The following is a 56,208-nucleotide window of genomic DNA, read 5'->3' on the forward strand; positions in this document are numbered from 1 at the left end:
GTCAAAACGGGGCAGGCCCACTCACGCTGCGTGAAGGAGCGGGCCGCGTCGAAGTGAGTTCGCCCGGGCTTGACGGCATGGTCGTCCTTCGTTGCTCGTGGCCGCAGTTGTGCAAGACAGCACGGACCGGCGGAGACGGCGTTGTCGTCGAGGCCAAAGAGGTGCGCCTGGCCGTTCCACAGCTCGCGGCCCTGACGAGTCAGTCTGAGCGGCGCGTGCTGAGCGCGCTGCTGCGCCGAGCCGCCGCGTTCCGGTCAGACGACGAGCGTGAATGGCTGGGAGCGTGGACCAACTGGGCGGTGTGCGGCCACGCCGCCGGTGACCAGGGACCCCGACCGCCCGAGCGGATTCTGACAATGCTGCGAACGGACGACTGCGGCCTGCCGGCCGACCTCGTTGCGACCGTTCTCGGTCCGGGGAGTACGACCATCGCCGCACCAGATTTCGCGAGTCGCCCGAGCCATGATTCCGCCCGTGAAGACGGTCATGCACCGGCGGACGCCGTACGAATGCTGCCTTTCGCGGATTGGCTGCCGGGACAGCGATGGTATGCGGGTCGGTCACGGACGCCGTTCTCGATTAAATGCGCGGCGTCGACCTCACTCGACGAAGTGCTCAACCTCGTGCTCGTAGACGCCGAGTACACCGACGGCAGCTCCGAGCTGTACCAGGTCATGGTGGCCTCAGGTGGCGAGCGGCATCTCGAGCACCGGCGTCTGGCGACGATCGGGGCCGCCGGCGGCCGTATCGGTTATGACGCACTGTACGACCCAGATGCCGCCCGTCGCCTCCTCGCGCTGGTAGAGGCGGGCGGCTCAGCCGGGGACGTGGTGTTTGAGCCGGAGCCCGGAGCGAAGTTTTCTTCGGCGCTGGAACCGCGATTATTCGACTCAGAGCAGAGCAACACCAGCGTCATCTTCGGTGAGGAGGCGATCCTAAAAGTCTTCCGCCGCGTGTTTACAGGCATCAACCCCGACATCGAGCTCAATCGGGTGCTGGCCCGCACCGGAAGCCCGCACGTGGCCAAGCTGCTCGGCTCGTTCGAGACGACGATCGCGGGTGAGCCGTGCCCGCTAGGCATGGTGACGGAGTACGCGGCGGACTCGTCCGAGGGCTGGTCGATGGCCACCGCCAGCGCCCGGGACTCCTTCGCGGATCCGAACAGCTCTCATGACTTCGCGCGCGAGTCGTACCGGCTCGGCGAGGCAGTCGCCCGGGTGCATGCTGACCTGGCGAGAGCGCTCGGTTCTGACCGGGCGCCGTTTCCTCTGGTCGCCGTGCTCTCCCGGCTGCACTCGACCGCGCGCGAGGTTCCCGAGATCAGGCCGTACGTCCCGGCGATCGAGGAGCGCTTCCGCGCATTGACCGGCGAGCCGATGACCATCCAGCGTGTGCACAGTGACCTGCATCTGGGCCAGGTTCTCTGTACACCGGCGGCCTGGCTGCTCATCGACTTCGAAGGAGAACCGGGAGTCCCGCTACGCGACCGCCGTCAACCCGACTCGCCGCTGCGCGATGTAGCCGGCATGCTGCGCAGCTACGAGTACGCAGCCCATCATCTCCTCGTCGACCAGGACGACGACTACCTGGCCGCCTCGGCTCAGGACTGGGCCGATCGTAACCGGGCCGCCTTCTGCGATGGCTACGCCCAGGCCAGCGGCTTCGACCCTCGAGCCGCAGACGCCCTCCTGGCCGCATACGAAATCGACAAGGCGGTCTACGAGGCCGCCTACGAGGCCCGCCACCGCCCGGGCTGGCTGAGAATCCCTCTGCAATCCATCGCCCGCCTGGTTTCTCGTTAGGCGTAAATCGCACTCGGGCAACGACCGAATCTGCGATGAATCGGGTCTTGGGGCAGAAAATGCTATACGGCGGCGGTGTTGGGGGTTTGAGTCCTACGCCGGCCGGTTCGGCTCTACCAGGCAGGCGTAACGACCGACGCACCTGGCGCGTACAGCATTCAAGCCGGGCGGCTGGTGGGGCCGTGGGTGTTCCGTGGGTGATCGGATGCCAGCGACCCTGGACGGATTCCTCGCCTAGAATCTGGATTCCGGCCCCGAGTAACGACGAGCTTGGCGAACACACTGGGTAATGAGCGCCCTGACCTGCCGATACTCAGCGGCATCATCCCGGATTCGCGGGCGGGAATCCGGACGAAGGCCTGCTACGGACCGTAGAAGGCGGAAAAGATTGTTCCGAGGATTAAAAGTCCTCAGCTCTGCCATTGAGCTAGCGGCCCGCGATCATAGGGTACCTGTGGCTGTCGGCTGGGCTCATCCGCCTTCCCCAACATGCGGGACGGTGGGACCAACCCGTGTCGACCTGTTAAGCCGGCGGCCACCCGTACGCCAGGGTCTTCGGGGATTGTCGCGGTTATGCGCCGTACCGTTGGCATTGTCGCCCTTGTTGCTCTGTCCACCGTCGTGGCCGCGCCGGCGCAGGCCGGTGGCCCGGCCGACCAAGAGATCACCGCGACCGTCGAGACCCCTGCGCTCTTCGATGACGAGGCGGGCGGGGATGCCGACGCGGATGATCCGGCGATCTGGATCAACCGGGCCGACCGGGCGAGGAGCCGGGTGATCGGCACGGCGAAGAACGGTGGGCTGCGGGTCTATGACCTGGCCGGTCGTGAGGCGCAGTCGATCGCTCCGCCGGCGGACGGGCGGTTCAACAACGTCGACCTGGTCACCGGGTTCCGGTTGGGTGGGCGTGTGACCGATCTGGCGGTGGTCACCGATCGTGGGCTGGACCAGCTGCGGATCTATCGGATCGAGCCGACCGGGCAGCTGACCGATGTCACGGCGGCCGGTGCTCCGCTGCTGTTCAGCCGGGATCAGGACGAGGTGGCCACCCAGGCGACCGGTTACGGGCTGGCCGCGTATGGGCGGTACGCGGTGGTCAGCCGCCGGCATTCGACCCGGCTCGGCATCTTCCGGCTGGAGGAGCGGGGCGGCCGGGTGACCTACCGCAACACCGACCTGCTCGATCTGCCCAAGGAGTTTCGCCTGCCGAACGGTGACATCTGGTCGCCGTGTGCGGAGCCGGGTGAGGACCCGCAGGTGGAGGGCATGGTGGTGGACGCCGAGGCGGGCGTGCTCTACGCCGCCCAGGAGGATGTGGCGCTGTGGCGGATCCGGCTGGACGGTGACCGGTTCGCCGGGGTGCCGCGGGTTGTCGAGCGGGTCGCCGAGTTCGGGGTGCCGGCCACCTATGACCCGGCGACCGAGGAGTGTGTGGCGGGTGCCGGCGACCCGGGCTTCGGCGGGCGGATCCGCGCCGATGTCGAGGGCGCCACGATCTACCGGACCGGTGCGAAGGACGGCTACCTGATCGTCTCCAGTCAGGGTGACAGCCGGTTCTTCGTGTACGACCGGCGCACCAACCGGCCGTTGAGCAGCTTCCGGGTGGTCGACGGGGAACGGGCGGACGGCGTGCAGCACTCGGACGGTGCGGCCGCCACCTCGGTGGCGCTGCCGGGTTACCCGCGGGGGCTGCTGGTTCTGCACGACGGCGAGAACACCCCGGACGACGGCCGGGTAGGCACCGACTTCAAATATGTCGACTGGCGTGCTCTGAGTCTTTCCCCGCGTGGTGCATGACCGATCGACGAATACCGCCGCCCACACTTAAGCTTTGCCACCCGGCAAACGCGGGGCGACGGAAGGCTGACAGATGCCGAACTTCTCGGTCGACGTCCGCAAGGACGCCGACGGGAGCCTTGTGGTCGTTCCGCAGGGCGTGTTGGACGCCGAGTGCGCCGTGCAGTTCCGCCAGGTCCTCGTGCATGCGGTTCGCAAGCTGCGGCCGTTGCGCCTGATCGTCGAGCTGGCCGAGGTGCCGGAGATCGATCCGATCAACCTGGGCACCCTGGCGGCGCTCTGCGACCTGGCCGACGACCACCACGTGGTCGTCTTCCTGCAGAACGCGTCAGCCGAGATCGCCGATGACCTGCGGGCGGCCGGTGTCCCGGCGCAGCGTCTTCGCCGGCGGGACACGATCATCGCCTGACGCCAGGTGCGCGGCCAGGAAACCGGCCACCGACGCCGACCAGGGGAACTTCTCGGCCTGGGCCCGGGCGGCCTGCCGCCGGGCCTCTTCCGGCCGGGACAGCAGGTCGAGGATCGCCGTGACGTAACCGGGGCCGTCGCCGGCCGCCGCGAGACCGGCCGGGCCGATCACCTCGGGCAGCGCGCTCTGCGAGCTCACCACCACCGGGGTGCCGCTGGCCAGGGTTTCCAGCGCGGAGAGCCCGAACGTCTCGATCGGGCCGGGCGCGATCGCCACGTCGGCCGACGCCTGCAGGGCCGCCACCTCGAGCGGGTCGGTCAGGTGGCCGAGGAACCGCACCGGTAGTCGCCGCGAGGCGGCCTCCTCCTGCAGGGCATGACGCAACGGCCCGGCCCCGGCGACCACGAGCACCGCCCGTACACCCTGATGGCGCAGGCCTTGCAGGGCCGCAAGCGAACGGCGGGGTTTCTTCTCCGGCGAAAGCCGGCCGCAGTGCAGCAGAAGTACGTCGTCGGGGGCGGCCCAGCGGGCCCGCATCGCGGCGGAGTGCCGTTCCGGCGAGAAGCGGGCGAGATCGACCCCGAGCGGCACGAGGTCGACCGGGGCGCCGATCCGTGCGAACTCCCGGGCGGCCCACCGGGTGGTGCAGACGATCCGGTCGTGTTCGGCCGCGGTGCGGCCGTTCAGCACGTCGGCGACCCGCCGGCCGGACGCCGGGCCGAACAGCCGGAGCAGACCGTCGAGGCTCTCGTGCGACACCATCATCGAGGGAATGTCGTTGCGCCGGGCCCATCGGCCCAGCCAGCGCAGGGTGGTGCGGTCGGAGATCTCCAGCCGGTCGGGGCGCAGCGAACGCAGGGTCGCGGCGAGCCGCCGCCGGTCCAGCAGCACCCGGTAGCCACCCAGGCCGGGCAGGTAGGGGCCGGGCAGGGTGATCACCCGGCCCTGCTCGGTCTGCTCGTCGGCCGCCTTCTCACCCGGGATGACCAGCACGGACTCATGCCCGGCAGCCTGGTAGCCGGCGCCGAGGTTGCGCAGCGCCGTCTTCAGCCCGCCGGACCGGGGCGCCACGTAGTTGGCCACCCGCACGATCCTCACGCGGCGACCGCCCGGCGCTCGAACATCCCGACCGCGCACGCGCTCCGGTAGTGCTCGATCAACTCGTCACCGACCGCCGACCAGCTCCGGCCCTCGATGGCCTGCCGCCCGGCCGCACCGAACGCGGCCCGCAGCGACGCATCCTGCACGAGCGAAAGAACCGCCGACGTGAAGCCCTCCGACTCGAACGGGCGGACCAGGTATCCGGTGCGACCGTGCTGCACGAGATCGACCGGGCCACCCGCGTTGGGCGCCACCACCGGCAGGCCGCTGGCCATCGCCTCCTGCACCGCCTGACCGAACGTCTCGTACGGTCCGGTGTGCGCGAAGATGTCGAAGCTGGCGTAGATGCGGGCCAGCTGCAGTCCCCGCCGTACGCCCAGGAACTTGGCTTCGGGCAGTGCTTTTCGCAGGGCCGGCCCGGCCGGCCCGTCGCCCACGATCACCAGTCGCACGCCCGGCGTCCGGCTCACGTCGGCGAGCAGGTCGATCTGTTTCTCGACGGCCAGCCGGCCGACGAAACCGACCACCACCTCGCCGTCCGGGGCGAGGACCCGGCGCATCGCGACGCTGCGCCGGTCGGGATGGAACTGCACGTCGTCGACGCCGCGCCGCCACAGGTGGATGCGTTCCACGCCGTGCGCGCCCAGCGCCGCCCGCGACTCGGTCGATGGCACGAGGGTGCGGGAGGCCGCGTTGTGCAGGGTCCGGATCCAGCGCCAGGCCGCGCCCTCGGTCATCCCGACCCGGTAGGCGCGGGCGTAGGCCGCGACATCGGTCTGGTAGACCGCGACGGTCGGCAGCCTCAGCGACCGCGCGGCCGCCATCCCCCACGCGCCCAGCACGAACGGGCTGGCCAGGTGCACCACGTCGGTGCCGTGCGCGCGCATGGCACCGGTCATCGCCGGGGTGGGCAGACCCAGCCGGATCTGCGGATAACCCGGCATCGGCAGGGAAGCGATCCGCACGACCGGGTAGGGCACGTCGACCCGCACGTCTCGCAGGGCGGGCGGCGGCTGCGGGGCGATCACCAACGGCTGGTGCCCCCGGCGCAGCAGATGTTCGGCCGCCCGCACCACCGAGTGCGCGACTCCATTGACATCCGGCAGGAAAGACTCCGTAACCAGAGTGACTCGCATGCCCACACGATGATCTGCGCCGATGTCCGCCGGCCCAACAAAACCCAAACCCTCTCGGGCGTACGCGCGTCGGGTCCCCGACCGCACCGGCACCGCACCGCCGAGCAGCGCGGCCGCCGCGGCCCGAACGGCCGCGGCGCGACTATCGCGTGATCTTCGCCAACCGCTCGGGAGTCGGCCAGTGCACGTCGTGGGCCCAGCCGAACCGCTCAAAGAACCAGATCACCCGGGCCGACACGTCGATCTGCCCACGCTGCACCCCGTGCCGCGCCTGCGTCGGGTCCGCGTGGTGCAGGTTGTGCCAGGCCTCGCCCATGCTGAGCAGCGCGAGCGGCCAGAAGTTGGTCGCCTTGTCCCGGGCGTTGAACGGGCGCTCGCCGATCATGTGGCAGACCGAGTTCACCGACCAGGTCACGTGGTGCAGGAACGTGATCCGCACCAGGCTCGCCCAGAAGAACGCGGTCACCGCGCCCACCCACGACCAGGTGACCAGGCCACCGACCAGGGCCGGCGCGACCAGCGTCACGATCGTCAGCGGCCCGAACAGCCGGTGCACGACCCGCATGTCCCGGTCGGCGAGCAGGTCCGGCACGAACCGTTCCTGGTTGGTCTGGTCCCGGTCGAGGATCCAGCCCAGGTGCGCGTGCCAGAAGCCGCGGACCAGGGCGACCGGCGAGGTGCCGAACAGCCACGGCGAATGCGGGTCGCCCTCCTTGTCGGCGAACGCGTGGTGCCGCCGGTGGTCGGCCACCCAGTGCAGGATCGGCCCCTGCACGGCCATGCTGCCGGCCACGGCCAGCGCGAGCCGAAGCGGGCGCTTCGCCTTGAACGAGCTGTGCGTGAAGTAGCGGTGGTAGCCGACCGTGGTGCCGAGGATGGTGAACACGTAGAAGAACACGGCCAGGGCCAGGTCGAGCCAGGTCAGACCCCAGCCCCAGGCGAACGGCACGGCAGCGATCAGAGCCAAAAACGGGACGATCACGAAGACGTAGACGGTGATGTGGGCGGGCAGCGGCCGTGGGCCTGCGAGGAGGGCCTTGGGCCCCCGGCGCTCGGACATGACCGTCACGCTACGGGAGCGGGAGGAATCCCGGTCAATCCTTGGGTAGCGCCGACGCGTATTCCCGGAAGCGCTCGACCGCGCGGCCGGACATCGCCCGGCCGTGGCCGAAGACCGCGTGCTCGAAGTTGTGCGTGGCCAGCTTGGCCACGCTGCGGTCCTGCTCGGCGGGGTCGGCCGAGACCTGCTTGGGCCCGCTGACCAGCGTGCCGTCCTTGCCGCCACCGGCCGTGTCCCCGGCGAAGAGCACGCCGCCGGCCCGGTCGAGCAGGTAGGAGACGTGGCCGCGGGTGTGCCCCGGCGTGTGCACGGCGGTGAAGCCCGGGATCGGCTCGGACTCGTCGGCTGTGATCAGCTGGTCGATCTTGGTGGGCTCGGCCGTCATCACCTTGCCGATCAGCCGCGGCAGCAGCCCCTTGACCTCAGGCCGGATGGCACCGGTGATCACCGGGGCGTCGGCGGCGTGCGCGAACACCCGGGCGCCGGAACGCTGCCGCAGGTCGGCCACGTTACCGATGTGGTCGAAGTGGTTGTGGGTGAGCAGCACGGTGCGCACATCACCGATCTGCTTGCGGATCTCGCGCAGTCCGCGCTCGATCTGCTTGGAGCGACGCGGCAGCCCGGTATCGATCAGCACGACCCCGTCGTCGGTCACCACCAGATGCACGTTGACAAACCCGAGGCCGAGCTCGAACACACCGTCCACGATCTCCCGCACGGCACCATTCTGCCGTACCCGGTCGTTGATTCATTGACGTCTATTTTTAAGGGGCATAGCCTGGCCGCGGAACGGTGTCACGTCGTACCGAGGGCGCAGACGCAGGCGGAGTCCATCCCGTCTGCCGATCCCCCATGGGCGGCGTCTCCCCGGCCTTGCGGCCCGCCGCTCTCATCCCCTCCTGAATCGAGGAACTCGATGAGACGTCGCGTCGTCTGGGCACTGGCGTGCCTGGTGGCCGCGTTCGCGGTCGTCGGTGCACTCAAGCCGGCCTATGCGGCCGCCGGGTGCCGTGCCGACTACACCGTCCCCAGCTCGTGGCCCGGCGGATTCCAGGGGTCGGTCACCGTGACCAACCTCGGTGATCCGCTCAGCACGTGGACCCTCGGCTTCACCTTCCCCACCGCCACCCAGAAGGTCACCCAGGGCTGGAACGCCACCTGGACCCAGTCGGGCAGCGCGGTCACCGCCACCAACGCCGGCTGGAACGGCTCGGTGGGCACCGGCGGATCGGTCAACGTCGGCTTCACCGGCACGTTCACCGGGACCAACCCGGCGCCGACGACCTTCACCCTCAACGGCGTGGCCTGCACCGGGGCGGCGCCGACCAGTACGCCGGCGACCACCACCCCCACCACCACGCCGGCGACCACCACGCCGGCGACCACCGCCCCGACGACCGCGCCCACCGGGGACCCCTGGACCCCGCCGTCCTCGCTGGTGCAGCCGCTCGCGGCGGTCTGGTCGCACGAGGAGTCGACCTACAACAACCTGTACGGGTTCAAGAACTACGGATGGGACCAGCTGTTCGCCGGTGGCGGCGCCATCAACTACTGCGTGCGGTGGGACTCGACCGCGCACGTCACCGCGGCCCAGCGGGACGCCGTGGCGGCCGCCCTGCAGCGGCAGTACCAGAAGTGGATGGACCAGATGCTCGACAACGGGTCGGGCTGGAACAACTGGCCGTACAAGCAGGTGCCGGTCAAGGTCGTCGGCTGGGCGGTGCGCGACCGCGCGCAGCTCGAATGGACCGACACGTCGGTCGACATCTACGTCAACGACATCAATGAGAACGCGCCGCAGTGCGGCACGCCGTGCGGGCGCTTCTTCCACCAGGACGGCAATTACTCGGGCTGCCCGGGTGGGGCGTCGCACCACTACGACCATTCGCTCTGGCTCACCGCCGGGTTCAGCGGTGGCGCCGGTGGCGACTGGGGTCAGCGGATCGGCTCCGAGTACTACATGAGCAACCTGACCGCGGACAACATCCACATCCTGTTGCACGAGATGGGACACACGTACGGCCTGGACGACTTCTACGACTGGGATCCGACTCCCGGCCAGGGATTCATCATGAAGGCGGGCAGCGCCACCAGCATCACCGAGTTCGACAAGTGGATGCTGCGCGACTGGTGGCGGCATCTGAAGAGCCGCTACGGCCGCTGAGACGGCGTCGGGCGGGACGTCACGCGGCCGCGGCGGCCGCCGCGGCGTCCCGCTCGATCATGTCGGTGTCGGCCCGGAGCCGCTTCGACTCGAGCTTCTCCGCTCGTCGCATGGCGTCGGCGACCTTCGCACCCATGTCGGCCACCGCGACCACGACCAGTCCGGCCTGGCCCGCGTCGAGCCACTCGCCGATCTCCTTGAGGTCGTTCCGGCTCATGCCGGCGGCGGCGTGCCCGGCCACGGCGCCCAGCACGGCACCACCGCCGGCCGACGCGACGAGCAGCCCGCCACCCAGCGCCGCCAGCGGGAACAGCGCCACCACCAGACCGGTCGCCAGGCCGGCCCCGGCCCCGAGCACCCCACCGGCCCGGGTCGGGGTCTCGTGCTTGCGCACGATCCGCGCCTTGCCGCTCGGCCGGCGCTCCACGACGGCCGCGTCGTAGGAGTCGATCAGACCGACCCAGCGGTGCAGGTCCTTCACCACGGCGTAGTCGGCCTCCGCGTCGGCGACATTCCCGTACACCCCGGCATAAACCATGAACGTGTCGATCGCCATTGCGCCTCCCCCTCCTGATCCGGCCTTCTTTTGATCCGGCCCGCTCAGCCTCGCGCCGGTTCCGGGCGGTCGCCTCATCCGCGATTGATGAGAGCCAAGCCGACCGGGGCCCGCGGGAGGGCGGCCAGCACCAGGAGACCGGCCGAGAGGTACGCGGCGCCCTGCACCGCGATCACCGGGACGATCCCGGCCCGGCCCGCCAGGGTGCCGGCCAGCGCGATGCCGACCAGCATGGCGGCCGCCCGGACGGCCATGATCGCGCCGTAGACGCGACCGCGGTGACTGTCCTCGGTGGCCGTCTGGAAGACCGTGACCAGGCCGGCCACGGTCAGCGCCCCGGGCAGCCCGACCACCACCATGATCACGAAGGCCGGCCAGACCGTCGTGGTGATCAGTGGATAGAGGAACAGCACCAGGTCGAGCGAGCCGAACACGACGGCGCCACCGCCGAGCAGCAGGCGGGCCGGGACCCGGTGGCCGACCAGGGTGGCGAGCGCGCCGCCGGCCAGGCCACCGACCGCCTGCACGGCCATGATCGTGCCGTAGGTCTCGGCCCCGCCGTGCAGGACGTCGCGGACGAACGGCGCCATCAGCGTCATCATGATCGCCTCGCCGACACCGGTGATCAACGCGAAGATCAAGAGCGTCCGCAGCGTACGGGTGGACACGGCCATGCGCGTACCCGCAAGCCACTCGCTCAGGGTGCGCGGAGCCGCCGCTTTCGCACCCGGCTGATGTGCGCGATAGCGGATCAGCGCAAGCAGCGCCGCGGCCGCGGCGAACGTCGCCGCGTCGGCGATGGTGATCAGGCGGATGCCGCCGGCGGCCGCCAGAAAACCGCCCGCCGCCGCACCGACCAGCCGGGCCACGTCGCGCGCCTGTCCGTTCAGGGCGTTCGCGGTGACCAGCCGTTTCTCCTCGACCAGCGACGGGACCAGCGCGGCTTCGGCCGACGCGAAGCAGAGGGCCAGGGCACTCTGGGCGGCGGCGACCGCGTAGACCAGCCAGATCCGGCCGGGCTCGGTGATCAGCAGCAACGGCAGCAACGTCACCGCCAGCAGGAGATTGCAGGCGATCATCGTGCGGCGCCGGTCCCAGCGATCGGCCGCCACGCCGGCGAAGGAACCCAGGGTGACCTGCGGGATCAGGGTGGCCAGGACCATGCCGGCGCTCGCCAGCGCGGAACCGGTGAGGGCGTAGACCTGATAGGTCAGGCCGGCGGTGAGGACCCAGTCACCGGTGAACGAGACGAAGTTCGCGGCGAGGAGCAGCCGGTAATCGCGGCCCATGTCACGCTCCGCTCTCCGTAGGACGCAGCGGAACGGCGACGAGGGTGACGTCGACCGGGATCGCACCCGGCGGCCGCTTGCTCTTCTCGCCGAGCGGACGCCGCTCGATCAGCGGGTTGATCAGGGCATACCACGCCTCCTCGAGCTCGGTCATCTCGTCCAGGGTCAGGTAGACCAGGTTTTGCGAGATGCCGGTGTGCTCGGCCCAGCCCGACTCGGCGTCGGTGCGTCGTTGCTGCCAGTCGGCCAGCTGGGCGGCGGTGCGCTCGAGCAGGTAGTGCTGCAGCGCATCGATCTCGTCCCAGGCGCCGCCGGCCGGATCGAAGCGGTGCGACGTGTGGGTCACCCGCCACGGGCGCTCGCGGTTGTCGCCGGCCTCGGCCGGTTCGACATAGCCGTACTTGGCCAGCTGGCGCAGGTGGTGCGAGGCCAGGGCCTGGCTGACGCCGAGCTGGCGGGCGGCCTCGGCGGCGGTGATCGAGCCCTCGCGACCCACCAGAGCGTGCAGCTTCAGACGCAGGGGGTGGGCCAGGGCACGCAGAGCGAGGGGGTCGCCGATCACTCTGCGTTCGCTGCTCGATTCCAAAGACATGCTTGGAGTCTTACATGGATGTCAAGCGATCGCTTGGAGTATTGGACACGTGCGGGTTAGGCGGATCGGGCAGAACGCACCCCCTTGTGAGGGTATTCGCTGGTCAGGTGGCCTTTGGCAGACCAGGATCGAACCTGGCCGCAACGGGGGCGGTCTGGATCGATCGGAGACGAGGGTGGCCGAGTACGACGCCGAACAGTTGAGCGCGGGATTCCGCGCCCGCAACATGCTGGCGGGGTATGTGCGGCGCGGCGGACGACCCAAGGCTGTCGCACCGACGATCCCGCTGCGGGCGGGCGAGAAGCAGTACGGGTGGTTCCCGGTCACCGTCGATCGTCGCGAGCGGCAGATCGCCGTTATTACGAACCTGCGGTTGATCGCGGGGGAGGAGTTCGCGCTCTGGCAGTTCACCGGCGTGCGGGCCATTCCGGGGGAGTGGTCGGTGGCGCTGGAGGTGCGCGGACGGGACGTGCCGCTGGTGCTGAGCGGGCCGTGGGTGCCGTGGATGAGCGTGGTGATCTGCGCGGAGCTGTACGGCACGGCGTGGCCGCCGGGACCGGCGCCGGCCCCACGACGGCGGCAGGTCGCGGCTTGCGCGGGTCGCCGAAACGGCTGATGTTCCTCCGAATGGGACTGTGGCTAACGTCGGTCCGTGGCGACGGATCAGGAGAAGGTGCTGCGGTCACTCGAAGGCCGACTCATCGCTCTGGGGGTTACGGACGCCCACCGGATCATCTCGAGGGCGCGTGATGGCACACTGATCCTTGCGCACCGGGGGGTATCGGAGATTCCGGATGAGGTCTTCGAACTGACGGACCTTCAGGCGCTCGGCCTCGGTTCAGAAATAGATGAGATTCCGGATCGGATTGCGCGTCTGCAGAATCTCCGGCAGTTGGTCTCGATTTCGGGGCTGAGTGTCAGCCCGCAGATCGGGAAACTGGCGAAGCTTGAAAGGCTGTCGTTGGCCGGCGGTAAAATCGAGCTACCCGAAGAAATCGGAGAACTGCGATCTCTGCGGCGCCTGATCATCACGCGTCATAACCTGCCGGCTATCCCGAGTTGGGTGTTCCAGCTCCATGGCCTCAAGAGGCTGGAGCTAAGGCATGATAAACTGAAATCGGTATCCGGAAGCTGGTTCCGTCTGCTCGAACTGGAATATCTCGACCTTTCCGGAAATCTGCTGCGCGATGTTCCGGGTAGCCTCGGGAGCCTGTCGCGCCTGCGGGTGATAAACCTTTCCGGAAATCGGTTGGCCGATTTGCCGACGGAGTTGGCGGAACTCTTATGCCTAGAAATTGCCTACCTGGGCTTCAACAATTTTGAAACGCTACCCAGCGTCGTTACGCGATGGTCATCCCTCCGTTCTCTGGATTTGAACTCTGATCCGAAAATTCGCGTTGAAGGCCTGGATGGAGGGGTGCGGCTCATCAAACAAGGGTCGGATCTCCGCACAGCGCCGACGTCCGGTCTTGCCTCATTGCCACGCGATCTTGTTGGTTTGTCCAACCTGCGAGAGTTGATATTGCATGGTAATCCTCGTCTCCAGCTGCCGGCCGAGTTGCTGGGTGAAGCGGGAGAAGTGCCAGGAATTGTCTGGGACAAGTCCGTCGGCGAGATCCTAGAATATTATTTTCGCAGTCTGGACGAGGCACGTCCGCTTAACGAGGCGAAACTTGTTCTCGTCGGCTGGGGTGGTGTAGGGAAGACATCCCTGGTCAAGCGTCTTATTTATGATCAATTTCAGGAGAGAGAGACTCGCACGGAGGGCATCGAAGTCTCCTCGTGGCAGGTCAACCTGATTGACGATGAAATTGTCCGGTTGAATGTCTGGGACTTCGGTGGGCAGGAGATCATGCATGCCACCCATCAATTCTTCCTGACCAATCGGGCGCTCTACGTTTTGGTCCTCACCGGACGCTCCGGCAGCGCGGACACCGACGCCGACTACTGGTTGCGGGTGATTGCCAACTTCGCGACCGGCTCGCCGATCATCATTGTTCTCAACCAGATCGATCTCGATCCGTTCGAGCTGGACGAGGCCGGTCTGCATCGCCGCTTTCCAGAGATCAAGGCCTTTGTCCGCACCGACTGCGCAACTCCTCGCGGTCTTGACGACCTGCGTGCGGAGATCCGCCGACAGACCTCGAACTTGCCGGACCTGCGGGCCAGCTTCCCGGCTGCCTGGTTCGCCATCAAGGACCGGCTCGCCTCGATGGGTGAGAAGTACCTGACTTTCGAGGCCTACCGCCGGGTCTGTGCCGAGTTGGGGGAGACCGAAGCGCAGGCGCAGGAGCGTCTGGCCGCGTTCCTGCATCTGCTCGGTATCGCACTCAACTACCGGGACGACCCTCGCCTGCGCGACACACACGTGCTCAACCCGCACTGGGTAACCGAGGGCATCTACGCGATTCTCAACTCGCAGCGGGTGGCTGACCAGCGCGGCGAGGTGGCCACCACCGAGTTGGCCGAGATCCTCGACCCGGTCGACTACCCGGCCGAGCGGCACGTTTTCCTGCTTGACCTGATGCGCAAGTTTGAGCTGTGCTTCCCGTTCGCCGACCAGGACGACCGGTATCTGATCGCCGACCTGCTGCCCAAGCAGCAACCCACGGCGGCGGACGATTACGCCGACGGCCTCCGCTTCGAGTACCGGTATCCCGTACTCCCGGAAGGGCTCCTTCCGCGCTTCATCGTGCGGACCCATGTCCTGTCGATGCTGCGCTGGCGCAGCGGTTGTGTGCTGAGCTGGGAAGGCAATCACGCCCTGGTGCGGGCGGACACCGGTGATCGTTGTGTGCGGATCTGGGTGAGCGGCCCGGCTGAGGGACGCCGCCGGCTGCTGGCCGTTGTGCGCTCGGACCTCGACCACATCCATCAGGGCTACAAGTTCAAGGTGGAGGCCTGGGTGCCGGTGCCCGGCCTGCCCGGTCTCGCCATTCAGTACAAGGAGCTGCTGGCGGCCGAGCGAGCCGGCATGGGCGTGTTGCCGAAGTTCGTCAACGACGAGATGCAGAACGTGCACGTCAGCGAGTTGCTGCACGGCGTGGACGTGCCGAAGGTGCCGGCGCAGCGTTCGCCGGCGGGCGGCGGTCGCCCGGCGCGGATCTTCATCAGCTACAGCCATCAGGACGAGCGGCACAAGGATGCGCTGGCCACCCACCTCAAGCTGCTGCAGCGGGAAGGGCTGGTCGATATCTGGCACGACCGCCGCATCGCGCCCGGCGCGGACTGGGCAACTGAGATCGATGGCGCTCTGCGCAATGCTGACATCGCGCTCTTTCTGGTCAGCTCCGACTTTCTCGCCTCGGATTACTGCCAAGGGATCGAGGTGGCTGAGGCGTTGCGGCGGCGGGCGGTCGGAGAGCTGCACGTCGTACCCATTGTCGTGCGTGAGTCGAACTGGGGCGCGTCACCACTCGCCGGCCTTCAGGCCGTGCCTTCCGATGCTCGGGCGATCGCCTCGATGCGGAACCGGGACAAGGGCTGGCGGGAGGTCAGTCAGAAGATCGAGGCGCTGGCTCGTGAACAGCTTGAAAAAAGCCGGTCAGGCCCGTAGACCGCGCCGCTTCGCGCTGCGACGCTTGCCATGTGTATGACTATGACCTGTTGGTCTTGGGCTCTGGGCCCAGTGGGCAGAAAGCCGCTATCGCCGCGTCGAAGTTGGGGCGCCGGGTCGGCATTGTGGATCGCCGGGACATGATCGGCGGGGTCTGCATCAACACCGGGACCGTGCCGTCCAAGACGCTGCGGGAGGCCGTGCTCTATCTGACCGGGCTCAGCCAGCGTGATCTTTACGGGTCCAGTTATCGGGTCAAGGAAGACATCACGGTCAGCGACCTCGCGGCTCGCACCCAGCATGTGATCGCCCGGCAGACCGATGTCATCCGCAACCAGCTTGCCCGCAACCACATCGTGATGCTGACCGGCACGGCCCGGTTCGCCGATGCGCACTCGCTGTGGGTGGACGGTGGGGACGGCCGGGACAACAAGGTCACCGCTGACAAGGTCATTATTGCGGCGGGGACGCGGCCGGCTCGGCCGGACAGTGTGGACTTCGACGACCGTACGATCGTCGACTCCGATGGGGTGATCAACCTCGAAGCGGTGCCGCGCAGCATGGTGGTGGTCGGTGCCGGCGTGATCGGCATGGAGTACGCGTCGATGTTCGCCGCTCTCGGCACCAAGGTCACCGTGGTCGAGCGGCGCGAGAAGATGCTCGACTTCTGTGATGACGAGATCATCGAGTCGCTGAAGTACCACCTGCGGGACCTGAGCGTGACGTTCCGGTTCGGCGAGGAGGTGGCCGCCGTCGAGAGGCACTCGACCGCGGCGCTGTGCATCCTCAAGAGCGGCAAGAAGATCGTCGCCGACACGGTGATGTACTCGGCCGGCCGCCAGGGTCAGACCGACGACCTCAACCTCGACGCGGCGGGGCTGACCGCCGACCGGCGCGGACGGATCGAGGTCGACGCCAACTACCGCACCGCGGTGGAGAACATCTACGCGGTCGGCGACGTGATCGGCTTCCCGGCGCTCGCCTCCACCTCGATGGAGCAGGGCCGCCTGGCCGCGCACCACGCCTGCGGTGAGCCGGCCCGCGAGATGCACACCCTGCAGCCGATCGGCATCTACACGATCCCCGAGATCAGCTTCGTGGGTAAGACCGAGGACGAGCTGACCGACTCGGCGACGCCGTTCGAGGTGGGCATCGCCCGCTACCGCGAGCTCGCCCGCGGCCAGATCGTCGGTGACTCCTACGGCATGCTCAAGCTGCTGGTCGCACCGGAGGACGGCAAGCTGCTCGGGGTGCACGTCTTCGGGACCGGCGCCACCGAGATCGTGCACATCGGCCAGGCGGTGATGGGCTGCGGCGGGACGGTGGATTACCTGGTCGACACGGTTTTCAACTATCCGACGCTGTCGGAGGCGTACAAGGTGGCCGCCCTCGACGCCTCCAACAAGATCCGCAACATCACCCGCATCGACGGCTAGTAGACCCAGACCTTCGTCTTCAGCGGGATCTTGTCGGTGGCCCAGATCCAGTTCATGGCCGCGTTCGAGAGGCGGGCGCAGCCGTGCGAGGCGGCGTACGGCGGGATGCTCGGCGAGCCGTGCACGGCGATGCCGCCGTTGAAGTACTTCGGGCGCCACAGGTCGCCGAGCGGCCCGTGGCGCGTCCCGTCGATCTGGCGGCCGACCTTGAAGTGGCCGGTGGGGGTGTCGGCCAGGTAGGTCTCACCCTCGTACTCGTAGTTCTCGTTCGATCCGGTCGAGGTGTTGAGCGTGGTCACCACCTGGCCGTCCTTGACCAGCATGAGCAACTGCTTCTTCAGGCTGATCTCGACGAGGTAGCCGCTGCCGGCCTTGGACTTCGCCGTCGGCCGTACCCCGGCGTCCAGGGCCTTCTGGGTTTTCGGCCCGACCGTGCCGTCCCGGCCGATGCCGGCCGCCTTCTGCAGCGCGAACACCGCCTGCTGGGTGGTGCTGCCGAACTTGCCGTCCGCCTTGTTGATCCAGTAGCCGAGCGAGATGAGCCGCTGCTGCACGGCGAGCACGTCGTCGCCCTTGGCGCCGATCTTCAGCTTTTTCGGCGCCGGGGCGGCGGTCGCGGTGGGGGCGGGGGTCGTCGGGGTCGCGCTGGGCGATTCGCTCACGCTGGGTGCCGCGGCCGGTTCCGAGGAGGGTACGGCGGTGGGGGCTTGCGCCCCGGTATCACCGGAATCGTCGGAGCCGCAGCCCGTGGCGAGTGTGAGAGTCGCGGCGATCGCCACCGCCAGCGTCAGAGCCTTCCGCACCATGTGTTCCTCCCGTCCCTGTGAGGATCATTGCCGAAAATGGTTCACAATGGCCAGCGGAAGGTGCATTCGCCTCATATCTGTTACGTGTGTGGCCCCGATCACCTAGCGGGTTCAAACGAGAGGTGGACACCGTCATGAAAAAGAGTCAAGTACCCTTCGGCTATGTCATGGATGGCCAGCGCCCGGCACGGCGTACGTGAGGCCCCCGCCGGGCTCGCGCTCGTGCAGGAGCTGCTGAACACCCGCGCGACCATGCACTACGGCGCGGACCTGCTGCTGTCGGCGGATGACGCCCAGCGCTGGCTGTCCGAGGCGATCAACACCTGGTCCCGGGTGTCCGGATTGCCGGCTCCGACGCTGCTCATCTCGTCGAGTGATCTGCGGTCGTTGCGCCGTCTCCGCACGACGTTCGAAAACGTGATCCTTGCCGCGGGTCAGGAGAATCTGGATGGCGCGCTGCCGCCGGCCGATGTGCCGGTGAGCCTGGTTCCGGACGCCGACGGCTGGGTGCGGATGGTTCCCACCGGCCGGGGCACCCGGTGGCTGGCGTCGGCGCTGTGGGCCGAAGCTCTTCTCGCGCAGCAGGCCGGGCTCTGGCCACGCCTGAAGCTGTGCCACAACGGCGACTGCCGGGCCGCCTTCTTCGACACCTCGCGCAACAACAGCGGTGTCTGGCATGACGTCTCCACCTGCGGAAACACCGCCAACCTGCGCGCCTTCCGGGAGCGGAAACGACTGATGGGCGGCAGCGGGGGTCAACCCCAGCCGCCGATCGTGGGACCGCCCAGTTTCCGCTGACCGTCCGTCCGGGTGGGAACTTCCCGCGGCGCCTGGGCGACTATGGGGATATGGCGTGTGAGCGGTGGCGCGAGATGTTGTCCGCGCAGCTGGACGGCGAGGACGATCCGGCCGGCCGGGAGCTGGTCGATGAGCATCTGGCCGGGTGTGCGGGGTGCCGGGAGTGGCTGGACCGGGCGGCCACGGTCAACCGGCTGACCCGCACCGGGGTGGGGGTCGCCCCCGATCTCAGCGCGGCCATTCTCGCCGCCCTGCCGGCCGCGCCGGCCGCCGCTCCGGCCGCGTGGAAGATGCCGTGGCGGTGGTTCTCGCCGGCCACCGCGCTCTATATCGCGCTGGCGGCAGTGGGCGCCGTACAGCTGATCCTCGGTCTCGACCAGATCGGTGGCGGGGTCGCGGGCGTGCACGACCACGCGGGAGCCGGCGCCACGTCGGGGCATCTCTGGCACGAGTCGGCCGCCTGGAACGTCGCGGTGGGGGCCGGCTATCTCTTCATCGCGCTGCGGCGCAGCCGGCCGTCGGGCCTGGTGCCGATGCTGACCGCTTTCGTGGGGATGCTGCTGCTGCTCTCCGTCAACGACCTCACCGGCGACCGGGTCGACGTCACGCGGCTGATCAGCCACGGGTTTGTCATCCTCGGTTATCTGTTGGTGGTGGCGCTGTCGCGGATGCCGAGCGGGTTCGCGGCGCCGCCGGGAGCGCGGGCCGACACCTGGTCGGGGTGGCGCGCTCGCTTCGAGGACGAGGTGGCGGCGCCGGCACTGCGGCCGGGGTTGCGGCTGGTGCCCCGCGGGCCGATGACCGCGGAGCACGATGAGCGGCAGGCGGCCTGACGGTTACCTCGCGGGGGGCCGGACCGAGAGCTCGCGCCACTCGTCGGGGCCGTTGAGCAGCGCACGCACGGTGTCCAGGGCCGCTTCCTCGCTGTCGTACTCGAAGAAGTGGGAAACCCCGTCGGCGCCGCCCGCGCGCTGCTCCACATACCACTGGTCGCCGCTCACCCGCAGGTAGACATCCTTGCGGGCGATGCGTCCCCACTTACCGTTCCACCAGTGCTTACGCTGCTCCATCCGGGCACTGTATCGAACATTTGTTCGAACCGTACCCGGCCTGGATGATCTTTTTCGCAGCGTGTCAGCGCGGTGGCTCCTGGTCACGGCGCAGGACCTCGTCGATGGCGCTGCGCCGCGCGCCGGAGGCGGTGGCGTCCTGGGCCAGCAGGTCACGGATCTGGGTGAGCAGGACGATGTCCTCGCTGGGCGACTTCGGCGGCGGCTCCTCGCCGCGGCGGCGGCGCTCGGCCAGCGCGTTCAGCGGGTAGACCACCAGGAAGTAGAGGACGGCGGCGGTGATCAGGAAGGTAATGATCGCGTTGAGGAAGCTGGCGTAGTCGAAGATGACGCCTTTGCGCGGCTCCCAGGCGCCGACGCCGGTGCCCGTGCCACCGCCCAGCAGCTGGATCAGCGGCTTGACGAAGCCGTTGGTGAAGGCGGTCACCACCGCGGTGAAGGCAGCGCCGATGACGATGCCGACCGCGAGATCGACAACGTTGCCGCGCATGATGAAGTCTTTGAAGCCTTGGATGATCTTGCTCACGAGCGCTCCCGCATGCCGGAGGGGTCCGTCCGGCGGCAGGTTCCCACCGCCGGTCGGCGACAAACTACGCCCATCGGGCAGCGGGTAAAAGTCAGTCGAGCGTCGCTTCCTCGGCCGTCACGGCCTCGTCGACCGTCGCGTAGGTGCGCAGCACCTCGACCAGGCCGCTGACCTCGAGAATGCGCAACACCCCGCGCTGCGGCGCGGCCAGCCGGACGGTGCCGCCGGCGTCGTCGGTGCTGTTCTTGGCGCGCACGAAGACCGAGAGCCCGGTGGAGTCGCAGAACGACACCTCGGCCAGGTCGAAGACCAGGCGGGTGCGCCCTTTCTCCAGCAGATCGCTGATCTGGTCCTGCAACTGGGGCGCAGTGGCCATGTCGAGCTCACCGGCCACCGACACGACGACCATGTCGGCGCGCTGTTCGGTTTGTACCGTCAGGGACATTCAGGACCTCCAGGTATGGGCAGAACGGTACTCCAGGTGTGGTGAGATCGGCAGGATGGGGCTCGGCGTTTGTGACCTTGCCCGGTTATTTGGCTGACAGCAACTATTGGACCTTGCGGTGATAGAGTCCGCCCCGGTCCGCGAACCCAGGTCAGGAGGCAGCGGTGGCGCTGAGTGCGGAAGAGGCGAGCCGGTTCGTCGTCCTGCTCGAGGAAAACCAGGACGATCTGGTCGGTGCATGGACCGACCGGGTGGCGGCGACCCTGCGCGGCCGGCTGAGCCGCACCGAGCTGCAGCGGCAGACCGCGGACCTGTTCAAGGGGTTCCAGCTGGCACTGGCCGGCGGGGCTACCGATCTCGCCCACGAGCCGGCCGCCGAGCTGCGTGCGCAGCTCACCGAGCTGTCCGGCCACCGGGCCCGGCAGGGCTTCTCGACCACCGAGACGGCGGTCAGCGTCTACTCCCTCAAGGAGGCGCTCCTCGCGAAGCTCGGCGACGATCTCGCCGGCCTGCGGGACTACATCGCCTTCTCGGCCTTCATCGACGCCGCCGCGCTGTTCACCTTCGACAGCTACGTGCGGGTCCGCGAAGAACTGATCGCCGACCAGGCCGAGCAACTGCTCGAGCTGTCCACCCCGGTGGTCAAGCTGTGGGAGGGCGTGGTCGCCGTCCCACTGGTCGGCACGCTCGACTCGGCGCGCGCCCAGGTGGTCATGGAGCGGCTGCTGCAGACCCTGGTCGACACCGGCTCGCCGTACGCGATCATCGACATCACCGGCGTCCCGGCTGTCGACACCCAGGTGGCGCAGCACGTCCTCAAGACCGTGGTGGCCGCCCGGCTGATGGGTGCCGACTGCATCATCTCCGGCATCCGCCCGCAGATCGCCCAGACGATCGTGGCGCTGGGCATCGAGTTCGGTGACATCGCGACCAAGGCCTCGCTGGCCGACGCGCTGCGCTACGTGCTCAACAAGAACGGTTCCCGCAAGCACAGGGAGCGCTGAGGTGGAGCGGGTTCCGGTCCTCAAGATCGGTGACATCCTGCTGGTCTCCATCCAGATCGACATGGAGGACCAGGTCGCCCTGCAACTGCAGGAAGACCTCGCCGACCGGATCGTGGCCACCGGCTGTCACGGCGTGATCATCGACATCAGCGCGCTGGACATCGTCGACTCGTTCGTCGGCCGCACCCTGGCCACCATCGCCTCGATCTCCCGGGTGCTGGACGCCGAGACCGTCGTGGTCGGCATGCGCCCGGCCGTGGCGATCACCCTGGTCGAGCTGGGCCTGTCGCTGCCCGGCATCCGCACCGCCCTCAACGTCGAACTCGGTATGGACCTGCTCGCCCGCAACCGGGCGGAGGAGTACGACGACCGGGACGACGAGGACGAGGACGAGGCGGAAACGCCTGCGGTAAACGCGTCGTGAGCGAAGCGGGGCAGCGGCTCGAGGTCACCTCGGACCAGGACGTCGTCCGGGTCCGCCAGCTCGTTCGCACGGTCGCCGTCGCGGTGAAGCTCTCCCTCGTCGACCAGACCAAGCTCGTCACCGCGGCCAGTGAGCTCGCCCGTAACACGCTCGTCTACGGCGGCGGTGGATCGGTCGAGGTGGCCACCGTGAACAACGGCCGCAGGCAGGGCATCCGCATCGTTTTCGCCGACCAGGGCCCGGGTATTGCCGATCTCGGCCTGGCCCTCACGGACGGCTACACCACCGGCGGTGGTCTCGGACTAGGGTTGAGCGGCGCCCGCCGGCTGGTGGACGAGTTCGACATCGCGACCGAGGTCGGCCAGGGCACCACTATTACCGTCACCAAGTGGTGCCGATGATCGGAGGCACGGTGGCGTCGCTACCCGAAGGGCTGCTCGATGGGGGTAGCTGGTTTCGGGTCGAGGCCGCCCCAACCGCCTCCGCTGCGCGGCGCGCGGCCGAGCGTCTCGCCACCGAGCTGGGCCTGCCGGAAAGCCGCCGGGCCGACCTGTCGATCGTGACCGCCGAGGCGGCCGGCAACCTCGTCAAGCACGCCGACCAGGGGACGCTGCTGGTCCGCACGGTGCGCACCGAGATGCAGGCCGGCGTCGAGATCATCGCGATCGATCACGGGCCGGGGATGATCGATCCGGAGCGGTCGGTCGGCGACGGGCACTCGACGGCCGGCACTCTCGGCATCGGGCTCGGTGCGATCGTGCGCCAGTCCTCGTGGTCGGACCTGCACTCCGTACCCGGCAAGGGAACCGTCCTGGTCGCTCAGGTCTGGCCGGCCGATCCGCCGCCGCCCGCCTGGGCGGCGGGCCTGACCCGCCCGCTGAGCGGAGAATCGGTCAGCGGCGACGCCTACGCCATCCGCGAGGCGGACGGCCGGCATCAGGTGCTCATGTGCGACGGGCTGGGACACGGCGGTCTCGCCGCCGCCGCGTCGCACGAGGCGGTCCGCGCCTTCGCCGAGGCCCCGGCGGCCCCACCCGCGGCCGTGGTCGAGCTCCTGCACCGCCGGCTCAACCACACCCGTGGTGCCGCGCTGGCCGTGGCCGAGCTGGACCCGGTGGCCGGCCTGGTCCGATACGCGGGGCTGGGCAACATCGCCGGCACGGTGATCTCGCCGGGCGGCCGGCGCGGCATGATCTCGCTGCCCGGCATCGCCGGCCACCAGCGCCGTCAGATCCGCGAGTACGACTACCCGATCGGCCCCGACGCGATCGTGCTGATGCACAGCGACGGCGTGGTCGACCGGTGGAACATGACCGACTACCCGGGTCTGCTGTACCGATCGCCGACGGTGATCGCCGCGACCGTGCTGCGCGATGCCGGGATCCGCCGCGACGACGCCGGCGTGCTGGTGGCCCGGCTACCGTGAGCACCGCCGGCCAAGCTCCGGAACCGCTGATGCGCATGCCTCTGCGGGTGGAGCAGGACATTTTCGTCGTGCGCCAGCTGGGCCGGGAGGTGGCCCGTGCGGCCGGCATGGAACAGCAGGACCAGACCCGGCTGGCGACCGCGCTCAGCGAGGTGGGCCGAGTGTTGCTGGCCGCCGGGCATTCCGCCGACGTGGTGTTCGAGGCGGAGCTCAACGGGGTACCCAGATTGCGTGTCGCAGTGGTGAGCCCGCAATCAGGGAACATCGCTGAGTTGAAACTGCAGCTCGGTCAGGTCGGCCGGCTGGTCGACACGTTGGAGGTCGGCGATGGCGAACCCGGTACGGTGGTCTGGATGGCCCGACGGCTGCCGGCGAGTGCGCCGAGGCTGACCCCGGAACGCATGGACGAGATACGTGCCGGGCTCTCCGAGCATGTCCCGGGGACGCCCCTGGACGAGCTGAGCGTGCAAAATCAGCAGCTCATCGCAGCCCTTAATGAGGTGCGCGCGCAGCGCGACGATCTGGCCCGGCTGAACGCCGAGCTGGAGGAGACGAACCGCGGTGTGATGGCGCTCTACAACCAGCTCTCGCAGGAGCTGGAGGAGACCAACCGCGGGGTGGTGGCCCTCTACGCCGAGCTGGACGAGAAATCGGAGCAGCTGCGCACGGCCAGCGAGGCGAAGAGTCGGTTTCTGGCCAACGTGAGTCACGAGCTGCGCGCCCCGGTCACCGCGGTGATCGGGCTGGCCCGGCTGCTCAACGACCCCGCCTCGGACCCGCTCGCCGACGAACAGCGTCGTCAGGTCGAACTGATCAGCTCGTCCGCCGGTGACCTGCTCACCCTGGTGAACGATCTGCTCGACCTGGCCAAGGCCGAGGCCGGCCGGATGGAGCCGGAGTGGGCCGAGGTCGATCTGCGGGCCGTCTTCGGGCAGCTGCGCGGCACGCTGCGGCCGCTGGCCACCCGGCCCGAGGTCGACTTCGTGGTCGAGGAGCCCTCGGTGCCGATGCTGCGCACCGACGAGCTGCTGCTCACCCGGGTGCTGCGCAACCTGCTGACCAACGCGATCAAGTTCACGGCCGAGGGCGAGGTGCGGCTCGCGGTCCGCACCGTGGACGACGACGTCGAGTTCACCGTCGTGGACACCGGGACCGGCATTCCGCCCGAGCTGCACGAACGGATCTTCGAGGAGTTCTACCAGGTGCCGGGCAGCCGGGCGATCACCGGCAAGGGCACCGGGCTGGGCCTGCCGTACGCCCGCCGCCTGGCCGGCATCCTGGGCGGTGGCCTGCGGGTCGCCTCCACACCCGGCCGGGGCAGCACGTTCACCCTGGCCCTACCGGTCAACCCGTCATGAACCCGGCCACACTCCTCGTCGTCGACGACAGCGCCACCAAGCGATATCTGCTGGTCAGCTGGCTGACCCGGGCCGGTTTCACGGTCCGGCAGGCGGAGACCGGCGGCGAGGCGCTGCGGATGCTGCCCGGCTCGGACATCGACCTGGTGGTGCTCGACGTGAAGCTGCCGGACATGAGCGGCTTCGACGTCTGCGAGCAGATCAAGACCGACCCCACATACGGGTCGCTGCCGGTGATCCACGTGTCGGCGCACGCGGTGGACGTGGTCGACCGCACCCAGGGGCTCAACCGGGGCGCGGACGCGTACCTGGTGGAGCCGATCGAGCCGGACGAACTGATCGCGACCTGCCAGGCGGTGCTGCGCTACTACTCGGCCCGGCAGCGGGCCGAGTCGCTGGCGGCCCGGATGGTGCGGCTGGCCGAGGCCACCCTGGCGATCAACTCGTCGTCCACCCTGCCCGAGCTGCTCAAGGCGGCCGCGGCCGGCGCGTACGACATCTTCGGCGGCCCGGTGGTGGTGCTGGCCGACACCGTCGACGGGGAAAGCCTGGCCGCGGTCGGCTCACCGCCGGTGGTGCGGCCCTGGGCGCTCCCCGAGCGCAGTGTGGCGGTCGGCTCCCTGGTGCGCACCGACGAGCCGGCCGACTGGGGCGTCGCCGACTGGCCGGAGGGCGAGACGGTGGCGGTGGCCGCGGCCCGGCTGCGGATCGACCGTCCACCGGTCTACGTGGCGGTGCCGAGCAGCTCGCAGAACCCCGGTTTCCCGGTGCTGCGCCAGCTTTCCCAGGCTCTCGCGGCGGCGGTGGAGGCCCAGCGGTCGTACGACGAGGAGCATCGGATCGCGGTGACCCTCCAGCGCAGCCTGCTTCAGTCGCGACTGCCCGACGTGCCCGGCGTGCAGATGGCGGTGCTCTACGAGCCGGCTTCGGCGCAGACCGAGGTGGGCGGCGACTTCTACGAGCTGACCATGCTCGGCGGAAAGCTGCTGGTGGCGATCGGCGACGTGGCCGGCCACTCGCTGCACGCGGCCACGGTGATGGCCGAGGTGCGGCATGCGGTCCGGGCGTACGCGGTGGAGGGGCATCCGCCGGGCACGGTGCTCGACCTGGTCAACCGCTTCATGCGCACCGTGCTGCCGACCGACTCGGCCACGTTGTGCCTGCTCACGCTCGACCCGGCGACGGGCGCGGTGCAACTGGCCAGCGCCGGCCACCTGCCGCCGCTGCTGCGGACCGATGAGGGCGTGCACTTCCTGCAGCCGCGCGGCCCGCTGCTCGGCATCAACGCACCCCGCCCGGAGGACCTGGAGTTCACCCTGCCGGCGGGCGGCACGCTGGTGCTCTACACCGACGGGCTGGTCGAGCGCCGGGACGCCGATATCGACGTCGGACTGGCCGCGCTGTCCCGCTGCGCCACCGATGTCGAGCCGAGCCTCGACGCTTTCTGCCGTCGCCTGTTGTTGCAACTGGCGGGCACCGGACCACAGGCGGACGACATCGCCGTGGTCGCTCTGCGCCGTTCTTAGTTGATCTTTTAAGCGGAGCGGGGAGGGCTTGACACCAACTATTCACTCATTGAATAGTGTGCGCCATGTCCACCGCCCACGTCCTTCTCGGACTGCTCGCCGGCGGCCCGCGGCACGGCTACGACCTGAAACGGGCGCACGACGAGAGCCTGCCCCGGGCCAAGCCGCTCGCCTTCGGCCAGGTCTACGCGACGCTGGGCCGGCTCGAGCGGGACGGCTACGTCACCGAGTCCGGCCAGGACCGCGACGGTGGCCCCGACCGCACCTCCTATGAGCTGACCGACGACGGCCGCCGGCACCTCGACACCTGGTTATCCGCCGTGGAACCCCCCGCGCCCTACGTGACCAGCGAGATCTTCAGCAAGGTGGTGGTCGCGCTGCACGCGGCCGACGCCGAGCGGGCCCGCGACTACCTGGTCGCCCAGCGGGCCGCCCACATGAGCCGCATGCGCGAGCTCACCACCGCGAAATCCACTCCCGCCGCGAGCATCGGTGACGTGATCGCCGCCGACTACGCCATCGGGCATCTCGAAGCCGACCTGCGCTGGCTGCAGACCACGCTGACCCGGGTCGCCGGACTGTCGAAGGAAGTGACCAATTGAGCGCACTGCTGAGCGGTACGAACGTCGTGCGGAACTACGGCGCCACTCCCGCGCTGCGCGGCGTGGACCTCGCCGTCGACGAGGGCGAGATCGTCGCGGTCACCGGGCCGAGCGGCTGCGGCAAGTCCACGCTGCTGCACTGCCTGGCCGGCATCCTCCGGCCGGACGCGGGCACGGTCACCTACCGCGACCAGAACATCGGGCTGTGGTCCGAGGCGGCCCGCTCCCGGCTGCGCCGCACCGACTTCGGCGTGCTGTTCCAGTTCGGGCAGCTGGTGCCCGAGCTGACCGCGGTGGAGAACGTCGCGCTACCGCTGCTTCTCGCCGGTTCGGGGCGGCGAGAGGCGCGGAGCGTGGCGGCCGAGTGGCTCGACCGGCTCGGCGTGGCCGAACTGGCCGAACAGCGGCCCGGCGCGATGTCCGGCGGCCAGCAGCAGCGCTGCGCCACCGCCCGGGCCCTGGTCACCCAGCCGCGCGTGCTGTTCGCCGACGAGCCGACCGGCGCGCTCGACGTGCTCACCGGTGAGCAGGTGCTCGGCGAGATCGTCCGGGTGGCCCGCGAACTGGGCACCGCGGTCGTACTGGTCACGCACGCGGCGAGCGTGGCCGCCTACGCCGACCGGGAGATCGTGCTGCGCGACGGCGTGCTCGACCCGACCGGGCTGGGCCTGGGTGTCGCCCGGTGAGACCGTCGACCCTGACCCGGCTCGCGGTGGCCGGCAGCCGTACCGACCTGCTGCGAACCGTGCTCACCGCGCTGAGCGCCCTGCTCGCCACCGTCGCCATGCTCTGCGCGGCCACCGTCCTGAGCGTCCACGGCTGGGCCGATCGGTACACGAATCCGCTGCTGGTCGAGCCCGGCCTGCGCCCCGGGGTGGCCGGGACGCTGATCCTGGTCTCGCTGCCGGTGCTGGCGCTGGCCGGGCAGTGCATCCGGCTCGGCGCGCCGGCCCGGGACCGGCGGCTCGCCGCGATCCGGCTGGCCGGGGCCACCCCGCAGGAATCGGTGCTGATCGCCACCGCCGAGACGGCCGTGGCGAGCCTGTTGGGGTCGGTGACCGGGCTGGTGGCGTTCATCGTCGCGCGGCGACAGCTCGACCGGCCCAACTTCTACGGCCAGCGGGTGCTGCCCACCGACGTGCTGCCGCCGGTGCCGGTGATCGTCGTGCTCGTCCTGCTGGTGCCGGTGCTGTCCGCGTGGATCGGGGCGTTTCTGCTGCGCCAGGTGATCATCACACCGCTGGGCGTGGTGCGGCGGGTCCGCACCCGCGGTCCGCGGCCCTGGCCGGGGCTGCTGATCGCGGCCGGCGTCGTGCTCTTCGCGGTCCCGGGCCAGCTGGCCGAACAGCGGAGCTTCTCGAAGAACACGATCTACGCGTTCCTCGGCGCCGGCGCGGTGCTGACCATGGCCGGGGTGGTGCTCGGCACGGCCTGGATCTCGTACGCCGTCGGGGTGCTGCTGCGCCGCTACGGTCGCGGGCCGGTCACCCTGCTCGCCGGGCAGCGGCTGATCACCGACCCGTGGAACGGCAGCCGGACGATGGCCGGGTTGCTCACCGCCGTGATCGCGGGGGCCATCGCGCTCGCCTACCGGGAGCTGCTGGCCACCGAGTTCCGCTCCTACGACATCTACAACGCGATGATGGGCTGGAGCGAGGGCGGGGTCGGAGCGCCGGACGAGCCGGAGTTCTACTACGGAGCGGTGCGGCTGGTCATGGTGGCTGTCGCGCTGGTCTCGGTGGTGGCGGCGGCCGGGGTGCTGGTGGCGCTGGCCGAGAGCATCGTGGCGCGGCGACGGACGTACGCCGCCCTGACCGCGACCGGCGTGCCACGCCGTACGCTCTCGGCCGCGGTCCTCCTGCAGACGCTGACGCCGTTGATCCCGGCCCTGCTGCTGGCGCTCGCCGCAGGCGACGCCCTGGTCCGGTTGATCGAGACCGAGATCCCGATCGGCAACGAGTTCCGCGAGTGCGTCGAGAGAGGCCTCGGCGGCTGTGAGGCGCCGCGGCACCCGGAGATGGCCACCGTGCTGCACGTGCCGATCCCGTGGGCGAACCTCGCCCTGCTCGGCGGGGGTGCGCTGCTCGCGGTGCTCGTCGCGGTCGGTGCCGGCCTGCTCGTGCTGCGGGCCAGCACCGACCTCGAGGAGTTACGAGCGGGCTAGCCCGAGGACGTCCAGGGTCCAGGCGGCCACGAACGCCTCCTCTTTCCAGGCGTCGTAGCGGCCGCTGGGCCCGGCGTGCCCGGCACCCAGCTCGGTCTTCAGAAGGTAGTCACCGTCGGGGGCGACGACGCGCAGGCGCGCGATCCACTTGGCCGGCTCGTGATAGAGCACCCGGGTGTCGTTGATGCTGGTCACCGCGAGGATCTTCGGGTACGGCAGCTTCTCGACATTTTCATACGGACTGTACGACTTCATGTACGCGTAGACCTCGGGGGACTCGATCGGGTTGCCCCACTCCTCCCACTCGGTCACGGTCAGCGGCAGCGCCGGGTCGAGGATGGAGGTCAGCGGGTCGACGAACGGCACCTGGGCCACGATCCCGGCGAAGGCCTCCGGCGCCAGGTTGGCGACCGCGCCCATCAGCAGGCCGCCGGCCGAGCCGCCCCGGGCCACCAGCCGGTCGGCGGTCGTCCAACCCTTGGTGACCAGCGCCTGCGCGCACGCCACGAAGTCGGTGAAGGTGTTCTTCTTGGCGAGGAGCTTGCCCTCCTCATACCACCGGCGGCCCATCTCGCCGCCACCGCGCACGTGCGCGATGGCGAAGACGACGCCCCGGTCCAGCAGGGACAGCCGGGCGATCGAGAAGAACGGGTCGATGCTGTGCTCGTACGAGCCGTAGCCGTAGAGCACGGCCGGCGCGTTCTTCCCGGTGCCCTTGCGCACCACGATCGAGATCGGGACCTGGGTGCCGTCGGCGGCCCGCGCCCACTCGCGGAACTGCTCGTAGTCGGCCGGGTCGTAACCGCCGAGCACCGGCTTGCGCTTGCGCAGCGTCATCTGCCGGGTCACCAGGTCGACGTCGTAGACCGAGTCCGGCGTGATCATCGAGGTGTAGCCGATCCGGACCGAACCGGTGTCGTACTCCGGGTTGCCGGCGAGCCCGACGCTGAACAGTGGCTCGGGGAACTCCATGTCGTAGAAGTCGGTGCTGCCGTCACCCATCACCCGCAGGCCGGTCAGCCCGTCGCGGCGCTGGGAGATCACCAGGTGCCGGGCGAACGCGTCGACCGACTCCAGCCGGGTGCCCGGCTCGTGCGGGATCAGCTCGACCCACTCGCCCGGGTTGTCGGCCGAGGTGTAGGCCAGCGCGAAGTCCTCGGCGTCCTTGTTGTGCAGGATCAGGAAGCGGTGGCCGTGGTGCTCGATCGAGTATTCGACGCCCTGCTCGCGCGGCGTGACCACCACCGGCTCGGCCGTCGGCGTCTCGGCCGGGATCACCCGTACCTCTGAAGTGATCTTGCTTTGGGTGTCGATGACCACGAACTTCTCGCTGCGGGTGAGCTCGACGCCGACCCAGAAGCGCTCGTCCGGCTCCTCGAAGACCAGGACGTCTTCACTGGCCGGACGGCCCACGGTGTGCCGGAAGACGCGGTAGGGCCGCCACGCGTCGTCGACCGTCGTGTAGAACAGCGCGCTGTCGTCGGCCGACCAGGCGGTGCCGTAGAACGTGTCGGGCACCTCGTCGGCCAGCACCTCGCCGGTCACCAGGTTTTTCACCCGCAGGGTGAAGCGCTCGCTGCCCTCGAAGTCGGTGGCGAAGGCCAGCCAGTTGCCGTCCGGGCTCACGTCGAAGGTGCCCAGCGCGAAGAAGTCCTTGCCCTCGGCGAGCTCGTTGCCGTCGAGCAGGACCTGCTCGCCCGGCTTCTCGTCACTCATCGGCGGGTCGGTCTCGCCCGGGGCGACCGGGACCCGGCACTGGATGCCGTACTGCTTTCCCTCGACCGTGCGCGTGTAATACCAATAGCCGCCCTTGCGGCTGGGCACCGAGAGATCGGTCTCCTGGGTGCGGCTCTTGATCTCCTGGAAGACCCGCTCGCGCAGCTCGGCAAGGTGGGCCGTCGCCCGCTCGGTCCAATCGTTCTCCGCCGTGAGGTAGGCGACGGTGTCCGGATTTTCCTTGTCGGCGAGCCAGGCGTATTCATCGGTCACGGTGTCGCCGTGGAACGTGCGCTCGCTCGGGACGGCGCGGACCGTGGGTGGGCTGTCGGGCGTTTCGGTCGTCACGGGAGCAACGTTACCGGTCGTCACGGCATTTTCCGCGGCCATAGACCCGCGCGCGTTCGAACATGTGTACGATATGCCAGAGTGGACGATCTTACGGCTGTGATCATCGGGGACCATCAGTGACTTCGCGCATTTTCGATGCTCTTGTGGACATCTGCGGCCCCGACTACGCGCGGGCGGCGCGCTCCATCGATACCGTCGGCGGTCACCGGGCCGGCCACGTCGCGGTGCCCGCGACGGCCCAGGCCGTCGGCGACATCCTGCGACTCGCGGCCGACGAAGATCTTGCGGTGGTGCCGCGCGGTTCCGGCAGCAAAATCAATTGGGGTACGCCTGGGCAGCGCGTCGACCTCATTCTCGACACCGCGCGGCTCAGTGGTCTGTGGAGTCACGACGTCGACGCCCGCACCGTCGAGGTGGCCACCGGCACCCCGGTGCGCGCGCTGCAGGCCGCCCTGGCTCTTCGCGGCCAGCGCCTGCCGGTCGACCCGCCGTCACGCACGGCTACCGTCGGCGGCATGCTCGTGGTCAACGAGTCCGGCCCGCTGCGCCATCGTTTCCGGACCCCCGCCGATCATGTGGTGCGGATGAGCTACGTCGACGCTACCCGCCGAGCGGAGCGCCCCGGCCTCGCCGAGGTCGCCGGCGTGATCACCTCGGCGGTGGTCCGGCTGCAGCCGCTGCCGGCCGCCCGCCAGTGGGTCACCGCGCCGGTGCCCTCCCCGCTGCAGGCCGCCAAACTCGCCGCCGAGGCGACCGGGCACGAGGTCAGCGCGGTCGAGGCCGACCTGCCCGCCGAGGGTCCCGGCGCGGTCTCCGCCCTGTTCGAGGACGCCGACGCCGGCCGCCTGGCCGCCGCGTGGGGTGTGTCGGTCACGTCGATCGCGCCGCCGTGGTGGGGTCAGTACCCGTTCGGCCGCGACGACGTCGCCCTGCGCCTCTCGGTCGCCCCCGACGATCTGGCCGCCACCGTCTACGCGCTGGCCGACGCGCTCGGCGGCGCGGCGCCGGTGCGCGGGTCGGCCGGCCTGGGCAGCGTGCACGCGGTGCTGCCCGGCACCCTGCCGGCCGAGCGGCTGGAACAGATCATGGAGACGCTCCGGCACGTGCTGATGGCCCGCAACGGCCGGGCCGCGCTGATCGCGGCCCCGCCCGAGCTGGCCTCCCGGCTGGATATGGCAACCCGTCGGGAGCTTTCCTAACCCTGGACGACCGGCACCTGGATGCGGGTCGACGGGTGGCGGGTCGGCATGGGCTCGGCGCCGACGGCGTAGGTGAGATAGGCGAAGCGGCCCACCTGCGCGTTTCCGGTCAGCACCAGCTGGCGCGAGCTCAGGTGGCGGGGGAGCAACGGGGTGCCGCGGCCCAGCAGCACCGGTGCGATGCCCAGGATGATCTCGTCGAGCAGGCCCTGGTCGACGAACTGGCCGACCAGGTCGCCGCCGCCGACCAGCCAGACGTTGGCGCCCTTGGCCGCCACCAGCATGGCCTCGTGGACCCGCCGCACGTCGCCGCTGACCATGAAGATGTTGGCGTCCGGCACGAGCGGCAGCTCCCGGTGGGTGAAGACCCAGCACGGACGGTCGCCGTAGAGGTCGTGCCAGTTCTGCGGCTCGGCCATCACGTTGTCGTTCTGGAGGACCCACTCGTACGTGTTGGCGCCCATGGCGAACGCACCTACACCGGCGATGAACCCGCCGAACGGGTTCTCGTTGCCCCCGTCGACGTCGAACAGCCAGTTGAGCGAGTTGTTCTCGTCGGCGATGTATCCGTCGATAGACGTCGCCGTGTAGTACTGCGTCTTCGCCATGCAACCCACTTTATGGGGTAAAACGGTGCTATCCGGCGTCATTTCGGAGAACCAGGATCGCGATATCGTCCCGGGGCTCCTCGACCGAGAAGTTGATCGTGATGGAGCGCAGCCGGGCCGCCATCACGTCGGCCGGATAGCCGGCCAGTGGGCCGGCCGCCTCGCGCAGCCGGGTCGTGCCGAACAGCTCCCGGCCGCGGCGCCGCTCGGTCACCCCATCGGTGTAGAAGATCAGCGAGTCACCCGCGCCCAGCCGCACCTCGGCGTCCGGCGAGGAGATCGTCTCCAGCAGGCCCAGCGCGGTGCCGCCCTCGCCGACGAACGACGTCTTGCCGTCCGCCCGTACCAGCACCGCCCGGTCGTGCCCGGCCAGGTGGAGGCACACCACCAGGGTGCCGTCCGGCTCCCGGTGCACCATGGCCATCGCGAGCGTGCAGTAGCGGCCGCCGCCCCGCTGCACCAGCGTCTTGTTGACCCGGCAGAGGATCTCGGTCATCGGCTTGCCGTCGTCGACCAGGATCCGGATCACGTCGCGGACCAGGCCGGTCACCGTGGCCGCCTGCACGCCCTTGCCGGACACGTCGCCGACCACCACCAGCCAGCGGCCGTCGCCGGCCGGCACCACGTCGTAGAAGTCGCCGCCGACCTCGGAACCGGTCGGAACGTATTCGGCGGCGAAACCGACCCCGTCGACCTTGGGCAGGGCCGGCGGCAGCAGCGACGCCTGCAGGGTGCGGGCCACCTTGCGACGCTCGTCGTGGATGCGCGCGTTGTCGATGGCCAGGGCCGCCCGGCGGGCCACGTCTTCCAGAACGGCGACCTCGTCGGCGTCGTGCCGGTGCCGGATGTGCCGGCCGACGGCCAGGGTGCCGAGCCGGGCGCCGCGGGCCACCAGCGGCACCGCGAACCCCTCGGACGGGGAGCCGAGCATCACCTGGGTGCCGAGCCGGGACGCCTCCTCGAGCCGGGCCAGCACCGAGTCGGGGCCGGTCTCGGCGAGGGTGTCGTGCAGCGGGGCCAGGGCGCTCTCGTCGGCGTGGGTGGCCGCGGCCAGTTGCAGCCGGCCCCAGGCGTCGGTGGTGTGCACCGCGCACCACTGGCCGAGCCGGGGCACCACCAGCTGCGGGATCAGCGCCATCGTGAGGTTGACGTCGAGCGACTGGGCGAGCAGCTCGCTGGCCTCGGCCAGGAACGTCAGCCAGGTCTGCCGGCGCAGGTCGGTGCGGCGCAGCCGGTCATTTTCCAGGTGCAGCGAGAACCGCTCGGCGACGATCGTGGCCAGCGGCTGCGCGTAGCCGGTCGGGGCCGCGTCCAGCTCCAGCTCGCCCGAGTAGGGGCGGTGCACGGCCAGCGGCACCCGGATGGTGTCGGCGTCCTCGCGGGGCTGCCGGCCGTGCCGGGCCAGCAGCTGCCGGCCACCGCCGTCGCCGCGATCGAGCCGCACCACGCCGCCGGCCGCACCGGTCAGCCGGGCGAGCCGGGCCAGCAGGTCGGCGGCGAACTCGGCGAGCGCCTCGTCGGTCTGCCGCTCCGGGTTGATCTGCAGCAGCGCGGTGAGCGCACCCACGCTGGGGGTGCCGGCCTCGACCACGTTGGCGGCCGGCACCACGGCGGTGGTCGACTCCGGGAGGTGCTGCCCCTCGAGGCGGAACCAGACGCCCTTGCCGGTGCCCTCGTGCACGGTGCCCCAGCGGGACGCGAAATGGTCGACCAGCAGCAGGCCACGGCCGCGCTCGGCCACCTCGCCGATGTCGACGCTCTCGTTGCGCGGACCGACCGCCAGCTGCTCGACCGGGCCGGGCGCGAAGTCGGTCACCGTCACGGTCAGGCCGGTCCGGTCGGCGCTGACCTCGATGTCCAGCTCGGTGTTGGCGTGCACCACCGCGTTGGTGGAGAGCTCGGTGGTCAGCAGGAGGGCCTCGTTGAGCAGGGCGTCGAGCCCCGCGTCCTCAAGCACGGAGCGGACCAGTGCCCGGGCCGCCGCCGGAGTGCGCCGGTCATTGGGCAACCGGACCCGCCGGACGAGACCGCCCGCCGGAGTTTCCGAAGCTGACACGCCATGCATCTTCTCCTGTCGGCGGGGGCTTGCACAAAGTCGTGTCTCGCATTGACCCGGTCGAGCGAGAGAGGATAGGGGGCCCGGTGAGTCGGACAGCTAGTGAGGACAGCATGACTGCGGCTAAGGAAGCTCACGACGAGGCCGCCGTTCTCGGCGAACTCGCCGAGGCTTTGCGGCGGGTGCGCCGCGGAGATCTCAAGGTCCGGCTACCACGGCGCGGCGGCGCGGCCGGTGAGGTCGCGGACGCGTTCAACGAGGTCGTCTCCCTGCAGGAGCGGCAAAATCTCGACCTGCGGCGGATCAGCCGCATCGTCGGCCGCGACGGCCGGCTCACCGAGCGGCTCGACGACGAGGGCCTCGACGGCGCCTGGGCGGACAGCGTCCGCTCGGTCAACTCGCTGATCGACGACCTCGGCCGCCCGACCACCGAGATCTCCCGGGTCATCGTCGCGGTGGCGGAGGGTGACCTTTCGCAGCACATGGCGCTGGAGATGGACGGCCGGCCACTTCGGGGTGAATTCCTCCGGATCGGCCGCACGGTGAACACGATGGTCGACCAGCTCTCCTCGTTCGCCGACGAGGTGACCCGGGTGGCCCGCGAGGTGGGCACCGAGGGTGAGCTGGGCGGCCAGGCCGACGTGCGCGGCGTGGCCGGCACCTGGAAGGACCTCACCGACTCGGTGAACCTGATGGCGTCCAACCTGACCCACCAGGTGCGCTCGATCTCGCAGGTGGCGACCGCGGTGGCCCGCGGCGACCTGTCCCAGAAGATCACCGTGTCGGCGCGCGGCGAGGTGGCCGAGCTGGCCGACACCATGAACGGCCTGACCGACACGCTGCGGCTCTTCGCCGAGCAGGTGACCAGGGTGGCCCGCGAGGTGGGCACCGAGGGCAAGCTGGGCGGCCAGGCCGACGTGCCGAACGTGGCCGGCACCTGGAAGGACCTCACCGACTCGGTGAACTCGATGGCCTCCAACCTGACGAGCCAGGTGCGCAACATCGCCCAGGTGTCGACGGCGGTGGCGAAGGGCGACCTGTCGCAGAAGATCACGGTGGCCGCGCAGGGCGAGATCCTCGAGCTGAAGGACACCGTCAACACGATGGTCGACCAGTTGTCGTCGTTCGCCGACGAGGTGACCCGGGTGGCCCGCGAGGTGGGCACCGAGGGCAAGCTGGGCGGTCAGGCCCAGGTCCGAGGAGTGTCGGGCACGTGGCGGGACCTCACCGAGAACGTGAACCAGCTCGCCAACAACCTCACCGACCAGGTCCGCAACATCGCCCAGGTCTCGACCGCGGTGGCGAAGGGTGACCTGTCGCAGAAGATCACGGTCGACGCCCGAGGCGAGATCCTCGAGCTGAAGAACACCGTCAACACGATGGTCGACCAGCTGTCGTCGTTCGCCGACGAGGTCACGCGGGTGGCCCGCGAGGTTGGTTCGGAGGGCAAGCTCGGCGGTCAGGCCCAGGTCAAGGGCGTGTCCGGCACCTGGCGCGACCTCACCGACAACGTGAACTACATGGCCTCCAACCTGACCAGCCAGGTCCGCAACATCTCGTCGGTGACCACCGCGGTGGCCAAGGGCGACCTGTCGCAGAAGATCACGGTCGACGCGCGCGGCGAGATCCTCGAGCTGAAGACCACCGTCAACACGATGGTCGACCAGTTGTCGTCGTTCGCCGACGAGGTGACCCGGGTGGCCCGCGAGGTGGGCACCGAGGGCAAGCTCGGTGGTCAGGCGCAGGTGCGGGGCGTGGCCGGCACCTGGCGCGACCTGACCGACAACGTGAACTCGATGGCCTCCAACCTGACCGCCCAGGTGCGCAACATCGCCCAGGTCTCGACCGCGGTGGCGAAGGGTGACCTGTCGCAGAAGATCACGGTCGACGCCCAGGGCGAGATCCTCGAGCTGAAGAACACCGTGAACACGATGGTCGACCAGCTGTCGTCGTTCGCCGACGAGGTGACCCGAGTCGCCCGCGAGGTCGGCTCGGAAGGCAAGCTCGGTGGTCAGGCGCAGGTGCGGGGCGTGGCCGGCACCTGGCGCGACCTGACCGACAACGTGAATTACATGGCGTCCAACCTGACCGCCCAGGTGCGCAACATCGCGTCGGTGACCACCGCGGTGGCCAAGGGTGACCTGTCGCAGAAGATCACGGTCGACGCCCGCGGCGAGATCCTCGAGCTCAAGGACACCGTGAACACGATGGTCGACCAGCTCTCGTCGTTCGCCACCGAGGTGACACGGGTCGGCCGGGAGGTCGGCGTCGAGGGCAAGCTGGGCGGTCAGGCCCAGGTCAAGGGCGTGTCCGGCACCTGGCAGGACCTCACCGACAACGTGAACCAGCTCGCCTCCACGCTGACCACCCAGCTGCGCGCGATCGCCGAGGTGTCCACCGCCGTCACCCGCGGTGACCTGACCCAGAGCATCGCGGTCGTGGCCCAGGGCGAGGTGGCCGAGCTCAAGGACAACATCAACCAAATGATCGTCACGCTCCGCGAGACCACTAAGGCGAACGCCGAGCAGGGCTGGCTCGACTCCAACCTGGCCCGCATCGGTGGCCTGCTGCAGGGCCAGCGCGATCTCGGCGAGGTCTGCCGCATGATCATGACCGAGGTGACGCCGCTGGTCGACGCGCAGCTCGGCGCGTTCTTCCTGGTCGACAACGAGCAGGCGGTCATGCGCCTCCGGCTGGCCGCCTCCTACGGCTACGTCGCCCGCAACCACGAGGTGACCTTCGGGCCGGGCGAGGGCCTGGTCGGTCAGGCCGCGGTTTCCCGCCGTACGATCCGGGTCCGCGCGACCCACGACGGCATCCTGACGATGCGCTCGGGTCTCATGTCGATGCCGCCGAACGACCTGGTCGTCCTGCCGGTGCTGTTCGAGGGCGAGATGCTGGGCGTCATCGAATTCGCCTCCGTCGCTGCATTCTCCGGGCTGCATCTGACGTTCCTGGAGCGGCTGGTCGCCACCATCGGCGTCGCTCTCAACACCATCCAGGCCAACCGGCGTACGGAAGAACTGCTCTCGCAATCGCAGCGGCTGGCCCGCGAGATGCAGGACCAGTCGGCCGAGCTGCAGCGCACCAACGCCGAACTGGAGGACAAGGCGCAACTGCTCAGCGAGCAGAAGGCCAACATCGAGACGAAGAACCGGGAGATCGAACAGGCCCGGCTCGGTCTCGAGGAGAAGGCGCAGCAGCTGTCCCGGGCGAGTGCGTACAAGTCCGAGTTCCTCGCGAACATGAGCCACGAGCTGCGTACGCCGTTGAACTCACTCCTGCTCCTGGCTCGTCTGCTCGCCGACAACTCGGAGCAGAACCTGTCCGAGAAGCAGATCGAGTTCGCCCGCACGATCCACAGTGCCGGCTCCGACCTGCTGTCGCTGATCGACGACATCCTCGACCTCGCCAAGATCGAGGCGGGCCGGATGGACGTCGACATCGACCAGATCGACTTCGACGGCGTCCGGTCGTACGTCGAGCAGGCGTTCCTGCCGCAGGCCGAGGAGAAGAACCTCGACTTCCGGGTCTCGGTGGCGTCCGACCTGCCGGAGTCGATCGTCACCGACGGTCAGCGGCTTCAGCAGATCCTGCGCAACCTGCTCTCCAACGCGGTCAAGTTCACCGACTCCGGCTCGGTGACGCTGAGCATCTTCGCGGCGCCGCCCAACACCGACTTCGACATGCCGGCGCTGGCCTCGGCCGGCCAGGTGGTGGCGTTCGCGGTGGCCGACACCGGCATCGGCATCTCGGACGAGAAGCTGGCGATCATCTTCGAGCCGTTCCAGCAGGCCGACGGCACCACCACCCGCAAGTACGGCGGAACGGGCCTGGGCCTGTCGATCAGCCGCGAGTTCGCGGCCCTGCTCGGCGGCACGATCGTGGTGTCGTCGATCCCGGGCGAGGGTTCGACCTTCACGCTGTACGTCCCGGACTCGCTGTCCCCCGATCTGGTGCCGACGCTCTCGCTGCCGTCCGAGCCGTCCACCTCGGTGGTCGTGCGCCCGGCCCAGTCGATGAACATGTCGCTGATGGAGCTGCCGGTGATCACGCCGCGGGCCGAGTTGGAGGGGCACATCAGCGCCGCCGGCCGGCAGCTCGACGGTGCGACCGTGCTGATTGTCGACGACGACGTGCGTAACGTGTTCGCGCTGACCAGCGCCCTGGAGATGCACGGGCTCAACGTTCTGTACTCGGACAACGGGGTCGACGGCGTACGTCTGCTGGCCGAGCACCCGGAGGTCGACATCGTCCTGATGGACGCGATGATGCCGGACCAGGACGGGTATGAGACGACTCGGGGCATCCGCCGTAATCAGCGCTTCCGGGACCTGCCGGTAGTGTTCCTAACCGCGAAGGCCATGCCCGGTGACCGGGAGTCGGCCCTAGCCGCCGGCGCGAGTGACTACATCACCAAGCCGGTCGACCTGGACGAGCTGATCGAGCTGATGGCCCGCTGGGTGAACGCCGACAAGAGCATCGAACCGGAGCGCGGATAGGGGGTAGGGGAGTGGCGGAACGCGCCAAGGCCCTGCTGGTCGACGACCGCAAGGACAACCTGCTAGCCCTGGAGGCCATCCTTCAGGGCCTCCCGGTGACCCCGGTCGCCGTGGAGAGCGGTGAGGCCGCGCTCAAGCAACTGCTCACCGACGATTTCGCGGTCATCCTGCTGGACGCGCAGATGCCCAACATGGACGGCTTCGAGACGGCCAGTCACATCAAGCGGCGCGAGCGCACCCGGCACGTACCCATCCTGTTCCTGACCGCCGCCGACCGGGACGCGCAGCTCGCGCTGCGCGGTTACGCGGTCGGCGCGGTCGACTACCTCACGAAGCCGTTCGACCCGTGGGTGCTGCGGGCCAAGGTGTCCATCTTCGTCGAGCTGTGGACCAAGACCCAGCAGCTCAAGGCCCAGGCCGACGCGACCCGCGAGCGGGATTCGCAGTGGCAGCGCCTCACCGAGACGGTCGACGAGGCCGCCCGAGTGCTCCGGGCGGGCGGCCACGACGCCGCGGCCGAGGCGCTGGCCCTGCTGGAGAAGGCCCGCTGGGGCAGCTAGAGAGCTTCGGGATGAGGTCCCAGCGCCCGGGCGGGCCTCCCATATCGCGGGCCTGGATCCCGCCCTGCGGGCGACGCTCCCACCTTCCGGCCACGGCACCCCGATATGCCGTCTATATCCGGCAGCGACCGGACGACCCGCGGCGGACTTGTCGAGTTCACACCCCGCTCAGTGCCGCACTTTCCAAGATCTCGCGGGGCAGCGCGGCGGGGCGAAACCGCACCACCTCTCGCGCACCCACCCCGCCCGGCGCTAGTGCAGATCGTGCGGACTTGCCGCTCTGTCCGCACGGCAAGTCCACAAGATCGGGCGTAGCCGGGGGCGGGCCAGGCCCGCCCGTAGCGGGCGCGCGGAGGGTGAGGGGCACCTGCCGGGACCGAGTGCCACGGGACTGAGCCGGCCCGTACGGAAAAGGGTTTGATCGAAAGCGCACCGAAGCCGGGGTCGGGGTTCCGTCCTTTCCGGACATCGGCGAGGCCCCCACCCGAAAAGACTTCTAGCTGTTCACGTATGGCGTGACGGCGTTGGTGAGTGCGGAGCGGAGCACCGATTTCGGGCGGGCGCCGACCAGCGTCGCGGTCACGATGCCGCCGGTGAAGAACAGCAGCGTGGGCATCGACATGATCCGGTAGGCGCGGGTCGTCGACGGGTTCTCGTCGGCGTTGATCTTGCCGATTCGCAGCCGGCCGTCGAACTCGGGGGCCAGCTCGGCCAAGGTCTGGGCCATCGGGCGGCACGGCGGGCACCAGTCGGCCCAGAAGTCGACGACGAACGGCAGGTCCGAGGCGAGCACGGTCTCGGCGAAGGTGGCGTCGGTCAGAGTGATGAGCATCGGGTCTCCCGGTTTTCGACGGCCTGGGTCAACTGCGCGTGCAGCTGCTGCCGGATCTCCGTGAGCTGCGAAAGGTAGCCGTCCACCTCGGCGAGTTTCCGGCGCAGCACCACCACCGAATCCGGGCACACGTGGCCCGCGGAGTTACCGGCGCGTAGGCACGCGACGAAGGGTTTGATGTCGTCGAGCCCGAAACCGACCGCGAGCAGCGACCGGATCTCGTGCACCACGCGCAGCTCGGCATCGTCGTACTGCCGGTAGCCGTTGCTGTCCCGCTGCGGCCGCACGAGACCCTGTTCTTCGTAGTAGCGCAGGGTCCGAGTGCTGGTGCCCGCGCGTGAGGCCAGCTCGCCGATCAACATGAGGCCGACGTTAGGCCTTCACACCGGTGTCAACGCAAGGCCCTTGTTCTAAGGTCGAGCCGGCCCCGGCGCGGGGAGTACATCGGTGCGGAAATCTGCGCGACCGGCTCTCCTGTCCGGTCCGGCAGCGGTGAACTGGAAGTTCGTGCCGACGACGGTGTCATCTATGTGGCGCCGACGCTCATCGTGCATTACGTCGAAGAGCACGGCTATCTGCCGCCGGAGCCGTTCCTCGCCGCGCTCAGGAAGCGACTGAGCTGATCATCAGGGCGCTGCGGAGGCCGGTGATGTCGAGGACGCGCATCAGGAACTCGCCGACGTTGGTCAGTGAGAGCACCGAGCGGGCGTGCTGAGCCTTGCGGCTGAGCACCACCAGGGTGCCGAGACCCTGCGAATCGCAGAATGTGACGCCCGCCATGTCGAGCACGATGCGGGGCGGCGGCTCGCCCAGGGTCTCATTGACGATGGCGGACAGGTTGGCGACCGTGAGCACGTCAATCTCACCGGCGAGGTGCAGGACGACCTCGTCGGGCGCACGCTCGACCTCGATGGTCAACTCCGGCCTCTCCACGGGCTCAGCCTATCGCCCGTGGTGGGGATCTGCCCGTCGGGCGCTCGCGTAACCGGGCGTTCCGGACATGCTGGTGTGACGCACGTACGACGTGAACAACCCTCTTGAGACGACCGAGGGGTGCCGCTGACAGAATGGGAGCCGCTGTGACCACCTCATACCGCGCCGAGGGCCTCCCGTACCCGCAGGACGCCCCGGTCTCCCAGGCCCTGTTCGACCGCGCCAGCGCCATCGTGCCCGGCGGGGTCAATTCACCCGTGCGTGCGTTCCGAGCGGTCGGTGGCACGCCCCGATTCATGTCGTCCGGCAAAGGTCCGTGGCTCACCGACGCCGACGGCCGCCGCTACGTCGACCTGGTCTGCTCGTGGGGTCCGCTGATCCACGGCCACGCGCATCCCGAGATCGTGGCCGCCGTGCAGGCCGCCGCCGCCCTGGGCACCAGTTTCGGCACGCCCACGGCCGGCGAGGTCGACCTGGCCGAGGAGATCGTCCGGCGCGCCGGGATCGACGAGGTCCGCCTGGTCAATTCGGGCACCGAGGCCACCATGACCGCGATCCGGCTGGCCCGCGGCTTCACCGGCCGAGCCAAGATCGTGAAGTTCGCCGGCTGCTACCACGGCCACGTCGACGCCCTGCTGGCCGCGGCCGGCTCCGGCGTCGCCACCCTCGGCCTGCCCGATTCACCCGGCGTGACCGGGGCGACCACGGCCGAGACGATCGTGCTGCCGTACAACGACGTGGCCGCGGTCGAGGCGGCGTTTGCCACCGACGGCACCGAGATCGCCGCGATCATCACCGAGGCCGCGGCCGGCAACATGGGCGTGGTCCCCCCGCGCGACGGCTTCAACCAGCGCCTCGCCGAGATCGCCCACGCGAACGGCGCGCTGCTGATCGTCGACGAGGTGATGACCGGTTTCCGGGTGTCGGCCGGTGGCTGGTCCGGGCTCGACCCGGTCGATGCCGACCTGTTCACCTTCGGCAAGGTGATGGGCGGCGGGCTGCCCGCGGCCGCGTTCGGCGGGCGCCGCGAGATCATGTCGCGGCTCGCCCCGGCCGGCCCGGTCTACCAGGCCGGCACGCTCTCCGGTAACCCGCTCGCCTGCGCGGCCGGCCTGGCCTCGCTGCGGCTGGCCGACGACGCGACCTACAAGCGGCTCGACGAGCTGTCCGCGACGGTGGGTGCGCTGGCCTCCGTCGAACTGAACAAGGCGGGCGTCCCGCACCGGCTGTCGTACGCCGGGAACATGTTCTCGATCTTCTTCACTGAGACCGAGGTCGTCGACTACGACACGGCGAAGACCCAGGACGCGGCCGCGTTCAAGGGCTTCTTCCACGAGATGCTCGCCCGCGGCGTCTACCTGCCGCCGAGCGCCTTCGAATCGTGGTTTGTGTCGACGGCGCTGGACGACCAGGCGCTGGAACAGATCGCGGCGGCGTTGCCGCACGCAGCACGGGCCGCAGGGGGTACGGCATGAGCAGGACCACGGTGCACGTGCTGCGGCACGGCGAGGTCTTCAACCCGACGAAGATCCTGTACGGGCGGCTGCCCAACTTCCATCTCTCCGAGCTCGGCGTGCAGATGGCCAAGGCGGCGGCCGAGTCGCTGGCCGCCCGCGACATCACGTACGTGGTGGCCAGCCCGCTGGAGCGGGCCCAGGAGACGGCCGCCCCGATCGCCGCCGAGTTCAAGCTCGACGTGGCCAGCGACGTGCGGCTGATCGAGAGCGCCAACTACTTCGAGGGCAAGACGGTGGGCGTCGGCGACGGCGCGCTGACCAACCCGCGGCACTGGTGGGTGCTGCGCGACCCCATCACGCCGTCCTGGGGCGAGCCCTACCTGCAGATCGCCACCCGGATGTTCGCGGCCGTGCAGGCGGCCCGGGTCGCCGCCGAGGGCCACGAGGCCGTCTGCGTCTCCCACCAGCTGCCGATCTGGACACTGCGCCGGTACGTCGAGAAGAAGCGACTCTGGCATGACCCGCGCCGTCGCCAATGTGGCCTGGCCAGTCTCACCTCGATTCACTTCGAGGGTTCTACCGTGGTCGGTATCGACTACTCCGAGCCGGCCGCGCACCTGGTGGCCCTGTCCGCGTCCGCCAAGACCGCCAAGGGAGCTTGACCATGCGCCGCCCCACCGTCGTCCTGACCGTCGCCGCGCTCGCGGTGGCCGGCCTGGCCGGGTGCGGCGGGGAGAACTGGGCGAAGAAGTGCACCACCACGGGCACCGTGGTGGAGTGCGCGCCGACCCAGCGCCCGCAGGTCAAGGAGGTCACCGGCGAGCTGCTCGACGGCGGGAAATACGACATCTCGCAGGACCGCGGCAAGGTCGTGGTGGTCAACTTCTGGGGCTCGTGGTGTGCGCCGTGCCGGGCCGAGGCCGATGACCTGGAGAAGACCTACCAGGACACCAAGGCCAAGGGCGTCACCTTCATCGGCGTCAACTCGCGCGACGACAAAGACTCGGCCCGGGCGTTCGAGCGCGGCCGGGTGACCTACCCGAGCATCTACGACTTCGACGGCAAGGTCGCGTTGAAGTTCGACGTGACCCAGACCAGCACCCCGGCCACGCTGATCCTCGACCGGCAGGGCCGGATCGCGGTGGCACTGCGCGCCGCCACGACGTACACCGAGCTGCAGCCGTTGGTCGAGAAGATCGCGGCGGAAGCGACCGGGTGATGGGCGAGAACTTCGCGGACATCGCCGGCAGCGGCCCGCTGCTGCTGGCGGTTGCCGTCGCGGCCATCGCCGGCCTGGTCAGCATCCTGTCGCCGTGCGTGCTGCCGCTGGTGCCGGGTTATCTCTCCTATGTGACCGGGCTGGCCGGGGCCGACCTGGACGCCGAGCGGGCCGCCGAGGTGCGCCGGAGGACCGGCCGGGTGCTGGCCGGCACGCTGCTGTTCGTGCTCGGCTTCGCGATCGTGTTCACCCTGCTGGTGACGCTGGTGGCGAACATCGGCTTCACCCTCAAGACCCACCAGGAGACGCTCGACATCGTCCTCGGCGTACTGGTGATCGTGCTCGGCCTCGGTTACCTCGGCTGGATCCCCGGCCTGCAACGGGAGATGCGGATCAGCAAGCTCCCGGCGGCCGGCCTGATCGGCGCCCCGATCTTCGGCGGTATCTTCGCGCTGTCCTGGTTGCCCTGCACCGGACCGACCCTGACCGTGGTGATCGCGCTGGCCACCACGAGCGGTCAGACCAGTCGCGCGGCAACTCTCGCCCTCGCGTACAGCCTCGGTCTTGGCATTCCGTTCGTTCTGTTCGGTCTTTTCTTCCGCAAGCTGCTCGGCGTCTTCCGGGCGATCCGCCGGCACAGCCAGTGGGTGACCAGGATCGGCGGGGCGCTGCTCATCGCGGTCGGCATCGCCCTGGTCACCGGGGGTTGGAACCACTTCCTGGTCTGGCTGCTGACCACCTTCGACTTCGGCGGAGGGACACTGCTGTGACCGTGGTGGAGGAACGGCCGGCGCCACCCGCGGCTCCGCCGCCGCGGCGCCCCAACCGCCTGTGGGCTCTGTTGCGCAACTCGTGGCGACAGCTGACTTCCATGCGTACGGCGTTGGTGCTGCTGTTCCTGCTGGCCGTCGCCGCGATTCCCGGCTCGATCTTCCCGCAGCGCGCGGTCGACTCGCAGCGGGTCACCGAGTACTACGCGGCGCACCCGAAGCTCGCCCCGGTGCTGGAGCGCCTCGGCGGCTTCGAGGTCTACGCATCGCCCTGGTTCGCTTCGATCTACCTGCTGCTGTTCACGTCGCTGATCGGCTGCGTGATCCCGCGGCTGCTCGACCACATCCGGGCGCTGCGCCTGGCCCCGCCGGACGCCCCCAAGCGTTTCGACCGCCTGCCGCAGTCCGCGCCCTCCGTCGAGAGCGCCATGACCCCGGCCGAAGCGGCCGCCATGCTGCGCAAACGCCGCTTCCGCGTGAAACTGCGCGAACATGAGGACGGCAGTGTCACGGTCTCCGCCGAGAAGGGCCACCTCAAGGAGACCGGCAACCTGATCTTCCACTTCGCGCTGCTCGCGGTGCTGATCGGCGTGGGCTTCGGGCACTGGTACGGCTGGCACGGCAACCGCATCCTGGTGGCCGGCGCCGACCAGGGCTTCTGCAACTCGCTGGCGCAGTACGACGACTCGACGCTCGGCCCCCGGGTCGACGCCGCCGACCTGCCCAACTTCTGCCTCACCCTGGACAAGTTCGAGGCCAGCTACCAACCGGACACCGGTCAGCCCAAGGGGTTCGAGGCCACCGTCGGGGTCAGCGAGAACGACGGCCCGGTCAAGACCCGCGAGTTCACGGTCAACGACCCGCTGCGGCTGCACCACGCGAACGTGCACCTCATCGGGCACGGCTACGCGGTCACCGTGCGCTTCACCGACCGGTACGGCGCCTCGCAGACCAAGACCGTCCCGTTCCTGCCGGTCGACGGCATGTTCACCAGCGAGGGCGTGGCCCAGTTCCCGGACGTGAACATCGACCCGAAGACCGACCGGCGCGACCCGGCGCTGCAGATGGGCTTCGAGGGCCGCTACCTGCCGACCGTCGGCACCGGCGCCACGTCGACGTACCCGGCCGAGAACGCGCCGGCCCTGTTCCTCACCGCCTACCGCGGCGATCTCGGTCTGGACGTGGGCACGCCCGGCTCGGTCTACTCTCTCGATCAGGGGCAGATCGAGACCGGCGACCTGAAGAATGTGAGCGGCGAACGCCCGCACGAGCTCAAGCTCGGCGAGACCTGGACCCTGGACGACGGCACCAAGCTGGAGTTTCTCGGCACCAGGCCGTATGCCACGCTGGCGATCCGCTACGACCCGACGCAGTCGCTGATCCTGGTCGGCGCGGTCCTGGGCCTGATCGGACTGATGCTGTCGCTGGGCGGCCACCGTCGTCGCGTCTGGTTCCGCGCCCTGCCAGCTTCGCCGGATTCCTCCGGCGGTACGTTGTTGGCGGCCGGTGGGCTGCCACGCACCGACTATCCCGGTTTTGCCGACGAGTTCGCGGCGTTGGTGAAGGCCGCCGAGGAAGGGAATCCCTGATGGCGGAGCTGTCGAATCAGTTGATGGCCGTGACCGTGCTGGCCTATCTGGCCGCGATGGTCCTCTACGCCGGCGAGTACGCCTTCGGGGCCAAGAGCCGGATCGGCCGGGCGGCCGTGCTGCCCGCCCGCGAGCTGGTCGGGGCCGGTGCCCCGGTGCCGGACGATCAGCCGCCCTCGCCGGTCGCGGTAGTCCCCAACAGCGGGCGGGCCGAGTGGGTCGGTCGCGCCGCGGTCGGTTTCAACCTCCTCGCCCTGCTGCTGCACCTGGGCACGCTGGTCACCCGCGGCATCGCCGCCGACCGGATGCCCTGGGGCAACATGTACGAGTACATCCTGTCGGCGACCTTCGTCGGGTCGGCGGTGTGGGCCGGTGTGCTGCTACGCCGGCCGGCCCTGCGGCACATCGGGCTCTTCGTCTCGCTGGCGCTCGTGCTGCTGCTCGGCGCGGACGGCATGATCGCCTACACCCCGGTCGGCCCGCTGGTCCCGGCCCTCCAGTCGTACTGGTTCATCATCCACGTCTCGACGATCATCCTGGCCTCCGGCATCCTGCTGATCGGCGCGGTGCCGGCCGCGATGTTCCTGATCCGGGACGGGTATGACCGAGGTAAGCGTCGTTTCCCGTACACGCTGGGCAAGAGCCTCCCCGACGCGACGCTTCTCGAGCGGCTCACCTTCCGGCTGCACGCGTTCGCGTTCCCGCTGTTCACCTTCGGCGCGCTGATCGCCGGCCCGATCTGGGCCGAGGCGTCCTGGGGCCGCTACTGGAACTGGGACCCCAAGGAGGTCTGGGCGTTCATCTCCTGGGTCGTCTACGCGGGTTACCTGCACGCGCGGGCCACCCCGAGCGTCAAGCGCACGGTGGCGACCTGGATCGCGCTGCTCGGCTTCGCGACCATGCTGATGAACCTGTTCGGCGTGAACCTGTTCTTCAGCGGCCTGCACTCGTACGCCAATGCGGGCGGCATGTAGGTCACCCACCGAGCAGCCCGCCGAGGAGCGACGGCCGCGACGGCGACGGCCGCGATGCCGCGACCGACGGTGACGGCGTGACGGTCACGCTCGGCGTCGGTGCCGCGGGTGGCGACGGCGGCTTCTCCGGCTCACCACCGCCGAGGTCGCCGAGGCAGTCCCCGGCCGTCCAGGTGTCGTAACGGTTCACCCAGTTCAGGCAGAAGCCGCCGCTGCGCTGCTGCTGGCCGGGGTCGTAACCGGTGAGCGTGGGCACGTCGTCCCGCCAGTAGCGGGCAGCGCCGCCGTCGGCCGGCCGCAGCTGCACGTTGTCGACGGTCACCTCGGGCACGTCCACCAGGGTGGGCCGGCTGGCGTCGACGTGCACCTCGACGTACTGCTCCATGAAGGCGCTCGCGCCGATCGGCAGGCGCTGGGCGGTGAGGAGGTTCCACCGGTTGTTCCACCACAGCCAGGCGGCCCACACCCCGCCGGCGTCGCTGTGCAGGTCGAGCCAGACCCGGTCGCCCGGCCGCAGCAGGTACTGGTCGTAGAACTGCCAGGTGCGGGTGTTGGTGTTGAACGTGTAGACGTGCTGCCGGCCGGGGCCGGCCCAGCCGGTCTCCGCCCAGCCCGCCTCGAGCCAGGCGATCTGGCCGCCGCCCATGTTCCGCTTGGCCATGAACCGGCCGGCGATGAAGTCGTAGCTGCGGGGCCGGATCGAGCCGTCCACCACCGAGATCCGCCCGGAGACACCGCTCCACTCACCGGCCGAGTTGGCGCCGAGGTGGTGGTAGCCGCTCGGGGTGACGCCGGTGGCCGGCCGGCTCAACTGCACCCCAGACTCGAGGATGCGCCCGGCGGCGCGGCACGCACCGGGGGTGCCCGGCCCGGCCGGCTTCGTGGGCGGCCGGGTCGACGCGGGCCCGGCCGGGCAGGCGGGCAAGCCCGCCGGCGTCGGTGTGGGCCGTGGAACGGGCGCGGCCTCGGGCGTGGCTTTCGGCCGCGGAGCGGGGGCGGCTTTCGGCTGTAGAGCGGGCGCGGTTGTGGGCCGCAGAGCGGGCGCGGCGACGCCGGAGGGCGCCGAGACGGCCGGGGCCGCGACCGCCAGCAGGGCGGTGAGCGCGGTGAGCGCACCCCAGCGCGTGGCGTTCCGAACCTTCACCGGCATCTCCCGATCCGTAACGGAGCAATCGCCCACCTCAACGCGAACCGGACATGCGGAGTGACGGTGATCGCCCGCACGCGGCGAACCGGCGCCGGTGGTGAAGACTGTTATCCATGGCGCCTCGGTTCCCGTACGACGATCTGCAGAGCTTCCTCGACGCCCTCGAGGCAGCCGGTGAGCTGCGCCGGGTCAAGGTTCCGGCCGACCCGACGCTGGAGATCAGCGAGGTGGTGACCCGTACCGTCCGAGCCGGCGGCCCGGCCCTGCTTTTCGAGCGGCCGACGCGGGGCGACATGCCGGTGGCGATCAACCTGTTCGGCACCGAGAAGCGGATGGCGATGGCGCTCGGCGTCGGCACGCTCGACGAGATCGGCGAGCGGATCGGCTCGCTGATCAAGCCGGAGCTGCCGGTCGGCTGGTCCGGCATCCGGGAGGGCATCGGCAAGGCGCTCCAGCTCAAGTCGCTGCCGCCGAAGCGGGTGAAGACCGCTCCCTGCCAGGAAGTGGTGCTCAAGGGCGACGAGGTCGACCTCGACCTGCTGCCTGGGCTGCAGGTCTGGCCCGGCGACGGCGGCATCTTCCACAACTTCGGGCTGACCCACACCAAGCACCCGGAGACCGGGAAGCGCAACCTCGGCCTCTACCGCCTCCAGCAGCATTCGAAGAACACGCTCGGCATGCACTGGCAGATCCACAAGGACTCGACCGCCCACCACGCGGTGGCCGAGCGCCTCGGCGAGCGCCTGCCGGTGGCCGTCGCGATCGGCTGCGACCCGGTGGTCAGCTACGCCGCCAGCGCCCCACTGCCGTCCGACATCGACGAATACCTGTTCGCCGGCTTCCTGCGCGGCGAGCGGGTCGAGATGGTCGACTGCCTGACCGTGCCGCTGCAGGTCCCGGCGCACGCCCAGATCGTGCTCGAGGGCTACCTGGAGCCCGGCGAGCGGCACCCGGAGGGCCCGTTCGGCGACCACACCGGCTTCTATACCCCGGTCGAGCCGTTCCCGGTGCTGCACATCGAGACGATGACCATGCGGAAGAAGCCGGTCTACCACTCGATCATCACGTCCAAGCCGCCGCAGGAGGACCACGGCTTGGGCAAGGCGACCGAGCGGATCTTCCTGCCGCTGCTGAAGATGCTGATCCCGGACATCGTCGACTACGACATGCCGGCCGCCGGTGTCTTCCACAACTGCGTGATCGTCTCGATCCGCAAGCGCTACCCCAAGCACGCGCAGAAGATCATGAACGCGATCTGGGGTGCCCACCTGATGTCGCTCACCAAGCTCATCGTGGTCGTCGACGAGGACTGCGACGTGCACGACTACGCCGAGGTCGCGTTCCGGGCGTTCGGCAACGTCGACTACGACCGCGACCTGATGATCACCCAGGGCCCGGTCGACCACCTCGACCACGCGTCCTACCAGCAGTTCTGGGGCGGTAAGGCGGGTCTGGACGCCACCCGTAAGCTGCCCAGCGAGGGCTACACGCGGGGCTGGCCGGACGAGATGGTGATGTCGCCCGAGGTCGTCGCCCTGGTGGACAAGCGGTGGAAGGAATACGGGATATGACGGCGGTAGCCGAAAAGCCGGGCAAGATCACCTCCTTCCTGCGGTTGGTGGCGATCGAGCATTCCGTTTTCGCTCTGCCCTTCGCCTATCTGTCGGCTTTCGTGGTGATGCATCGCGAGGACACCGGCATCCACTGGCTCGACCTGTTGCTGATCACGGTGGCCATGGTCTCCGGCCGCACGTTCGCGATGGCCGCCAACCGCATCCTGGATCGCAAGATCGACGCGCTGAACCCGCGCACTCGGAACCGCGAACTCGTCACCGGCGCGGTCAGCCTGCGTACGGCGTGGACCGGCGCGGCCGTCTCGCTCGTCGTCATGGCGGTCGCGGCCGGCCTGCTGAACTGGCTCTGCCTGGTGCTGTTCCCGCTCGCGGTGATTCCGCTGGTGATCTATCCGTACGGGAAGCGGTTCACCAACTACCCGCACTACATCCTGGCGCTGGCCCAGGCGGTGGCGCCGGTGGGCGCGTGGCTGGCCATCACCGGCACGTTCTCGGGTTCCGGGCCGGCCTGGCTGCTCGGCGCCGCGGTCGGCCTGTGGATCGGCGGCTTCGACATCATCTACGCCTGCCAGGACGTCGAGATCGACCGCGAGATCGGCGTGCACTCGACCCCGGCCCGCTGGGGCGTGCGCACCGCCCTGCGCATCTCCACCGTCACGCATGTCGTGACTTTCCTTCTCTTCGTCTGGTTCGGCGCCCTGGTCGGCCTGAGCTGGCTCTGGTGGATCGGTCTCGCGCTGACCGCGGCCGCCTTCGTCTACCAGCACGTCGTCGTCACCGAGAACGACCTCTCCAAGGTCAACCGGGCGTTCTTCACCGCCAACGGCTTCGTCGGCATCGCGCTGTTCGTGTTCGCGCTGCTCGATCTGACTTTGTTGTAACCGCCGGCCCATCGCCGTCCGTCTAATTTGCGTGAGCGACAACGAAGCCGAGTTCCGGGAGTTCGTCGCCGCGCAGATGGATTCGCTGCGCGGTCTGGCGTTTCTCACCTGCGGCGACTGGCACCTGGCCGAGGACGCGGTTCTCGCCGCCCTGGCCCGGCTCTACGTGAAGTGGGGCCGGATCGACAACCACGACGGGTACGCCCGCACCGCGGTGGTCCGGGCCGCCATCGACGAGACGCGCCGCCCGTGGTGGCGCCGCGAACAGTCGCTCAGCCACGCCATGCCGGAGACGCCGATGGACGATCCGGTCCCGGCCGTCGACGAGCGGCTGCGGTTGCGGCAGGCGCTGCTGCGGGTGCCGGTCAAGCACCGGGCCGTGCTGGTGCTGCGCTTTCTGGAGGGGCTCAGCGTGCCGCAGACCGCGGCGGCGCTGCACTGCCCCGAGGGCACGGTCAAGGCATACACATCGCGGGGCCTCGACGCGCTCCGCAAGATCCTCGGCACCGACCCGGGCATCGACACGGAGGTCCGCTATGAAGCTGTCTGAGCTGCTGGAAAATGCTCCGCCGGCACGTTACGACGTCGAGGACGCGGTGCGGGCCGGAAGGCGCCTGCGGCGGCGCCGGCGGACCGGGGTGGTGATTGCGGCCGTGGTGGCGGTGTCCGCCGCGATCGGGGTGCCGCAACTCACCAGCCGGGCCGCCGGACCGTCGCCGTCGCTGCCGGCCGGGCCGTCGCCGTCGGTCTCGCCGTCCCCGACCGTCGAGGCCGTCCGCGGGCCCGACCTCACCTACGCCCTCCACGGGTTCATCACCGGCCGGCTGCGAGTCGACGATCCCTACCGCTGGACCGTGGCCGGCGAGACCGCGATGATCGAGAAGAAGGGCGGGCAGGCCGACGCCCAGGAGGGCGAGGTCACCCTCTACCGGCCCGGCATCGACCCGCGGAGCACGCTCGCCGGCGCGAAGATCACCGCCACCTCGGCGATCCACGGCCGCTCGGCCTACCGGGTCGACGCCGACGGCGCCCCGATGCTGCTCTGGGAGTACGCGGAGGGTGCGATGGCCCTCGCGACGGTCCGCGCCGACGGCCCCGGCAAATGGGCGCTCACCCCGGCCGAGCTGCGCCAGGTGGCCGAGGCGCTGGAAACCGGCGCCCCGCGGCCGGTCCTGCTCGCCTTCGTGACCTCCTACGTGCCGCCCGACTACCGGATCGTCGAGGTCGCCGGCCGGTTCAGCGCGGGCCAGCTGTCGTCGGTGCAGCTCGTGCCGGCCGACGAGGCCGTCGCCCGGATCGGCCGGCCCGACCCGGACCCGCGCACCCAGAAGGGCAGCCGGGGTCTCATGCTCTGGCTGAGCCCGACGGTGCCCTCCGATCACGGTGCTCCCCGGGCCGGTGTGATCTGCCCGGAACGGGTCGCCATCAAGGGCATCCCGGTCGAGAAGCAGCCGAAGCACTGCTACACCTTCCTGCCCGGCGGGAAGAACGTGCTGGAAGTGTTCGGCACCGACGCGGATGCCGAGAGCGAGCTCCGCAAGATGCTCGACAGCGCGCGGTTCGGCTCGGTGGACCAGCCGTCCACCTGGCTCCCGGCCGGCTCCGGTTTTCCGGCGAGCGCGCAGGTCGGCGGGGAATGAGCGGGCACACTTGAGGCATGCGTGAACCATGGGTCGTCGGTGTCTCGGGAGCCTCCGGGACGCCGTACGCCAAAGCCGTGCTGACCGCCCTGCTCGACGCCGGCGAAGCCATCGACCTGGTCGTCTCGAAAGCGGCCCGGCTGACCCTGCTCGACGAGACCGGCGCGACCGTGCGCGATGCGCACTGGAAGGACGACGTCGCCGGCTGGCTGGGCCGGGACCTGGGCGATCTGAGCTATTGGCCGGCCGGTGACCTGGCCGCCGGGCCGAGCAGCGGCTCCTACCCGGCCAAGGGCATGGTGGTCGTGCCGGCCAGCACGGCCGCCTGCGCCGGCATCGCCATCGGACTGTCCAAGGACCTGCTTCAGCGGGCCGCTGAGGTCAACCTCAAGGAACGCCGCCGTACGGTGGTGGTGCCCCGGGAAACCCCGGTCACCCGCAGCCACCTGGAGCATCTGATAGCCCTGCACGACGCCGGTGCGGTCGTCCTGCCGGCAAGCCCCGGTTTCTATGGCGCCGGGGCGCAGGCGACCGCACAACAGCTGATCGACTTCGTGGCGGGAAAGGTGCTGGACGCCCTCGGCGTACCCAACACGCTGTTGACCCGTTGGAAGGGTGAGCTGAATGCTCAGCGCAATCCGTTGGGCGGACCGTAACCCATGCCAGGGTTGCTCGGACCCGCGTTGCGGGGGCGGTTGGCGGCGTCGTCCTCGCGCATTTCCTCGACCACGCCGTCGCCCTCGAGCAACGCGCGGACCTCGGACTCGCGGAACCGGCGGTGGCCACCCGGAGTGCGGATGCTGCCGATACGCCCGGCGGCGGCCCATCGCGTGACCGTTTTGGGGTCGACGCGGAACAGCGCGGCCACCTCGCCCGGTGTCAGCAGACGATCTCCAGTGTCCACAGCCCCCTCCTCGCGTCGGTCTTGGAGCGGCCGTGATCACGGTGAGTGTCGGCGTGCTCGATCGGGACGTAAAGCCATTAGAGCATTGCCCCGGAACCGAGTCCCTGGAATGCGGAAAAAGCCCTAATTGCGACAGTGATCGTTATCCTGCCGTCGATTCGTCGCTACCGGGCGTGAGTGACTATCTGCCACCCGTTTAGGGTCTGAGCTATGGACTCCATCGACCTACGGCTCATCGACCTGCTACGGGAGAATGCGCGCTCGTCGTACGCCGAGCTGGCCCGCAAGGTCGGGCTGTCCGCCCCGGCCGTGCACGAGCGGGTCGGCAAGCTGGAAGCGGCCGGAACCATCCGCGGCTACCGGGCCGACGTCGACCACGAAGCACTCGGCCTCGGGGTCACCGCGCTGATCGGTATCATCGAGGACTCCGGCGCCGACACCGACGACGTGCTCACCGCGGTGCGGGCCATGCCCGAGGTGGAGAGCTGCTACTTCATGGCCGGCGTCGAGTCCTACCAGCTCACCGTGCGGGTCGGCACGATCGCCGAGCTGGAGCAGCTGATCGTGCGGATCAACCGCACGCCCGGGGTGGCGTCCACCCGCACCGCGATCGCGCTGAGCACGAAGTGGGAGAACCGCCCCCAGCCGGGCATCAGCTCGTGATTTGCTGGGCAAGTCCCGGATAGTCCACTACGAAGCCGTCATCGTCCACGGTGAGGTCCGCGCTGAACGTCTCGCTCGCGTAGCGGATGCGATTGCCGCGCCCGCCGCTCTTGTCTTCGCCGTTCTCGCCGTTCTCGCTCAGTGGCGTGTAGATCTGGTCGGCCTGCACCACCTCCAGGCTCGGCACCAGCACCAGCGCGGCGCTGATCCGGTGCGACACGTTCGGCTCCGCCTTCAGCAGGCCCAGACGGCGGATCGGCAGCGTGTTGGTGAGCGGGGAACCACCGAGATCGACGTCGAAGGCCCCGAACAACCGATCCGGGTCCTCCAGACCGGGCAGGCCGGCCCGAGCGTGGCCGGAAGCCGATAACACCGTGTCAAGGTTGCCCTGTTCGGCGGTCACCGCGCGCCACCGGCCCGCCGCCAGTTCCAGGCGGACATTGCGCGACCAGCCGGCACCCTCGGTGGTGACATCCAGGTGGGCGGACGCCCAACCCGGCTCGGTGCGCAACTCGTAGCGACAGGTATAGGCGATCGGTTTGACGGCCAGGATCGTGCCCCGGGCATAGAGCCCGTTCCGCGCGTCGACGAGGGCGTGCTCGACCCCGGTTGCATCCTTGCGTTCCCAGAAGAGCGAGTCAGGCAGCGGCATGCCTCTACCTCTACCCTGTGCGACCGCTCCACAACAGAGAACCCCGGCACGTTCCCGTGCCGGGGTCCTCGTTTCAGCTGTGGATCAGTAGGTGCGGGCCGGGCGGGCCGTGCCGAAGCGGCCGCCGGTGCCCTCGCGCCGGTCGTTGCGCGGAGCCTCGCGGCGGAACCCGCCGGTGCGCTCCCCGTTACGCGGCTGGAAGGTGCCACGGTCGCCGCGCGGGCGGTCCCCGAACGAACGGTCACCGGTCGGCCGGTCGCCGGTGGCGGGCCGGTCACCGAACGAACGCTCGGGCCGGTCCTGACGCTCCGAGTAGGGGCGCTGCGGCCGGTCACCGAAGGAACCCTGCGGACGGTCACCGAACGAGCGGTCACCACCCGTACGCTCGCCGCGCGGACGGTCACCGTACGACCGCTGGGGGCGGTCACCGTAGGAACGCTGCGGACGGTCGCCGAAACGGCCCCGCGGACGCTCGCCACGCTCACGGCGAGCCTCCGGCTCCTCCGGCACGGGAATGCCGCTGGGCTCACGAGCCCCGGTCACCTCGGCGAGCTTCTCGTCACCCAGGCGGACCCGGACCTCGGCCGGCGCGACGCCGGCCTTGCCCATCATCGCCTGCGTGCTGCGCCGCTGCTTCGGCAGAACCAGCGTCACCACCGCACCCGACTCACCGGCCCGAGCCGTACGGCCCGCGCGGTGCAGGTAGTCCTTCGGGTCCTTCGGCGGGTCGACGTGCACGACCAGCGAGATGCCGTCCACGTGGATGCCACGGGCCGCCACGTCGGTCGCCACCAGAACGTTGGTGCGGCCTTCCTTGAACTCGGCCAGCGTGCGGGTGCGAACCCGCTGCGTCTTGCCGCCGTGCAGCGCACCGGCCCGGACACCGACCATGCGCAGCTGCTCCACCAGCCGGTCGACACCCATCTGGGTGCGG

The 56,208-nt window shown here is 69.6% G+C and carries 54 protein-coding genes and 1 pseudogene (1 of these 55 only partly in view); 34 read left to right on the plus strand and 21 right to left on the minus strand.

The annotated features are described in order from the left end of the window. The 3 genes from Ato02nite_RS23370 to Ato02nite_RS23380 form a co-directional block, all read left to right on the plus strand. On the plus strand, positions 1 to 1,802 hold a 1,802-nt coding region (locus tag Ato02nite_RS23370), incomplete at its 5' end, for a maltokinase N-terminal cap-like domain-containing protein (RefSeq protein ID WP_281419779.1). A gap of 573 nt (positions 1,803 to 2,375) precedes the next feature. Beyond that, the gene (locus tag Ato02nite_RS23375) at positions 2,376 to 3,599 is read left to right on the plus strand and encodes a phytase (RefSeq protein WP_213008738.1); all 1,224 of its coding nucleotides are present in this window, start codon (positions 2,376 to 2,378) and stop codon (positions 3,597 to 3,599) included. 73 nt (positions 3,600 to 3,672) lie between these two features. After that, positions 3,673 to 4,008, plus strand: coding sequence for an STAS domain-containing protein (locus Ato02nite_RS23380; protein WP_213008739.1), 336 nt, complete (start codon positions 3,673 to 3,675; stop codon positions 4,006 to 4,008). On the opposite strand, the gene Ato02nite_RS23385 is transcribed toward Ato02nite_RS23380, so the two are convergent. The 4 genes from Ato02nite_RS23385 to Ato02nite_RS23400 form a co-directional block, all read right to left on the minus strand. Further along, on the minus strand, positions 3,928 to 5,106 hold the full coding sequence (locus Ato02nite_RS23385) for a glycosyltransferase (RefSeq protein ID WP_246607333.1): 1,179 nt from the start codon (positions 5,104 to 5,106) through the stop codon (positions 3,928 to 3,930). The two genes, Ato02nite_RS23380 and Ato02nite_RS23385, sit on opposite strands and share 81 nt — an antisense overlap. Further along, positions 5,103 to 6,245 (minus strand): glycosyltransferase family 4 protein, encoded by a 1,143-nt coding sequence (locus tag Ato02nite_RS23390; protein ID WP_213008740.1) that lies wholly within the window; start codon positions 6,243 to 6,245, stop codon positions 5,103 to 5,105. The genes Ato02nite_RS23385 and Ato02nite_RS23390 overlap by 4 nt, the downstream gene beginning before the upstream one ends. Positions 6,246 to 6,387: 142 nt before the next feature. Next, positions 6,388 to 7,305: an acyl-CoA desaturase gene (locus Ato02nite_RS23395; protein WP_213008741.1), complete on the minus strand. Its 918-nt coding sequence runs from the start codon at positions 7,303 to 7,305 to the stop codon at positions 6,388 to 6,390. 34 nt (positions 7,306 to 7,339) lie between these two features. After that, the gene (locus Ato02nite_RS23400) at positions 7,340 to 8,023 is read right to left on the minus strand and encodes an MBL fold metallo-hydrolase (RefSeq protein ID WP_213008742.1); all 684 of its coding nucleotides are present in this window, start codon (positions 8,021 to 8,023) and stop codon (positions 7,340 to 7,342) included. 198 nt (positions 8,024 to 8,221) lie between these two features. On the opposite strand from Ato02nite_RS23400, the gene Ato02nite_RS23405 reads away from it, so the two are divergent. Further along, entirely contained in the window at positions 8,222 to 9,469 is a 1,248-nt protein-coding gene (locus tag Ato02nite_RS23405; RefSeq protein WP_213008743.1) for a cellulose-binding domain-containing protein, read from the plus strand. A gap of 19 nt (positions 9,470 to 9,488) precedes the next feature. Here the strand turns inward: Ato02nite_RS23405 and Ato02nite_RS23410 are convergent, their stop codons facing one another. The 3 genes from Ato02nite_RS23410 to Ato02nite_RS23420 form a co-directional block, all read right to left on the minus strand. Next, positions 9,489 to 10,025: a DUF1269 domain-containing protein gene (locus tag Ato02nite_RS23410; protein WP_246607334.1), complete on the minus strand. Its 537-nt coding sequence runs from the start codon at positions 10,023 to 10,025 to the stop codon at positions 9,489 to 9,491. 74 nt (positions 10,026 to 10,099) lie between these two features. After that, entirely contained in the window at positions 10,100 to 11,314 is a 1,215-nt protein-coding gene (locus tag Ato02nite_RS23415; RefSeq protein ID WP_213008744.1) for an MFS transporter, read from the minus strand. A 1-nt stretch (position 11,315) separates the two neighbouring features. Beyond that, on the minus strand, positions 11,316 to 11,906 hold the full coding sequence (locus tag Ato02nite_RS23420; RefSeq protein ID WP_213008745.1) for a winged helix-turn-helix domain-containing protein: 591 nt from the start codon (positions 11,904 to 11,906) through the stop codon (positions 11,316 to 11,318). Between the two features lie 175 nt (positions 11,907 to 12,081). On the opposite strand from Ato02nite_RS23420, the gene Ato02nite_RS23425 reads away from it, so the two are divergent. From Ato02nite_RS23425 to sthA, 3 genes are read left to right on the plus strand one after another with little or no spacing between them, the layout of a single operon-like run. After that, positions 12,082 to 12,522 (plus strand): hypothetical protein, encoded by a 441-nt coding sequence (locus tag Ato02nite_RS23425; protein ID WP_213008746.1) that lies wholly within the window; start codon positions 12,082 to 12,084, stop codon positions 12,520 to 12,522. A gap of 36 nt (positions 12,523 to 12,558) precedes the next feature. Continuing rightward, positions 12,559 to 15,462, plus strand: coding sequence for a COR domain-containing protein (locus Ato02nite_RS23430; RefSeq protein ID WP_213008747.1), 2,904 nt, complete (start codon positions 12,559 to 12,561; stop codon positions 15,460 to 15,462). Positions 15,463 to 15,494: 32 nt separating this feature from the next. Continuing rightward, positions 15,495 to 16,898, plus strand: coding sequence for a Si-specific NAD(P)(+) transhydrogenase (sthA, locus tag Ato02nite_RS23435; protein ID WP_213008748.1), 1,404 nt, complete (start codon positions 15,495 to 15,497; stop codon positions 16,896 to 16,898). Here sthA and Ato02nite_RS23440 read toward each other — a convergent pair. Continuing rightward, the gene (locus tag Ato02nite_RS23440; RefSeq protein ID WP_213008749.1) at positions 16,895 to 17,704 is read right to left on the minus strand and encodes a L,D-transpeptidase family protein; all 810 of its coding nucleotides are present in this window, start codon (positions 17,702 to 17,704) and stop codon (positions 16,895 to 16,897) included. The two genes, sthA and Ato02nite_RS23440, sit on opposite strands and share 4 nt — an antisense overlap. Before the next feature lie 162 nt (positions 17,705 to 17,866). On the opposite strand from Ato02nite_RS23440, the gene Ato02nite_RS23445 reads away from it, so the two are divergent. Together Ato02nite_RS23445 and Ato02nite_RS23450 are read left to right on the plus strand one after the other, a co-directional pair. Then, positions 17,867 to 18,502: a CGNR zinc finger domain-containing protein gene (locus tag Ato02nite_RS23445; RefSeq protein WP_246607335.1), complete on the plus strand. Its 636-nt coding sequence runs from the start codon at positions 17,867 to 17,869 to the stop codon at positions 18,500 to 18,502. 50 nt (positions 18,503 to 18,552) lie between these two features. Then, positions 18,553 to 19,335, plus strand: a complete 783-nt coding sequence (locus tag Ato02nite_RS23450; RefSeq protein WP_213008750.1) for a zf-HC2 domain-containing protein — start codon at positions 18,553 to 18,555, stop codon at positions 19,333 to 19,335. A gap of 3 nt (positions 19,336 to 19,338) precedes the next feature. Here Ato02nite_RS23450 and Ato02nite_RS23455 read toward each other — a convergent pair whose 3' ends face one another. From Ato02nite_RS23455 to Ato02nite_RS23465, 3 genes are all read right to left on the minus strand, one after another. Continuing rightward, positions 19,339 to 19,572 carry a hypothetical protein gene (locus tag Ato02nite_RS23455; RefSeq protein ID WP_213008751.1) on the minus strand — a complete coding sequence of 78 codons (234 nt, stop codon included), beginning with the start codon at positions 19,570 to 19,572 and terminating at the stop codon, positions 19,339 to 19,341. A gap of 64 nt (positions 19,573 to 19,636) precedes the next feature. Continuing rightward, the gene (mscL, locus tag Ato02nite_RS23460; protein ID WP_213008805.1) at positions 19,637 to 20,089 is read right to left on the minus strand and encodes a large conductance mechanosensitive channel protein MscL; all 453 of its coding nucleotides are present in this window, start codon (positions 20,087 to 20,089) and stop codon (positions 19,637 to 19,639) included. A gap of 100 nt (positions 20,090 to 20,189) precedes the next feature. Next, the gene (locus Ato02nite_RS23465) at positions 20,190 to 20,543 is read right to left on the minus strand and encodes an STAS domain-containing protein (RefSeq protein WP_213008752.1); all 354 of its coding nucleotides are present in this window, start codon (positions 20,541 to 20,543) and stop codon (positions 20,190 to 20,192) included. Positions 20,544 to 20,707: 164 nt separating this feature from the next. Here Ato02nite_RS23465 and Ato02nite_RS23470 point away from each other — a divergent pair, with 164 nt between their 5' ends. From Ato02nite_RS23470 to Ato02nite_RS23510, 9 genes are all read left to right on the plus strand, one after another. After that, positions 20,708 to 21,547, plus strand: a complete 840-nt coding sequence (locus Ato02nite_RS23470) for an STAS domain-containing protein (protein ID WP_213008753.1) — start codon at positions 20,708 to 20,710, stop codon at positions 21,545 to 21,547. A 1-nt stretch (position 21,548) separates the two neighbouring features. Continuing rightward, positions 21,549 to 21,971, plus strand: a complete 423-nt coding sequence (locus Ato02nite_RS23475) for an STAS domain-containing protein (RefSeq protein ID WP_213008754.1) — start codon at positions 21,549 to 21,551, stop codon at positions 21,969 to 21,971. After that, complete coding sequence (locus Ato02nite_RS23480) at positions 21,968 to 22,372, plus strand: ATP-binding protein (protein WP_213008755.1); 405 nt, start codon at positions 21,968 to 21,970, stop codon at positions 22,370 to 22,372. Before Ato02nite_RS23475 ends, Ato02nite_RS23480 begins: the two co-directional genes overlap by 4 nt. Further along, positions 22,369 to 23,397 (plus strand): SpoIIE family protein phosphatase, encoded by a 1,029-nt coding sequence (locus Ato02nite_RS23485; protein ID WP_213008806.1) that lies wholly within the window; start codon positions 22,369 to 22,371, stop codon positions 23,395 to 23,397. Before Ato02nite_RS23480 ends, Ato02nite_RS23485 begins: the two co-directional genes overlap by 4 nt. 35 nt (positions 23,398 to 23,432) lie before the next feature. Further along, on the plus strand, positions 23,433 to 24,755 hold the full coding sequence (locus Ato02nite_RS23490) for a sensor histidine kinase (protein WP_213008807.1): 1,323 nt from the start codon (positions 23,433 to 23,435) through the stop codon (positions 24,753 to 24,755). Continuing rightward, the gene (locus tag Ato02nite_RS23495) at positions 24,752 to 26,281 is read left to right on the plus strand and encodes a SpoIIE family protein phosphatase (protein ID WP_213008756.1); all 1,530 of its coding nucleotides are present in this window, start codon (positions 24,752 to 24,754) and stop codon (positions 26,279 to 26,281) included. Before Ato02nite_RS23490 ends, Ato02nite_RS23495 begins: the two co-directional genes overlap by 4 nt. Before the next feature lie 65 nt (positions 26,282 to 26,346). Further along, complete coding sequence (locus Ato02nite_RS23500; RefSeq protein WP_213008757.1) at positions 26,347 to 26,883, plus strand: PadR family transcriptional regulator; 537 nt, start codon at positions 26,347 to 26,349, stop codon at positions 26,881 to 26,883. Continuing rightward, the gene (locus Ato02nite_RS23505) at positions 26,880 to 27,569 is read left to right on the plus strand and encodes an ABC transporter ATP-binding protein (protein ID WP_213008758.1); all 690 of its coding nucleotides are present in this window, start codon (positions 26,880 to 26,882) and stop codon (positions 27,567 to 27,569) included. The genes Ato02nite_RS23500 and Ato02nite_RS23505 overlap by 4 nt, the downstream gene beginning before the upstream one ends. After that, complete coding sequence (locus tag Ato02nite_RS23510) at positions 27,566 to 29,047, plus strand: FtsX-like permease family protein (protein WP_213008759.1); 1,482 nt, start codon at positions 27,566 to 27,568, stop codon at positions 29,045 to 29,047. The genes Ato02nite_RS23505 and Ato02nite_RS23510 overlap by 4 nt, the downstream gene beginning before the upstream one ends. On the opposite strand, the gene Ato02nite_RS23515 is transcribed toward Ato02nite_RS23510, so the two are convergent. Then, positions 29,033 to 31,111, minus strand: coding sequence for a S9 family peptidase (locus Ato02nite_RS23515; RefSeq protein ID WP_213008760.1), 2,079 nt, complete (start codon positions 31,109 to 31,111; stop codon positions 29,033 to 29,035). The genes Ato02nite_RS23510 and Ato02nite_RS23515 overlap by 15 nt on opposite strands. A gap of 119 nt (positions 31,112 to 31,230) precedes the next feature. Between Ato02nite_RS23515 and Ato02nite_RS23520 the strand changes: the two genes are divergently transcribed. Beyond that, complete coding sequence (locus Ato02nite_RS23520) at positions 31,231 to 32,313, plus strand: FAD-binding oxidoreductase (RefSeq protein ID WP_246607337.1); 1,083 nt, start codon at positions 31,231 to 31,233, stop codon at positions 32,311 to 32,313. Here Ato02nite_RS23520 and Ato02nite_RS23525 read toward each other — a convergent pair. Continuing rightward, positions 32,310 to 32,921: a dihydrofolate reductase family protein gene (locus Ato02nite_RS23525; RefSeq protein ID WP_213008761.1), complete on the minus strand. Its 612-nt coding sequence runs from the start codon at positions 32,919 to 32,921 to the stop codon at positions 32,310 to 32,312. The two genes, Ato02nite_RS23520 and Ato02nite_RS23525, sit on opposite strands and share 4 nt — an antisense overlap. A 28-nt stretch (positions 32,922 to 32,949) precedes the next feature. Next, positions 32,950 to 34,977, minus strand: coding sequence for a SpoIIE family protein phosphatase (locus tag Ato02nite_RS23530; protein WP_246607338.1), 2,028 nt, complete (start codon positions 34,975 to 34,977; stop codon positions 32,950 to 32,952). A 113-nt stretch (positions 34,978 to 35,090) separates the two neighbouring features. Here Ato02nite_RS23530 and Ato02nite_RS23535 point away from each other — a divergent pair, with 113 nt between their 5' ends. Next, a complete protein-coding gene (locus tag Ato02nite_RS23535; protein WP_213008763.1) occupies positions 35,091 to 39,479 on the plus strand; it encodes a hybrid sensor histidine kinase/response regulator in 4,389 nt (1,462 codons plus the stop codon). Positions 39,480 to 39,490: 11 nt separating this feature from the next. Further along, on the plus strand, positions 39,491 to 40,039 hold the full coding sequence (locus Ato02nite_RS23540) for a response regulator (RefSeq protein ID WP_213008764.1): 549 nt from the start codon (positions 39,491 to 39,493) through the stop codon (positions 40,037 to 40,039). Between the two features lie 496 nt (positions 40,040 to 40,535). On the opposite strand, the gene Ato02nite_RS23545 is transcribed toward Ato02nite_RS23540, so the two are convergent. Both Ato02nite_RS23545 and Ato02nite_RS23550 read right to left on the minus strand, forming a co-directional pair. Next, positions 40,536 to 40,871, minus strand: a complete 336-nt coding sequence (locus Ato02nite_RS23545; RefSeq protein WP_213008765.1) for a thioredoxin family protein — start codon at positions 40,869 to 40,871, stop codon at positions 40,536 to 40,538. Then, positions 40,856 to 41,233 (minus strand): MerR family transcriptional regulator, encoded by a 378-nt coding sequence (locus Ato02nite_RS23550; RefSeq protein WP_213008766.1) that lies wholly within the window; start codon positions 41,231 to 41,233, stop codon positions 40,856 to 40,858. Before Ato02nite_RS23550 ends, Ato02nite_RS23545 begins: the two co-directional genes overlap by 16 nt. An 18-nt stretch (positions 41,234 to 41,251) precedes the next feature. Here Ato02nite_RS23550 and Ato02nite_RS53435 point away from each other — a divergent pair. After that, positions 41,252 to 41,494, plus strand: a pseudogene (locus Ato02nite_RS53435) (DUF7919 family protein); the annotation flags it as partial. On the opposite strand, the gene Ato02nite_RS23555 reads toward Ato02nite_RS53435, so the two are convergent. Next, a complete protein-coding gene (locus Ato02nite_RS23555; RefSeq protein ID WP_213008767.1) occupies positions 41,475 to 41,804 on the minus strand; it encodes an STAS domain-containing protein in 330 nt (109 codons plus the stop codon). The pseudogene Ato02nite_RS53435 and the gene Ato02nite_RS23555 overlap by 20 nt on opposite strands. A gap of 134 nt (positions 41,805 to 41,938) precedes the next feature. On the opposite strand from Ato02nite_RS23555, the gene hemL reads away from it, so the two are divergent. Genes hemL through ccsB form a run of 6 tightly spaced genes read left to right on the plus strand, consistent with a single transcriptional unit; the run spans position 41,939 to position 47,813 of the window. Beyond that, the gene (gene hemL / locus Ato02nite_RS23560; protein WP_213008768.1) at positions 41,939 to 43,279 is read left to right on the plus strand and encodes a glutamate-1-semialdehyde 2,1-aminomutase; all 1,341 of its coding nucleotides are present in this window, start codon (positions 41,939 to 41,941) and stop codon (positions 43,277 to 43,279) included. Next, positions 43,276 to 43,923, plus strand: a complete 648-nt coding sequence (locus Ato02nite_RS23565; RefSeq protein ID WP_213008769.1) for a histidine phosphatase family protein — start codon at positions 43,276 to 43,278, stop codon at positions 43,921 to 43,923. The genes hemL and Ato02nite_RS23565 overlap by 4 nt, the downstream gene beginning before the upstream one ends. Positions 43,924 to 43,925: 2 nt before the next feature. Next, positions 43,926 to 44,480: a TlpA family protein disulfide reductase gene (locus Ato02nite_RS23570; protein ID WP_213008770.1), complete on the plus strand. Its 555-nt coding sequence runs from the start codon at positions 43,926 to 43,928 to the stop codon at positions 44,478 to 44,480. Further along, positions 44,480 to 45,250 carry a cytochrome c biogenesis CcdA family protein gene (locus Ato02nite_RS23575; protein WP_213008771.1) on the plus strand — a complete coding sequence of 257 codons (771 nt, stop codon included), beginning with the start codon at positions 44,480 to 44,482 and terminating at the stop codon, positions 45,248 to 45,250. Before Ato02nite_RS23570 ends, Ato02nite_RS23575 begins: the two co-directional genes overlap by 1 nt. After that, the gene (gene resB / locus Ato02nite_RS23580; protein ID WP_213008772.1) at positions 45,247 to 46,839 is read left to right on the plus strand and encodes a cytochrome c biogenesis protein ResB; all 1,593 of its coding nucleotides are present in this window, start codon (positions 45,247 to 45,249) and stop codon (positions 46,837 to 46,839) included. Before Ato02nite_RS23575 ends, resB begins: the two co-directional genes overlap by 4 nt. Continuing rightward, positions 46,839 to 47,813 carry a c-type cytochrome biogenesis protein CcsB gene (gene ccsB, locus Ato02nite_RS23585; protein ID WP_213008773.1) on the plus strand — a complete coding sequence of 325 codons (975 nt, stop codon included), beginning with the start codon at positions 46,839 to 46,841 and terminating at the stop codon, positions 47,811 to 47,813. The genes resB and ccsB overlap by 1 nt, the downstream gene beginning before the upstream one ends. Before the next feature lies 1 nt (position 47,814). Here the strand turns inward: ccsB and Ato02nite_RS51805 are convergent, their stop codons facing one another. Continuing rightward, on the minus strand, positions 47,815 to 48,957 hold the full coding sequence (locus Ato02nite_RS51805) for a hypothetical protein (RefSeq protein ID WP_246607343.1): 1,143 nt from the start codon (positions 48,955 to 48,957) through the stop codon (positions 47,815 to 47,817). Positions 48,958 to 49,073: 116 nt separating this feature from the next. On the opposite strand from Ato02nite_RS51805, the gene Ato02nite_RS23595 reads away from it, so the two are divergent. The 5 genes from Ato02nite_RS23595 to Ato02nite_RS23615 are packed head-to-tail and all read left to right on the plus strand — an operon-like array spanning position 49,074 to position 53,711. After that, positions 49,074 to 50,531, plus strand: coding sequence for a menaquinone biosynthesis decarboxylase (locus Ato02nite_RS23595; protein WP_213008774.1), 1,458 nt, complete (start codon positions 49,074 to 49,076; stop codon positions 50,529 to 50,531). Further along, the gene (gene mqnP, locus Ato02nite_RS23600) at positions 50,528 to 51,415 is read left to right on the plus strand and encodes a menaquinone biosynthesis prenyltransferase MqnP (protein ID WP_213008775.1); all 888 of its coding nucleotides are present in this window, start codon (positions 50,528 to 50,530) and stop codon (positions 51,413 to 51,415) included. Before Ato02nite_RS23595 ends, mqnP begins: the two co-directional genes overlap by 4 nt. A gap of 31 nt (positions 51,416 to 51,446) precedes the next feature. Beyond that, positions 51,447 to 51,965, plus strand: coding sequence for a SigE family RNA polymerase sigma factor (locus Ato02nite_RS23605; RefSeq protein WP_213008776.1), 519 nt, complete (start codon positions 51,447 to 51,449; stop codon positions 51,963 to 51,965). After that, positions 51,952 to 53,055 (plus strand): hypothetical protein, encoded by a 1,104-nt coding sequence (locus tag Ato02nite_RS23610; protein ID WP_213008777.1) that lies wholly within the window; start codon positions 51,952 to 51,954, stop codon positions 53,053 to 53,055. The genes Ato02nite_RS23605 and Ato02nite_RS23610 overlap by 14 nt, the downstream gene beginning before the upstream one ends. A 17-nt stretch (positions 53,056 to 53,072) precedes the next feature. Beyond that, positions 53,073 to 53,711 carry a UbiX family flavin prenyltransferase gene (locus tag Ato02nite_RS23615; protein ID WP_213008778.1) on the plus strand — a complete coding sequence of 213 codons (639 nt, stop codon included), beginning with the start codon at positions 53,073 to 53,075 and terminating at the stop codon, positions 53,709 to 53,711. On the opposite strand, the gene Ato02nite_RS23620 is transcribed toward Ato02nite_RS23615, so the two are convergent. Continuing rightward, the gene (locus Ato02nite_RS23620) at positions 53,684 to 53,959 is read right to left on the minus strand and encodes a BldC family transcriptional regulator (protein ID WP_026206443.1); all 276 of its coding nucleotides are present in this window, start codon (positions 53,957 to 53,959) and stop codon (positions 53,684 to 53,686) included. The genes Ato02nite_RS23615 and Ato02nite_RS23620 overlap by 28 nt on opposite strands. 210 nt (positions 53,960 to 54,169) lie before the next feature. Between Ato02nite_RS23620 and Ato02nite_RS23625 the strand changes: the two genes are divergently transcribed. Continuing rightward, positions 54,170 to 54,622 carry an Lrp/AsnC family transcriptional regulator gene (locus Ato02nite_RS23625; protein WP_213008779.1) on the plus strand — a complete coding sequence of 151 codons (453 nt, stop codon included), beginning with the start codon at positions 54,170 to 54,172 and terminating at the stop codon, positions 54,620 to 54,622. Here Ato02nite_RS23625 and Ato02nite_RS23630 read toward each other — a convergent pair. Further along, positions 54,612 to 55,274, minus strand: a complete 663-nt coding sequence (locus Ato02nite_RS23630; protein WP_213008780.1) for a putative glycolipid-binding domain-containing protein — start codon at positions 55,272 to 55,274, stop codon at positions 54,612 to 54,614. The genes Ato02nite_RS23625 and Ato02nite_RS23630 overlap by 11 nt on opposite strands. Positions 55,275 to 55,358: 84 nt before the next feature. Beyond that, a protein-coding gene (locus Ato02nite_RS23635; protein ID WP_246607340.1) for a DEAD/DEAH box helicase crosses the window boundary here: on the minus strand, positions 55,359 to 56,208 show its 3' portion. Its footprint extends 881 nt past the window's final position; only the last 850 of its 1,731 coding nucleotides appear in the window; its start codon lies off the right edge, out of view; the stop codon is at positions 55,359 to 55,361.

It is taken from the genome of Paractinoplanes toevensis (assembly GCF_018332695.1).
Classification (GTDB): domain Bacteria; phylum Actinomycetota; class Actinomycetes; order Mycobacteriales; family Micromonosporaceae; genus Actinoplanes; species Actinoplanes toevensis.

Coding starts and splice junctions, on each gene's coding strand:
- Ato02nite_RS23390 (WP_213008740.1), bottom strand. CDS start 6,245: ATGCGAGTCACTCTGGTTACGGAGTCTTTCCTGCCGGATGTCAATGGA.
- Ato02nite_RS23380 (WP_213008739.1), top strand. CDS start 3,673: ATGCCGAACTTCTCGGTCGACGTCCGCAAGGACGCCGACGGGAGCCTT.
- Ato02nite_RS23490 (WP_213008807.1), top strand. CDS start 23,433: ATGCCTCTGCGGGTGGAGCAGGACATTTTCGTCGTGCGCCAGCTGGGC.
- Ato02nite_RS23595 (WP_213008774.1), top strand. CDS start 49,074: ATGGCGCCTCGGTTCCCGTACGACGATCTGCAGAGCTTCCTCGACGCC.
- Ato02nite_RS23465 (WP_213008752.1), bottom strand. CDS start 20,543: ATGTCCCTGACGGTACAAACCGAACAGCGCGCCGACATGGTCGTCGTG.
- Ato02nite_RS23455 (WP_213008751.1), bottom strand. CDS start 19,572: ATGGAGCAGCGTAAGCACTGGTGGAACGGTAAGTGGGGACGCATCGCC.
- ccsB (WP_213008773.1), top strand. CDS start 46,839: ATGGCGGAGCTGTCGAATCAGTTGATGGCCGTGACCGTGCTGGCCTAT.
- Ato02nite_RS23545 (WP_213008765.1), bottom strand. CDS start 40,871: ATGCTCATCACTCTGACCGACGCCACCTTCGCCGAGACCGTGCTCGCC.
- hemL (WP_213008768.1), top strand. CDS start 41,939: ATGGGAGCCGCTGTGACCACCTCATACCGCGCCGAGGGCCTCCCGTAC.
- Ato02nite_RS23570 (WP_213008770.1), top strand. CDS start 43,926: ATGCGCCGCCCCACCGTCGTCCTGACCGTCGCCGCGCTCGCGGTGGCC.
- Ato02nite_RS23395 (WP_213008741.1), bottom strand. CDS start 7,305: ATGTCCGAGCGCCGGGGGCCCAAGGCCCTCCTCGCAGGCCCACGGCCG.
- Ato02nite_RS23485 (WP_213008806.1), top strand. CDS start 22,369: ATGATCGGAGGCACGGTGGCGTCGCTACCCGAAGGGCTGCTCGATGGG.
- Ato02nite_RS23415 (WP_213008744.1), bottom strand. CDS start 11,314: ATGGGCCGCGATTACCGGCTGCTCCTCGCCGCGAACTTCGTCTCGTTC.
- Ato02nite_RS23525 (WP_213008761.1), bottom strand. CDS start 32,921: ATGGCGAAGACGCAGTACTACACGGCGACGTCTATCGACGGATACATC.
- Ato02nite_RS23550 (WP_213008766.1), bottom strand. CDS start 41,233: ATGTTGATCGGCGAGCTGGCCTCACGCGCGGGCACCAGCACTCGGACC.
- Ato02nite_RS23375 (WP_213008738.1), top strand. CDS start 2,376: ATGCGCCGTACCGTTGGCATTGTCGCCCTTGTTGCTCTGTCCACCGTC.
- Ato02nite_RS23630 (WP_213008780.1), bottom strand. CDS start 55,274: ATGCCGCTGCCTGACTCGCTCTTCTGGGAACGCAAGGATGCAACCGGG.
- Ato02nite_RS23615 (WP_213008778.1), top strand. CDS start 53,073: ATGCGTGAACCATGGGTCGTCGGTGTCTCGGGAGCCTCCGGGACGCCG.
- Ato02nite_RS23575 (WP_213008771.1), top strand. CDS start 44,480: ATGGGCGAGAACTTCGCGGACATCGCCGGCAGCGGCCCGCTGCTGCTG.
- Ato02nite_RS23495 (WP_213008756.1), top strand. CDS start 24,752: ATGAACCCGGCCACACTCCTCGTCGTCGACGACAGCGCCACCAAGCGA.
- Ato02nite_RS23535 (WP_213008763.1), top strand. CDS start 35,091: ATGACTGCGGCTAAGGAAGCTCACGACGAGGCCGCCGTTCTCGGCGAA.
- Ato02nite_RS23440 (WP_213008749.1), bottom strand. CDS start 17,704: ATGGTGCGGAAGGCTCTGACGCTGGCGGTGGCGATCGCCGCGACTCTC.
- Ato02nite_RS23450 (WP_213008750.1), top strand. CDS start 18,553: ATGGCGTGTGAGCGGTGGCGCGAGATGTTGTCCGCGCAGCTGGACGGC.
- Ato02nite_RS23445 (WP_246607335.1), top strand. CDS start 17,867: ATGTCATGGATGGCCAGCGCCCGGCACGGCGTACGTGAGGCCCCCGCC.
- Ato02nite_RS23625 (WP_213008779.1), top strand. CDS start 54,170: ATGGACTCCATCGACCTACGGCTCATCGACCTGCTACGGGAGAATGCG.
- mqnP (WP_213008775.1), top strand. CDS start 50,528: ATGACGGCGGTAGCCGAAAAGCCGGGCAAGATCACCTCCTTCCTGCGG.
- Ato02nite_RS23405 (WP_213008743.1), top strand. CDS start 8,222: ATGAGACGTCGCGTCGTCTGGGCACTGGCGTGCCTGGTGGCCGCGTTC.
- Ato02nite_RS23565 (WP_213008769.1), top strand. CDS start 43,276: ATGAGCAGGACCACGGTGCACGTGCTGCGGCACGGCGAGGTCTTCAAC.
- Ato02nite_RS23500 (WP_213008757.1), top strand. CDS start 26,347: ATGTCCACCGCCCACGTCCTTCTCGGACTGCTCGCCGGCGGCCCGCGG.
- Ato02nite_RS23420 (WP_213008745.1), bottom strand. CDS start 11,906: ATGTCTTTGGAATCGAGCAGCGAACGCAGAGTGATCGGCGACCCCCTC.
- Ato02nite_RS23610 (WP_213008777.1), top strand. CDS start 51,952: ATGAAGCTGTCTGAGCTGCTGGAAAATGCTCCGCCGGCACGTTACGAC.
- Ato02nite_RS23410 (WP_246607334.1), bottom strand. CDS start 10,025: ATGGCGATCGACACGTTCATGGTTTATGCCGGGGTGTACGGGAATGTC.